This is a genomic window from Veillonella sp. 3_1_44 (assembly GCF_000163715.1).
Classification (GTDB): domain Bacteria; phylum Bacillota; class Negativicutes; order Veillonellales; family Veillonellaceae; genus Veillonella; species Veillonella parvula_A.
Genome location: NZ_GG770199.1, coordinates 174,345 through 232,015, shown reverse-complemented (window position 1 = coordinate 232,015; position 57,671 = coordinate 174,345). Strand labels below are relative to the sequence as shown.

At 37.2% G+C, this 57,671-nt stretch carries 57 protein-coding genes (2 of these 57 cut by a window edge); 3 read left to right on the top strand and 54 right to left on the bottom strand.

Annotated elements, in window-relative coordinates:
* The 26 genes from trkA to HMPREF0873_RS00935 form a co-directional block, all read right to left on the bottom strand.
* Positions 1–269, bottom strand: the start of a protein-coding gene (gene trkA / locus HMPREF0873_RS01060; protein WP_008713810.1) for a Trk system potassium transporter TrkA. It extends 1,072 nt beyond the left edge of the window; the window shows 269 of its 1,341 coding nt (coding positions 1–269); it begins with the start codon at positions 267–269; the stop codon falls past the left edge of the window.
* Between the two features lie 5 nt (positions 270–274).
* Complete coding sequence (locus tag HMPREF0873_RS01055) at positions 275–1,183, bottom strand: S1 RNA-binding domain-containing protein (RefSeq protein WP_038125348.1); 909 nt, start codon at positions 1,181–1,183, stop codon at positions 275–277.
* 1 nt (position 1,184) lies between these two features.
* Positions 1,185–1,547, bottom strand: coding sequence for a ribosome silencing factor (gene rsfS, locus HMPREF0873_RS01050; protein WP_021148083.1), 363 nt, complete (start codon positions 1,545–1,547; stop codon positions 1,185–1,187).
* 16 nt (positions 1,548–1,563) lie between these two features.
* Positions 1,564–2,685, bottom strand: coding sequence for an LCP family protein (locus HMPREF0873_RS01045; RefSeq protein ID WP_008713808.1), 1,122 nt, complete (start codon positions 2,683–2,685; stop codon positions 1,564–1,566).
* 12 nt (positions 2,686–2,697) lie between these two features.
* Positions 2,698–3,267, bottom strand: coding sequence for a bis(5'-nucleosyl)-tetraphosphatase (symmetrical) YqeK (yqeK, locus tag HMPREF0873_RS01040; protein WP_004693186.1), 570 nt, complete (start codon positions 3,265–3,267; stop codon positions 2,698–2,700).
* Between the two features lie 3 nt (positions 3,268–3,270).
* Positions 3,271–3,885: a nicotinate-nucleotide adenylyltransferase gene (gene nadD, locus HMPREF0873_RS01035; RefSeq protein WP_004693184.1), complete on the bottom strand. Its 615-nt coding sequence runs from the start codon at positions 3,883–3,885 to the stop codon at positions 3,271–3,273.
* A gap of 139 nt (positions 3,886–4,024) precedes the next feature.
* Positions 4,025–5,284: a glutamate-5-semialdehyde dehydrogenase gene (locus HMPREF0873_RS01030; RefSeq protein WP_038125346.1), complete on the bottom strand. Its 1,260-nt coding sequence runs from the start codon at positions 5,282–5,284 to the stop codon at positions 4,025–4,027.
* A 9-nt stretch (positions 5,285–5,293) separates the two neighbouring features.
* Positions 5,294–6,415: a glutamate 5-kinase gene (gene proB / locus HMPREF0873_RS01025; protein ID WP_004693178.1), complete on the bottom strand. Its 1,122-nt coding sequence runs from the start codon at positions 6,413–6,415 to the stop codon at positions 5,294–5,296.
* Positions 6,416–6,486: 71 nt separating this feature from the next.
* Positions 6,487–6,771, bottom strand: coding sequence for a ribosome assembly RNA-binding protein YhbY (yhbY, locus tag HMPREF0873_RS01020; protein ID WP_004693176.1), 285 nt, complete (start codon positions 6,769–6,771; stop codon positions 6,487–6,489).
* Positions 6,772–6,779: 8 nt separating this feature from the next.
* Entirely contained in the window at positions 6,780–8,051 is a 1,272-nt protein-coding gene (obgE, locus tag HMPREF0873_RS01015) for a GTPase ObgE (protein WP_004693173.1), read from the bottom strand.
* Between the two features lie 17 nt (positions 8,052–8,068).
* On the bottom strand, positions 8,069–9,208 hold the full coding sequence (locus HMPREF0873_RS01010; protein WP_008600791.1) for a S41 family peptidase: 1,140 nt from the start codon (positions 9,206–9,208) through the stop codon (positions 8,069–8,071).
* Between the two features lies 1 nt (position 9,209).
* Positions 9,210–10,391, bottom strand: a complete 1,182-nt coding sequence (locus HMPREF0873_RS01005) for a murein hydrolase activator EnvC (RefSeq protein WP_004693169.1) — start codon at positions 10,389–10,391, stop codon at positions 9,210–9,212.
* Positions 10,392–10,396: 5 nt separating this feature from the next.
* On the bottom strand, positions 10,397–11,284 hold the full coding sequence (gene ftsX / locus HMPREF0873_RS01000; RefSeq protein ID WP_004693167.1) for a permease-like cell division protein FtsX: 888 nt from the start codon (positions 11,282–11,284) through the stop codon (positions 10,397–10,399).
* On the bottom strand, positions 11,274–11,960 hold the full coding sequence (gene ftsE / locus HMPREF0873_RS00995; RefSeq protein ID WP_004693165.1) for a cell division ATP-binding protein FtsE: 687 nt from the start codon (positions 11,958–11,960) through the stop codon (positions 11,274–11,276). Before ftsE ends, ftsX begins: the two co-directional genes overlap by 11 nt.
* Positions 11,961–11,974: 14 nt before the next feature.
* Complete coding sequence (locus HMPREF0873_RS00990) at positions 11,975–12,907, bottom strand: transketolase family protein (protein ID WP_004697368.1); 933 nt, start codon at positions 12,905–12,907, stop codon at positions 11,975–11,977.
* A complete protein-coding gene (locus tag HMPREF0873_RS00985; protein ID WP_012864276.1) occupies positions 12,907–13,743 on the bottom strand; it encodes a transketolase in 837 nt (278 codons plus the stop codon). The genes HMPREF0873_RS00990 and HMPREF0873_RS00985 overlap by 1 nt, the downstream gene beginning before the upstream one ends.
* Before the next feature lie 33 nt (positions 13,744–13,776).
* Positions 13,777–14,877, bottom strand: a complete 1,101-nt coding sequence (gene csaB / locus HMPREF0873_RS00980) for a polysaccharide pyruvyl transferase CsaB (RefSeq protein ID WP_008713805.1) — start codon at positions 14,875–14,877, stop codon at positions 13,777–13,779.
* Complete coding sequence (locus tag HMPREF0873_RS00975; protein ID WP_008713804.1) at positions 14,870–16,912, bottom strand: DUF5693 family protein; 2,043 nt, start codon at positions 16,910–16,912, stop codon at positions 14,870–14,872. The genes csaB and HMPREF0873_RS00975 overlap by 8 nt, the downstream gene beginning before the upstream one ends.
* 12 nt (positions 16,913–16,924) lie before the next feature.
* Positions 16,925–17,620 (bottom strand): LmeA family phospholipid-binding protein, encoded by a 696-nt coding sequence (locus HMPREF0873_RS00970; RefSeq protein WP_004697145.1) that lies wholly within the window; start codon positions 17,618–17,620, stop codon positions 16,925–16,927.
* A gap of 8 nt (positions 17,621–17,628) precedes the next feature.
* Positions 17,629–18,736, bottom strand: a protein-coding gene (gene prfB / locus HMPREF0873_RS00965; RefSeq protein ID WP_206669385.1) for a peptide chain release factor 2 whose coding sequence is annotated in 2 segments (ribosomal slippage) — positions 17,629–18,678 and positions 18,680–18,736 — 1,107 coding nt in all. Because the reading frame shifts where the segments join, the coding sequence is not laid out codon by codon here.
* Between the two features lie 120 nt (positions 18,737–18,856).
* Positions 18,857–21,292, bottom strand: a complete 2,436-nt coding sequence (gene secA, locus HMPREF0873_RS00960; protein WP_004693148.1) for a preprotein translocase subunit SecA — start codon at positions 21,290–21,292, stop codon at positions 18,857–18,859.
* A 218-nt stretch (positions 21,293–21,510) separates the two neighbouring features.
* Positions 21,511–22,038: a ribosome hibernation-promoting factor, HPF/YfiA family gene (hpf, locus tag HMPREF0873_RS00955; protein WP_004693058.1), complete on the bottom strand. Its 528-nt coding sequence runs from the start codon at positions 22,036–22,038 to the stop codon at positions 21,511–21,513.
* 241 nt (positions 22,039–22,279) lie between these two features.
* Positions 22,280–22,477 carry a cold shock domain-containing protein gene (locus tag HMPREF0873_RS00950; protein WP_004693056.1) on the bottom strand — a complete coding sequence of 66 codons (198 nt, stop codon included), beginning with the start codon at positions 22,475–22,477 and terminating at the stop codon, positions 22,280–22,282.
* Between the two features lie 516 nt (positions 22,478–22,993).
* A complete protein-coding gene (locus HMPREF0873_RS00945; protein ID WP_008713800.1) occupies positions 22,994–23,719 on the bottom strand; it encodes an amino acid ABC transporter ATP-binding protein in 726 nt (241 codons plus the stop codon).
* Positions 23,716–24,372, bottom strand: coding sequence for an amino acid ABC transporter permease (locus tag HMPREF0873_RS00940; protein ID WP_004693053.1), 657 nt, complete (start codon positions 24,370–24,372; stop codon positions 23,716–23,718). Before HMPREF0873_RS00940 ends, HMPREF0873_RS00945 begins: the two co-directional genes overlap by 4 nt.
* Positions 24,373–24,383: 11 nt before the next feature.
* Positions 24,384–25,190, bottom strand: coding sequence for a basic amino acid ABC transporter substrate-binding protein (locus tag HMPREF0873_RS00935; protein WP_008600779.1), 807 nt, complete (start codon positions 25,188–25,190; stop codon positions 24,384–24,386).
* A gap of 903 nt (positions 25,191–26,093) precedes the next feature.
* Between HMPREF0873_RS00935 and HMPREF0873_RS00930 the strand changes: the two genes are divergently transcribed.
* Positions 26,094–26,696 (top strand): HD-GYP domain-containing protein, encoded by a 603-nt coding sequence (locus tag HMPREF0873_RS00930; RefSeq protein ID WP_004693025.1) that lies wholly within the window; start codon positions 26,094–26,096, stop codon positions 26,694–26,696.
* Positions 26,697–26,737: 41 nt separating this feature from the next.
* Here HMPREF0873_RS00930 and HMPREF0873_RS00925 read toward each other — a convergent pair whose 3' ends face one another.
* The 16 genes from HMPREF0873_RS00925 to polA form a co-directional block, all read right to left on the bottom strand.
* Complete coding sequence (locus HMPREF0873_RS00925) at positions 26,738–27,433, bottom strand: ComF family protein (protein ID WP_004693022.1); 696 nt, start codon at positions 27,431–27,433, stop codon at positions 26,738–26,740.
* A complete protein-coding gene (locus HMPREF0873_RS00920) occupies positions 27,433–29,586 on the bottom strand; it encodes an ATP-dependent RecD-like DNA helicase (protein WP_004693020.1) in 2,154 nt (717 codons plus the stop codon). Before HMPREF0873_RS00920 ends, HMPREF0873_RS00925 begins: the two co-directional genes overlap by 1 nt.
* Entirely contained in the window at positions 29,586–30,350 is a 765-nt protein-coding gene (locus HMPREF0873_RS00915; protein ID WP_004693019.1) for a shikimate kinase, read from the bottom strand. The genes HMPREF0873_RS00920 and HMPREF0873_RS00915 overlap by 1 nt, the downstream gene beginning before the upstream one ends.
* A 12-nt stretch (positions 30,351–30,362) precedes the next feature.
* A complete protein-coding gene (locus HMPREF0873_RS00910) occupies positions 30,363–31,295 on the bottom strand; it encodes a bifunctional riboflavin kinase/FAD synthetase (protein ID WP_004693017.1) in 933 nt (310 codons plus the stop codon).
* 2 nt (positions 31,296–31,297) lie between these two features.
* Complete coding sequence (locus HMPREF0873_RS00905) at positions 31,298–32,239, bottom strand: tRNA pseudouridine(55) synthase TruB (RefSeq protein WP_004693015.1); 942 nt, start codon at positions 32,237–32,239, stop codon at positions 31,298–31,300.
* Between the two features lie 2 nt (positions 32,240–32,241).
* Positions 32,242–33,183: a bifunctional oligoribonuclease/PAP phosphatase NrnA gene (locus HMPREF0873_RS00900; RefSeq protein WP_004693013.1), complete on the bottom strand. Its 942-nt coding sequence runs from the start codon at positions 33,181–33,183 to the stop codon at positions 32,242–32,244.
* Positions 33,184–33,200: 17 nt separating this feature from the next.
* Complete coding sequence (rbfA, locus tag HMPREF0873_RS00895) at positions 33,201–33,557, bottom strand: 30S ribosome-binding factor RbfA (protein WP_004693011.1); 357 nt, start codon at positions 33,555–33,557, stop codon at positions 33,201–33,203.
* Between the two features lie 9 nt (positions 33,558–33,566).
* Positions 33,567–36,029 carry a translation initiation factor IF-2 gene (infB, locus tag HMPREF0873_RS00890; protein ID WP_008713794.1) on the bottom strand — a complete coding sequence of 821 codons (2,463 nt, stop codon included), beginning with the start codon at positions 36,027–36,029 and terminating at the stop codon, positions 33,567–33,569.
* Positions 36,030–36,044: 15 nt separating this feature from the next.
* Positions 36,045–36,350: a ribosomal L7Ae/L30e/S12e/Gadd45 family protein gene (locus HMPREF0873_RS00885; protein ID WP_004693007.1), complete on the bottom strand. Its 306-nt coding sequence runs from the start codon at positions 36,348–36,350 to the stop codon at positions 36,045–36,047.
* Between the two features lie 12 nt (positions 36,351–36,362).
* The gene (gene rnpM / locus HMPREF0873_RS00880; RefSeq protein WP_004693005.1) at positions 36,363–36,632 is read right to left on the bottom strand and encodes an RNase P modulator RnpM; all 270 of its coding nucleotides are present in this window, start codon (positions 36,630–36,632) and stop codon (positions 36,363–36,365) included.
* Positions 36,633–36,634: 2 nt separating this feature from the next.
* Entirely contained in the window at positions 36,635–37,711 is a 1,077-nt protein-coding gene (gene nusA, locus HMPREF0873_RS00875; protein WP_004693004.1) for a transcription termination factor NusA, read from the bottom strand.
* A 17-nt stretch (positions 37,712–37,728) separates the two neighbouring features.
* Positions 37,729–38,187, bottom strand: a complete 459-nt coding sequence (gene rimP, locus HMPREF0873_RS00870; protein WP_004693003.1) for a ribosome maturation factor RimP — start codon at positions 38,185–38,187, stop codon at positions 37,729–37,731.
* A gap of 307 nt (positions 38,188–38,494) precedes the next feature.
* Positions 38,495–39,190, bottom strand: a complete 696-nt coding sequence (locus tag HMPREF0873_RS00865) for a hypothetical protein (protein WP_004693002.1) — start codon at positions 39,188–39,190, stop codon at positions 38,495–38,497.
* Positions 39,174–39,728, bottom strand: coding sequence for a lytic transglycosylase domain-containing protein (locus HMPREF0873_RS00860; RefSeq protein ID WP_004693001.1), 555 nt, complete (start codon positions 39,726–39,728; stop codon positions 39,174–39,176). The genes HMPREF0873_RS00865 and HMPREF0873_RS00860 overlap by 17 nt, the downstream gene beginning before the upstream one ends.
* Before the next feature lie 161 nt (positions 39,729–39,889).
* A complete protein-coding gene (gene coaE / locus HMPREF0873_RS00855; protein ID WP_004693000.1) occupies positions 39,890–40,492 on the bottom strand; it encodes a dephospho-CoA kinase in 603 nt (200 codons plus the stop codon).
* Positions 40,493–40,521: 29 nt separating this feature from the next.
* Complete coding sequence (gene polA, locus HMPREF0873_RS00850) at positions 40,522–43,143, bottom strand: DNA polymerase I (RefSeq protein WP_004692999.1); 2,622 nt, start codon at positions 43,141–43,143, stop codon at positions 40,522–40,524.
* 267 nt (positions 43,144–43,410) lie between these two features.
* Here polA and rpsT point away from each other — a divergent pair, with 267 nt between their 5' ends.
* Both rpsT and HMPREF0873_RS00840 read left to right on the top strand, forming a co-directional pair.
* Entirely contained in the window at positions 43,411–43,671 is a 261-nt protein-coding gene (gene rpsT / locus HMPREF0873_RS00845; RefSeq protein WP_004692998.1) for a 30S ribosomal protein S20, read from the top strand.
* A 145-nt stretch (positions 43,672–43,816) separates the two neighbouring features.
* On the top strand, positions 43,817–46,021 hold the full coding sequence (locus tag HMPREF0873_RS00840) for an RNA ligase (RefSeq protein ID WP_008713789.1): 2,205 nt from the start codon (positions 43,817–43,819) through the stop codon (positions 46,019–46,021).
* 295 nt (positions 46,022–46,316) lie between these two features.
* Here HMPREF0873_RS00840 and HMPREF0873_RS00835 read toward each other — a convergent pair whose 3' ends face one another.
* The 12 genes from HMPREF0873_RS00835 to HMPREF0873_RS00780 form a co-directional block, all read right to left on the bottom strand.
* Positions 46,317–47,489 carry a phosphopentomutase gene (locus HMPREF0873_RS00835; RefSeq protein ID WP_004697085.1) on the bottom strand — a complete coding sequence of 391 codons (1,173 nt, stop codon included), beginning with the start codon at positions 47,487–47,489 and terminating at the stop codon, positions 46,317–46,319.
* A 130-nt stretch (positions 47,490–47,619) separates the two neighbouring features.
* The gene (locus tag HMPREF0873_RS00830) at positions 47,620–48,153 is read right to left on the bottom strand and encodes an NUDIX hydrolase (RefSeq protein WP_004692995.1); all 534 of its coding nucleotides are present in this window, start codon (positions 48,151–48,153) and stop codon (positions 47,620–47,622) included.
* Positions 48,154–48,161: 8 nt separating this feature from the next.
* Positions 48,162–49,787 carry a class I SAM-dependent methyltransferase gene (locus tag HMPREF0873_RS00825; protein ID WP_004692994.1) on the bottom strand — a complete coding sequence of 542 codons (1,626 nt, stop codon included), beginning with the start codon at positions 49,785–49,787 and terminating at the stop codon, positions 48,162–48,164.
* Between the two features lie 146 nt (positions 49,788–49,933).
* Positions 49,934–50,383 (bottom strand): dUTP diphosphatase, encoded by a 450-nt coding sequence (dut, locus tag HMPREF0873_RS00820; RefSeq protein ID WP_004692993.1) that lies wholly within the window; start codon positions 50,381–50,383, stop codon positions 49,934–49,936.
* A gap of 10 nt (positions 50,384–50,393) precedes the next feature.
* Positions 50,394–52,463 (bottom strand): polyribonucleotide nucleotidyltransferase, encoded by a 2,070-nt coding sequence (locus tag HMPREF0873_RS00815; protein ID WP_004697123.1) that lies wholly within the window; start codon positions 52,461–52,463, stop codon positions 50,394–50,396.
* A gap of 111 nt (positions 52,464–52,574) precedes the next feature.
* Entirely contained in the window at positions 52,575–52,841 is a 267-nt protein-coding gene (gene rpsO, locus HMPREF0873_RS00810) for a 30S ribosomal protein S15 (RefSeq protein WP_004692991.1), read from the bottom strand.
* Between the two features lie 171 nt (positions 52,842–53,012).
* A complete protein-coding gene (locus HMPREF0873_RS00805; protein ID WP_008600750.1) occupies positions 53,013–53,810 on the bottom strand; it encodes an ABC transporter ATP-binding protein in 798 nt (265 codons plus the stop codon).
* 10 nt (positions 53,811–53,820) lie between these two features.
* Positions 53,821–54,693, bottom strand: a complete 873-nt coding sequence (locus tag HMPREF0873_RS00800) for an ABC transporter permease (protein ID WP_004697183.1) — start codon at positions 54,691–54,693, stop codon at positions 53,821–53,823.
* A gap of 11 nt (positions 54,694–54,704) precedes the next feature.
* Positions 54,705–55,685 (bottom strand): ABC transporter substrate-binding protein, encoded by a 981-nt coding sequence (locus tag HMPREF0873_RS00795; RefSeq protein ID WP_012864241.1) that lies wholly within the window; start codon positions 55,683–55,685, stop codon positions 54,705–54,707.
* Positions 55,686–55,709: 24 nt separating this feature from the next.
* Positions 55,710–56,687 (bottom strand): ABC transporter substrate-binding protein, encoded by a 978-nt coding sequence (locus tag HMPREF0873_RS00790; protein ID WP_008713786.1) that lies wholly within the window; start codon positions 56,685–56,687, stop codon positions 55,710–55,712.
* Positions 56,688–56,818: 131 nt separating this feature from the next.
* The gene (locus HMPREF0873_RS00785; protein WP_038125344.1) at positions 56,819–57,196 is read right to left on the bottom strand and encodes a hypothetical protein; all 378 of its coding nucleotides are present in this window, start codon (positions 57,194–57,196) and stop codon (positions 56,819–56,821) included.
* Between the two features lie 50 nt (positions 57,197–57,246).
* Positions 57,247–57,671 carry the 3' end of an aminopeptidase gene (locus HMPREF0873_RS00780; protein WP_008713783.1) on the bottom strand. It continues 967 nt past the right edge of the window, so 425 of the gene's 1,392 nt are visible here — the last part of the coding sequence; its start codon lies off the right edge, out of view — the gene reads right to left on this strand; it ends in the stop codon at positions 57,247–57,249.

Below are 57,671 nucleotides of genomic sequence, written 5' to 3'. Positions count from 1 at the left end.
CCTTTTATTTTAGCTACCGAACAGGATAGCATATTAACCTCATCTGAATCAGTAACAGCAATAAACATACCAACATCAGACATATCGATTTCATTCAATAATTGAACATCACTGCCATTCCCTAGAACTAGACTAACATCTAACGTATTTTCAAGATTATGAATGCGTTCTGGAGAACGGTCGATGACATATACATCATGATCATCTTGAATAAGTCGTTGTGCTAATGAATAACCAACCTTACCAGCACCTACAATGACTATTTTCATTGACTTTATTCCTCATCTTGGGACTCATTATTAACAGGCGGTGTCCACTGCCGACCTATGTCGGTAAGTAATGTCCACCCCTCCTCTTGAACAATCTTTTTCTCTTTCATTAAATGCCCCAAAGCACGTTTGAAAGCAGCTTTGCTAATGTTAAATTTATCTTTAATCAACATAGCAGAAGATTCATCACTATAAGGCATCTTACCACCACGATTTAACAGGTACCCCATGATAATATCTCCATCTGAAACAAGAGCCTTTTCCTTTGTAGGACGCATAGAGACATTAACGCGACCATCATCACGTTTGAAAGTAATACGGCCTTCAATCATTTCCCCTACTTTTAACTTTCTCGTCATTTCGGAACGATGCAAAAAGGCAATCCAACGCTCAGGGGTAATAAAAAAAGCCCCCTCACTAGTTAAATTATAGATTGCCCCCTTTACAAGTTGTCCTACCATAGCTTCTGTTGCAGCTTTAGAAGCACGACGCATTTCATCATCTACATTCATGGATACCGCCAAACGACCGGATTTATCAGTATATAGACGAACCCATACTTTTTCACCTACCTGAGGTCTACCACGCATCTCCGCATGAGGCATAAAGATACCACGTTCTGTACCTACCTCAACGAAACAACCAAAATTTGTAGTATTGATAACCTCAACATAACCAATTTGGCCAACCTTCATGGCGGGTAGACGCATAGAGGCAGTTAAACGACCTTTTGGATCTCGATATAAAAAAACCTCGACTTCATCTCCGATAGCCACAGGAGCAATTTGTTGATCTTTATGAAGCAATATATCATCATTAGTATTGCCAGTTTGACCATCTAAAAAAGCACCTTGATCACTAGTACGCAACACTTTTAATGTGGCAATTGTATTTTCCAACAATTCTGTAGCCATATTATACTCCTTCAAATGGAACTCGACCAGCATCATTCCACAATTCTTCTAGACTGTAGAATTCACGCAATTCATCACCACCAAAGACATGACAAATTATATCGCCAAAATCCAATAAGATCCATTCACCTTCACGATAACCTTCTCTATGCTGTACTGTTATACCTAATTCGGCTGCTTTATCTTCCATTTCATCAGCAATACTTTGAGATTGTTTACTATTATTTGCGCTAACAATTAAGAAATAGTCGCCTAACATAGAAATTCCTTCTAAATCAAGAATTTCAATATCTCTCCCCTTTTTATCAAATGCAGCTTGTGCAAGCTCTAATACGATTTGTTTAATATCTTCTTTCTTTTTCATTATTTAGCCTCTTATCTTATCGCTTACTACCGCTCTCCTCACCAGGTTCTGTTGGCTTTGTAATAGTGCCACCATTATGTTCTGATTCAGGTGCAACCTTCGACGTACTATTAGTTGGTGCAGATATAAATTGTGTCATTTCATTAGCTGGCAAATTCCCCATTGTTATTCCTACTAAACGTTGAGCTTCCGTAGGGTTTACCTTCCAATAAGTCGTTTCACCTATAAGCTCTTTTTCTCCAGGAAGAATATAGAAGTGAATTTCTTCCTTATTAATTTTGCTCGCATTGTATACCAACTTAATAGCATCTAAAGTAGAAATATTACTATCATAATGATCCCAAATACGCCAAATATGCCATGCATTTGTTAAGAAAAATGCATTATGTTCTTGTTCCACCCACAATTTTAGGAATCTTTCTTGTCGTTGCACACGAGTAAAGGTATCGTGTTTAGGATCTGAATATCGTAAATACGCTAAGGCATTATTACTATCTAAAGTTTGGTAACCACGTCGCAAATCAATATCTATATTGCCTTCTGCATCAATATGTTCCATCGGTTGTTCTACATAAATTTGCTGATTTCCTAACACATCATTAGTTTTCTTGAAGGCAGTTTGATTAACTACTACATAGTACGGGATTGAAATATGGAACATATCCTCAATTACAGCTTTAGTAAGTTCAATGCCTCCTTTTTCATAAATACTATTTAACATAGTCGCATCGGTTTGATCACGATTATCGATTTTACTATTACTTGGAATGCCGATAACGTCCATCGTTTTTTGATCAAGGTTTACAGATAATAAGAATAGACTATCACCTTGACTAGGATTATTGTCATCAGTGCCGATAACCAAAATATATAAAGGTTTATCTAAGCCTTTTTGCTCTACTGATACAGTATTTGCGTCCTGTTTATTTCCACTATCTGTCACGGCTTCAGTAGCTTCAGTAGTTCCTACAATTGCTCTATATGCATAAGATACACCACTATATATGCCATACCCTATCCCACCGAGCAAAGTGAAAACCACAACAATAGCCAAAATAACTCTAGGCCACTTCACAGATGACTTTTGTTGACGTCTTTTTCTACGTCGGCGAGCTCTTGCACGTTCACGTTCGTCCATATAAAAACTCCATTATTTACAAGATTTTAATACATCATTACGACCAAGAATGGTCAAAGGATAAATTGAAAGATGTTGCTCAATAAGGTGGTTAATAGTATTGTCAAAACCAAGTAATACAGCCTTATTTAGATCTTTTTTAGCCACATTTCGAAGTTCATCAACACCTGGAAAATCACGATTGGGTTCAATATAATCTGCTAAGAATATAACTTTATCTAATTTAGACATTCCCACCTTACCAGTTGTATGAACACGAATAGCTTCTAAAATCTCTGAATCGGTTATAGAGAACTCAAGTTTAGCTCGAATCATACCTGCTAATCCATGTAAAAGATTACCATTGGCTAATAATTCTTCATCAGCTTTGTAATTATTCTCCTTCACCAAATCTTGCATCTCTTTCAAAGGCATTTCTTTAGCACAATCATGTAGCAATGCCGCTAATCGTGCTTTTTCTACATCAACATTATAAAGTTTAGCCAACTGAGTTGCGGATTCAACAACACCTAGAGTATGCTTAAAACGTTTTTTCCCCATCCATTGGCTTACCCTATGTTGTATTTCATCAAACGATAACATCATTTATTCCTTCCCATATATATGGTTTTCTTCTATATAATCCACTACACATTTAGGCAACATATAACGAACGGTCTTTCCAGACCGTAAGCGCTCTCGTAAATACGTAGCAGACAATTTCATTTCAGGCACTTCCATAACATGTATTTTTTCACGTGCTTTAGATCCTAACTCATCCAAAGTAGAATCAATAGCACTTGATCCATCTGGCCTAGTAGCTCCAATAAAATGAACCTCATCTATAAGTTCATCTATAAATTTCCAAGTCGGTAATGCACGAATAGTATCAGTCCCTGCAATAAAGTAAAATTCAACAGTAGGACCATATAGTTTTTTAAAATATTGAATCGTATCAACGGTATACGAAGGGCCTTCTCGGCGCATCTCTACATCAGAAATTTCAAAATTTGGATTATCCGAAACTGCGGCCGCCGTCATAGCATAGCGATGATGACTATCAATCACATCATGTTGCTTATGTGGTGGAATACGAGCAGGTACAAAGATAACCTTTTCTAAATTAAAGCTTTCACAAGCCACCTCTGCAATCATTAGATGACCTAAATGAATGGGATTAAATGTTCCACCAATTATACCTATACGACGTTTATCTACCATAATGTGGTCACTCCCTTAATGACAATGACACAAATAATGATGAATATGAGCAATGCTTTTATATAGGATATCCATTCATATCGTCCCTTTGGTGTTTGAATGTATCTATAGTATGCCCTTAAAAAATAATATAATTTCTTCACGTCCGTACTTGGCCTTCTCCAAATACAAAATATTTATAAGATGTCAGAGCTTGTAACCCCATAGGACCTCGAGCATGGAGTTTTTGTGTACTAATGCCAATCTCAGCACCAAAGCCAAACTCAAAGCCATCTGTAAAACGTGTAGATGCATTATGATACACAGTAGAGCAATCTACTAAATTCATAAACACATTAGCACGCATAGGTTCATCTGTGATAATAGCCTCAGAGTGATGTGTAGTATACCGATTCACATGATCAATAGCTTCTTCAAGATTTTCAACGATACGCACATTTAAGTCCATATCATTGTATTCTGTGCTGAAAGACTCTTCTGTTAGAGGAATTGTATTCTCCATATATTGAGCTACAGCCTCATCACCATGAATACGAACACCATATTCTAGTAGTGCTATATTAAGGCGTGGTAAAAACTCTCTAGCCACAGCTTGATGAACTAGTAAGGTTTCCATAGAGTTACATACAGATGGACGTTGGACTTTAGCATTGACTGCAATTTCTAAAGCCATCTCTAAATCAGCAAATTCATCAACAAAGGTATGACATACACCGCTGCCAGTTTCAATAACAGGGATACTACTATCTTCTACAACACGACGAATAAGTCCAGCACCCCCACGTGGAATGATTACATCAATATATTCCCGTTGTTGTAAAAGTACTCCAACCAGATCTCGATCAAGCACCTCAACGAGTTGAATAGAGTCACCATTAATACCTAACGACTCTAAGGTATTCCGCATGATAGACACGATGATTTGATTCGTGTGAAATGCCTCCTTACCACCTCGTAAAATTGTAGCATTTGCTGTCTTTAAACAAAGAACACCTGCATCTATGGTTACATTAGGACGGGCTTCAAAGATAATACCAATTACACCAAAAGGTACGGATCGCTTTTCAATAATCAAACCATTAGGACGAGTGATTGTTTCTATAATGGAACCTACAGGACTTTCAAGAGCAGCCACTTGACGCACCCCTTCTGCCATTAAAGCAATGCGACTAGGTGTCAAAGTCAATCGATCTATCATAGTTCGAGGTAAATTATAGTCAACAGATTTTTCTAGGTCTAACTCATTATCCGCCATAATTTCATCTGTTTGTGCTTCTACAGCATCAGCAATTGCTAACAATGCAGAATCTAAAGTTTCTTGGTCGAGTTGGGCTAATTCAAAAGATGCCGTTTTAGCTCTCTGGCCCATATCTTTACAAATTTTTTCATACTGGTTCATAGGATTTCCTCAGTGTAATAAAACTAGATTATTACGATGTACAGCCTCATCATAGGTCGTATTAATACCCAGAATCTCGGCTATATCATTTGTATTGTGACCTTTAATCGCCTTCATATCATCAATACTATAATTAATAAGTCCACGACCAATTTCCTTATGATCATGATAAATGGAAATTGTATCACCAGGTCCAAAAGTCCCCTCTACTTCAATAATACCAGCGGGCAGAATGCTAGCACCCTTATCTAAAACAGCGCGAGCACACCCGTCATCAATCGTAATGGAGCCTTTTAATCGTTTACCAAAAGCTAACCAATGATGTTTACCAGATAAACTTGCATCATGGGCTTCAAAGAGTGTCCCAATTTGTTCACCCTTACATACACGACGAACAGAATCCTCTACTTCACCTGAGGTAATAACCATTGGTACACCAGAATTTGTTGCCATATGAGCAGCTTTAATTTTTGTATACATACCACCCGTTCCCATATTAGAACCAGCACCACCTGCAATAGCATAGGTTTCATCGTTAATTTCAGAAACAGTTTCTATCAAAGTAGCATCTGGATTAGTGGCTGGGTTAGCTGTATATAAGCCTTCAATATCAGACAAAATGATAAGTAAATCTGCATCTACAATACCTGCAACAGTAGCAGATAATGTATCGTTATCACCGATTTTAAATTCTTCGATAGCAACCACGTCATTTTCATTAATAATAGGAATAACGTTAAGTTGCAATAAAGTATGTAATGTATTACGCAAGTTAAGATAACTATGTCGTCCAGTACTATCCTCTTTCGTTAAAAGAATTTGCCCTACGGTTCGACCATATTCTCGAAACATGCGCTCGTACATATGAATGAGAATACCTTGACCTACTGCAGCAGCTGCTTGTTTTAATACGAGATCTCTAGGCTTTTCTTTAAAGCCTAAAGGGGCAAGACCTGCACCAGTAGCACCAGAGGAAACAAGAATAATCTCTTTACCTTGGTTAGCCAAATCTGATAATTGGCGCACTAATCTTTCAATACGCTCCAAATTTAAATGTCCGTTAGTGTAACAAAGCGTACTGCTACCAACTTTGACTACAATTCGTTTTGCATTAACGATGGCGCTGCGCATAGACTAACCTCCTAAGGTTGAAATTCTTAACTACGATGTATACAAATTTTTATGATCTACTAGATATAAAATTATTTTGGCAAAATGATTTTAGGTTCTTTTTTAGCTTTATATAAAACACCATTAAAACCAATCACTTGAACTAGTTCAGCGCCAAGCATATCTGCTAAGTCTTGAAAAATTGTCTTATCTTCAGGACTATTATTATGTAATTTAACCTTAATAAGCTCACGTGCTGTAATCGCTGCACGAGCACTATCTATAACGCTATCCTCTAAACCATTTTTACCAATTTGGACAACCGGTGGTATTGTAGCCGCCAATGAACGTAAATACCGTTTTTGTTTTCCTGTCATTATTACTCCTACTCTTGGAAAGTAAAGCGCTGATCGCCGATTACAACTTCATCACCGTCTTTACAGCCTTTTTCCTTCAATTTTGCATCAAGCTCCATAAAGCGCCAAATGCGTTGGAATCTACGAAGAGATTGATCATCGTCAAGATTTGTCATAGCTACTAATCGTTCAATACGTTTACCAGTAATGTAGAAAGCAGCATCATCACCACGAGTAATGACAAATTCTACATCTTGTTTTGCTTCGTATACAACTGTGTCATCATTTGCTTCAGGCTCTGGTTCGTAGTTTTCTACATAGTAGTAAGCTCGTTCCATAAGCTCTGACAAACCTTCACCACTTAAGGCGTTAATGAGAAATACTTCATAGCCTTTATCTTCAAAATATTTTTTTGTTTCGGGAATCGTCGTGTCATCAAAGACCATATCGATCTTATTGAGAGCTACAATTTGTTTCTTATTAGCCAATTTTTCAGAGTATTTACGTAACTCTTCATTAATCGCATCAAAGTCGACCTTAGGGTCTCGGCCTTCCATACCAGATACATCTAGAACATGAATTAAAATATTCGTACGTTCAACATGACGTAGAAAATTGTGACCTAAACCTACACCTTCACTAGCCCCTTCAATAAGGCCCGGAATATCGGCCAAAACAAAGCTACGATCTCCAGAAATTGTAACTACCCCAAGTACTGGTGTTAGTGTAGTAAAGTGATATGCTGCCACCTCTGGTTGAGCTTTAGATACTTTTCGCAAAATACTAGATTTACCAACAGATGGATAACCTAATAAACCTACATCAGCTAATACTTTAAGCTCTAATTGTAACCAGAATTCTTCACCAGGTTCACCCTTTTCTGCAAAGGTTGGTGCACGGTTAGCACTAGTTTGGAATCGAGCATTGCCACGGCCGCCACGACCACCTTTGGCAATAACAAAGGTATCGCCATCGTTGACAAGATCGCAAAAGATTTTTCCTGTTTCCTCATCTTTAATTACTGTACCCAATGGAACTGGAATGATAAGAGGATCGGAACCTCGACCGTGCTTATTAGAGCTTTCACCATTACCGCCAGCTGGTGCCTTAAACTGACGTTTATATCTAAAGTCTACAAGCGTATTAATATTCTTGTCAGCTTTAAAAACAACATCCGCACCTTTACCACCATCACCACCACTAGGGCCGCCATTTGGAACGTATTTTTCTCGACGGAAGCTGGACATACCATCCCCACCGTCACCAGCTTTAACAAAGACGCGCGCTCTATCTATAAACATAATTTAACTCCTATGCATTATTGCTGTAATAGCTCTAATGCTTTTTTAATTTGAATATCATCTAATGTACTAGATGGATGTACACCTTTTGGTAAATCGATTTCTACATCAGGTTTAATACCTGTTCCATCAATAACACGATCACTTGGCGTGTGGTACTTAGCAATAGTTACTTTAATTCCTTCATCATCTAAACTAGGGAAAATAGTTTGAACGGTACCTTTACCATATGTATTAGTACCTACGATAGTGCCTAATTTACGATCTTGAACAGCCCCTGCTATGATTTCTGATGCACTAGCAGAGCCCTTATTAACTAAAACAACCAATGGCATAGCTACATCAGGTCCATCTGACTTATAAGTATCCTTTTTACCTGATCGATTTTGTACTGTTACGAGTGTACCTGGAGGCATAATATAGTTAGATATCTTTTCAGTAGTAGATAATAAACCGCCTGGATTATCTCGTAGGTCCAAGACAAGAGCCTTCATACCTTGAGATTGAAGCTCTTTATATTGAGTGGCAAAATCTTCTGCGGTATTTTCTGCAAACTGACTAATACGAATATATCCAACTGTGCTAGTAAGCATTTTACTTTTAACAGTAGGCAAAACTATGGATTCACGAGTGATATCAAAATGCAACTTTTCACCATTACGTTCAATATCTAGAGATACAGTAGTACCAGCTTCGCCACGAATACGAGAAGATGCTTCCTCTACCGGAATTTCAGTAGTGGATTGTCCATCGATAGCAATAATGTGGTCTCCAGGTTTAATTCCAGCTTTAAAAGCTGGTTGGTCTTCCATTACGCTAACTGCATATAGACCTTTATCATCAGTACCAAGGACCATACCAACACCAGCATATGTTGCAGATGTTTGCATTTTCATAGATTTATATTCTTCTGCATTTAAATAAACACTATGCGGTTCTCCCAAAGAGTCAATTAACCCCTTTAGCATACCATCATAAAGGGTAGTTTTAGCCATAGGTGTCATAAAAACTTGACTCGCAGTATAATAGGCTATAAATAATCTTGGTAGCCCCCAGAATGAACCGGAAAGATACCAAAATGTAAGCCACATAATAACAATGCCAGAGCCTATATATTTCAATAGACTCCATAACACTGTACGTGTATCAAATTTCATATTATAAATATCCCATAGGATCCACAGGATCCCCACTTATACGAACTTCAAAATGTACATGTGGCCCTGTACTATTACCTGTGCTACCAGCATAGGCAATAACTTGACCCTTACCTACATCTTGCCCTTCAGAGACAGCAAGTTCAGAATTATGTCCATAAAGAGTAGACATGCCATTACCATGATCGATAACTACGGCATAACCATAGCCACCCATCCAACCCGACCAAGCAACAGTACCACCATCTGCAGCATGAACAGGTGTACCTTCATCAACACCAATATCAATGCCAGAATGATAAATTGTAGTGCCCCAAATCGGATGTGTACGATAGCCATATGGAGAGGTAATTTCACCACTTACAGGCCACCCAAGTTGACCAGACCCTTGTACCCAAGAGTAAGTTGGTGAAGATTGTTGAGCCGCTGCTGCAGCACGAGCAGCGGCACGCTCTGCTTGACGTGCTTTCAATAACGCTGTAATCTGTGCAGAAGATGCATTTAATTCTTCTACTGCTTGCATTGCTGTAGCACGATCATTTTGAGCCTTTTGAAGAACTACCTCACGTTCTTTCTTCTTTTGCTCTATTTCAGCTCGTTTTGCCGCAGCTGCTTTTTCAAGCTCAACTAGTTTTGCGCGAGACTGTTCTAGTGCTTGCTTTCGAGCCGCTATTTCAGCGCGCTCTTTTTTGATTTCCTCAATTAATTTAATATCAGAATCAATAATTCGTTTTAAAATTTCTAAACGATTAGCAAAGTCTGTAAAATCTTTAGATCCAATAACTACATCTAAGTAACTTAAACGACCATTAATATAAATATCACGTACACGCTTATAAAATACGGCTTCTCGCCCTTCTAGTCGCTTTTGTGCTTCAGCAAGTAATTTTTCATTCACTGTAATATCATTTTCAACAGCTATACGTTGTTGTTGAATAGAATCCAATTGTTGCTGAGCCTGACGTAATTGTTCTTCGATTTGACGTAACTGTTCGGATACACTGACTATTACAGTTTCAGCATCTGCCTTTTTAGCATTTTGTTGATTAACTTGTTGTTGAATTGAATCAAGTTGATTTGTTAAATCTTCGTCCTCTGCAACGATGTATAATGGTGTTCCCAATACCACTATACCAGTCAAAATTGCCGCTACGAAGCGAGATTTAAATATACTATTATTCATAAACATTACACCTTCATGTATTGTTTCAAAGAAATAGTACTACCAATAGCACCTACTACTATGCCGCCACCTAAGATATAAAGGGCTACATCATAGAAGAATGGGAACATTGGTACTAAAGGGAAGAATGCTAATGATTCAGAAACTTCCATTGTGATGAAGTGATAAAATTCACCAACGCAAAGAACGGCAATGATAGCACCAATTAAGCCTAACAACATGCCTTCAATCAAAAATGGCCAACGAATAAATCCATTAGTAGCACCTACATATTTCATGATTGCAATTTCTTTACGACGTGCGAATACAGTCAACCGAATTGTATTTGAAATGATGAATAGTGTTGCAGCTGCTAGGAAAGCAATCAATACAATCCCACCAATACGAATTACTTGCGTAATGCGGAAAAGCTCTTCTACAATATCTTGACCATAGTGTGTACTTTCTACGCCTTGGAATGTCGTAGCTAATTTTGCAGTTGCTTTTACATCGCTAGGATTATCAAAGGTTAACACATATGAGTTAGGCAACGGATTTACATCACCTAAAGCATTCACCAATTGTTGCTGATCACCAAGGCGTTCTTTGAACTCCTTCATAGCTTGCTCTTTATTAACAAATTCTAAATGCTTTAAGTTAGGTATAGCCTTAATTTGCTTTCCTACTGCCATAATTTGATCAGTTGTTAAGCCATCCTTTAAGTAAATACTTAACTGTACTTGATTTTCTAGACTGGATGCCATGTTATTCAAATTAATGACACCACAAAGGAATACACCGAGCATAAATAAGGATAAAGCCACTGTAGAAATGGACGCTAATGTCATAAGTCCATTACGTTTCATAGACTTCAGTGCTTCTTTAAAATAGTATTTTATCGTTCTAGGCTTCATTAATTTCTGCACCTCTCATATTATCACTTTGAACACGGCCGTCTTTTAAACGAATAACGCGTTTATTCAAGTATGAAACAAGATCCATATTATGGGTAACCATAATAACGGTAGTGCCGAAATTGTTAATATGCTTAAACAATTCAACAATATCCTTACTAGTATCAGGATCAAGGTTACCAGTAGGTTCATCAGCAATTAATACTGTTGGGCGATTAACAATTGCACGCGCAATAGCAACACGTTGTTGTTCCCCGCCAGAAAGATCCTCTGGTAAATCATTAGCCTTCTCAGATAAACCAACAAGGTCTAATACATGACTCACCTTTTCTTTAATAATTTTTGGTTTTTCTTCAATAACTTCAAGAGCAAAAGCAATATTCTCTGCTACCGTTTTATTAGGCAATAATCGGAAGTCTTGGAATACAACGCCAAGCTTTCTCCGCAATTTAGGAATTTTACTGCGCTTCATACGCGTAACATCAAAGTCATCAACAATGACAGTACCAGCATCTGGCACTACCTCATGTGTTAATAACTTAAATAATGTTGATTTCCCTGCACCACTGTGACCACAAACGAGGACAAATTCACCATCGTTAATGGTTAAACACACATCGTCTAATGCAACAGAACCATTATCATAGACTTTACTAACATTCTTAAATTCAATCATGGGATCCCCTTTGATTATTTACGAGCGATTACACGTTTTACGGCTTCTACAATATCATTGGCAGTTAAGCCATACTTTGCCATTAGTTCTTTTGGTGTTCCACTCTCCCCAAATGTATCTTGGACACCAACGAATTCCATAGGTACAGGCTTATTAGATACTACTACTTCAGATACAGCAGAACCGAGGCCACCAATAATATTATGTTCTTCAGCTGTAACGATAGCACCAGTTTCCGCAGCGGCTTTTATAATTGCTTCAGCATCAATAGGTTTAATAGATGCCATATTAATAACACGTGCAGATATATTAGATTCAGATAAAGTTTTAGATGCCTCTACAGCAGGTCCAACTAATGCACCACAAGCAATAATTGTAACATCAGAACCATCTACCAAAATAGTAGATTTACCTGGCACAAATGAGTAGCCTTCTGTTGTTACATCATCTACACCAGCACGCCCCAAACGAACGTATACTGGGCCGTTATAAGATGCAGCCCATTCGATAACAGCCTCTGTTTCACGCTCATCAGCAGGCACCACTACAGTCATATTTGGCAATGTACGCATACAGGAAATATCCTCTAAACTTTGGTGCGTTGCACCATCCTCACCAACAGTAATGCCCGCATGTGTAGCACATACTTTCACGTTTAATTTAGGATAGCATACAGCATTGCGAATTTGTTCAAATGCACGTCCTGTAGCAAACATGGAGAAAGATGATACAAATGGAATCTTACCTGCCGCTGCAAGTCCAGCACCAACAGAAATCAAGTTTTGCTCTGCAATACCTACGTTAAAGAAACGTTCCGGGCACACAGCTTTAAATGTATCTGTTTTAGTAGATTTGGATAAATCCGCATCTAGTACGATAATATTAGTATTCTCTTTACCAATGCGAGCTAGCGCATTACCATATGCTTCACGTGTTGCTTTACCCATTATTGCACCCCCATAATTTCATTAACAAAGGCTACACCTTGCTCTTCACTTGGTGCTTTACCATGCCAGCCTGCTTGACCTTCCATCTCTTCAACGCCTTTACCCTTTACAGTATGCATGATAATACATGTTGGGCCTTCTGTGAAAGCTTTCGCAGTTTCAATAGCATTATGAAGCTCATCAAGGTCATGACCATTAACTTCAATAACATTCCAATTGAAAGCTTTGAACTTTTCTGGAATTGGTAATGGAGAAAGAACTTTAGTAATATCACCATCAATTTGAAGACCGTTAAAATCGACAAAAGCTGTCAAATTATTCAGTTTATAAAAGCCAGCAAACATTGCAGCTTCCCACACTTGACCTTCTTCAAGCTCACCATCACCAAGAATAGAGTATACACGGTAATCTGCATTATCAATTTTGCCTGCCAATGCCATACCACAAGCCGCAGAAATGCCTTGTCCTAAAGAACCTGTAGACATATCTACACCTGGTGTGTGTTTCATATCAGGATGGCCTTGTAACATATGATTAATTTTACGTAAGTTCAAGAGTTCTTCTTTAGGGAAATAACCTTTTTCAGCCAATGTAGCGTATAGTGCAGGCGCTGCATGACCTTTAGAAAGGACAAAACGATCTCTATTAGGAGCTTTTGGATTTGCTGGATCTACATTCATCTCAACATAGTACAACAAGGCCATCACATCGGCGATAGATAATGAACCACCTGGGTGACCGGATTTCGCTGCCGTTACAGACTGTACAATACCAACGCGAATAGCTTTTGCCTTCTCTTGAACTAATTGTTTAACATCTTGTGTTAATGTAGCCATAGAGACCTCACTTTCTGGATAAAATCCAATATATTAATAATCTTTAAGTAATGAAATAGCAATTTCTGCATTGCGTTGGGAATCTACACGCAATGATTCAATGCGATCATAAGATGCTTGATACTCCTCACGAGAATTCAACAATTTATGACACCATTGATATAAGGCTTCTTCACGCAAATGAGTCATTGTGCCAATAGGCTCTTGACCAATCATATGTAAAAAGCTTGTAATTTTAGGATCATAGGAAATACCAATAACTGGTTTTCCCATTAAAGAACTAAAAACTAAAGCGTGAAGACGTATACCAATCATGAGGTCCACATTTCCAGATAATGACACTTGTTGCTCTGTAGAGAACGGACCTTCTAGCACAATAGCGCCATTCGGCATATAGCTGGCAATGATCTTAGCCTCTTTTGTATCCTCAGGATGTGACATAGGAATAAAGATAATTTCCACATTATCTTGTTCTTGTAATCTGCTCAATACATTAGCTAAGGATTCTCTATACTCTGTATCCTCTTTCCAACTACGAACCGCCACACCAATTCGTTTACGTTGTTCATCTGCTTCAGATATTTTAGATATATACCCTTTCAGAATATGAGAGCCAATTGAAAGATCTGCTGGTTGCATGGCCAATACCGCATCTGCAGTAACTTCTACATCATCAATTCCCAAAGAAACTAGTTCATCCTTTGAAATAGAATCTCTAACTGTAATAGTATCTACAAAACGCAATACAAATCCAACGGCACGACGTGTAGATGAACGATTTAACGGACCAATACCTTGGGAGTATAGCATTACTTTTTTTCCAAGCAACTTTGCTAGCGCCATAATACTTATGTAATAGTAAGTATTGCGAATACTAGTAGCATCTTGTAATAAACTACCACCACCACTAATAACAAGATCTGAATTAGCAATTGATTTTAAGATGCCCAATGCAGAGAATGTACCTACAGCATTGATATTATGCTTTTTACTAGTCTCTTTAGGATTACCAGAAATTACAGTAATATGTGCATCAGCCTCTTCTTTACGAATAGCATCGATAATAGCACAAAGCATGGCCTCATCACCAGCATTACCAAAGCCATAATAACCAGAGATAACAATATTACTCATGGTCAACCTCCCTAGCTTGGAACCATTGTGTTACGTACATCATAAACCGTACTGCGATGATAAGAAGCACTCCAAAAAGGGCGCCAATTAACAAACCATCATAACCACGCATGATGGACATGAACACTGGCGTTCTAAGATGACAGAAGGTTTCAACCATCGAAGCAATGCCAATAACACCAGCTAGAGTTAACAAGAAATGAATTACTGTAGGCCACTTACGCATGAACGCAAAGGTAGCTAGCATTAAAGCAGGATGACCAATAATGAACTCTTTTTCACGCGGTCTCGCATACATTGTATTTTCAAGAAAACGACGTAGCATAAGTTCAAAGCCTGGTACAGGAACACCTGCAGTGTGTCCACTACGGCCAACAAATACCCATACTGCGCCACCAAGTGCTGCTATTATAAAGAATACATATAATTTAACATCCATAGTTAAGAATTCTACTACAAATGTTTTCGCTTCTTCTTTGGAATTAATCACGCGGCCGTTCCACAATGGGAATCGTTGAAGGTACGCAATAATAACTAAAATAATTGGCAGAACAAAGGTCAACTTAACACCTCTAAAGAGAGCAAACTCCATAAAGAATTTCGTATTGCCCAATAAAGATGCGATATACATTCCGCCAATAGCAGCAAATAATGCAGCAATTACAAGATATAATAAGGCAAGAATAGTAGACTTAATGGCACCTAATGGACGTGCACCATCATAACGGCGCCACTCTTCCATCAAGCGTATCATAGCACCTACAGGAGCCATAATAGCACTAGATAGAGCCCATATTTGAGTAATTAAGGTACCACTTGTAAGAATAAATACAACAATAGATGCCAAAGAAATGCCAAAAAAGGCCACAAGTTGCGTATGCTTAGACATAGGTAACATCATTTGTAGAACATATACAAAAAGTGCTATAGCTCCGATCATTGTAATAACTACTAATAATGGATTTGGTGTATAAGCAGGATAAATATCAGCTGGACCAAATTCATAACCTTTTACAGCCAATTTCTCTGTAGCTATGTTAATATAGTTGATTGTAGTCTGTAAAACAGTTTCATTATTTATACCTGTTTCATACATCGGAAACAAGTTAAAACGAATATTTCGCTCTATATCACTAATGTAAAAGCGTTGTGCCGCTTCTTCAGGGGTAATTTTCTTTAACTCCTCTTTAGCGATAGTATACACACGACCTACACTATAATTATTTTTGGCCGCCATTTCCAAGAAACCTTGTTGTGGCTCATACTGCAACTGATTTACAGCTTCGATACCAACTAGTGGAATATGGTTTTTATTTAGTAATGCTAATGTTTCATCCGTTAAATTAGGTGCCCCTAGAGCTTCTTTACCAGCAAAAATCATCCCTGTTACATGAGGAATGCCTTCAAGTCGTTTAAATACATATTGAATATCTTCAGATGTTACGTTTCTATAGTTTGTTGGACGAACGATAACATTGAAACCACGATCTACAACCTCTTGTGCTTGCAACTTTGAAATACCAAGATTCATCTTTGCATAGCTATCTGCTGTTGCACCATACAATTCAAGAACAGGACCAATACTTGTATTAAGCTCTTTCACCTTGTCCTTGCCAATACGGTGGTATAAATCCTCTCGAATTTCTTTATAATAACCTTCTTTACCTGAAATTAATGCCACATAAGTCGCCCCAGGTTTAATCGCAGCGCCATTAACACGAACAGAGTCCATCTCTTCAGAGCTTAATACTTTAACTTGGCCCGCATCTTTTGCTTTTTCTAACGTGCGATCATAAATAGCAAAAGCAGTCACACCAGCATTATGTAATGCATCAAAAGCTTCTTGTTGACTACGCTTTTCAAAGGCGCTGGCTCGTAAAACTGCATCATAGTCTACAATATTTTCAATATGATTTTGAGATTTCTCAATCTGATGGCGTTCAAATACTAAGTATAAGGAAGATAAAAGACCTATAATAATACAAAGTATAAGAATCCATGAGTACTTACTTTTTTGTGCGTTCCGATGATTCACGACAAATCCTTTCTAGTTGAGTACAGGTTTAACTTTAATGAGAATTTCACCATTATCAACAGTTAAACTTTCCGCTTTTACAGGAATTGGAAAATTGTTAAAGTCATAAATTTGAGTACTTTCTAACACATTAGATGTCATACCAGGAATTGTAGCACCATTTATGGTGAACTTTTTAGGTGAAAACAATAATGTATTGCCCTTTAACTCTAAATTCCCATCTAATTTAACATCCCCTTTAAACACCATGCCTACATTCATTTTACCGGTTAGGCTGATATTATCTTTACTAATGTCAACTTGTACGTCTTGAATATCACTACCTGCTTCATTACTTAAGAAAGTCCCTAAATCAGCTTTATTAATAGTCCCATCAATACTAGCATTCCCAACACTAACGATATCAATTTGTTGACTAGCTAATAAAGAAATTGGATTAACAAAAATTTGTTTAGCATCAAATCGGAAGCTAGCAAAATTCAATTTACCCAGTTTAATATTCTCCAAAGTGCCATAAACACGATCCACCTCACCATATAAAATTTTGAAAGCAGGTTGAGCCTCAACATTTACTGTTTGAGCCGTTGGTTTCAATGTTTCATTTAATTGACTTTCAATACGAGAGCCAATAAAAGATGGTAATAAAAATTGGGATGCCACTACAAGAGCAATAATTAGCACTAATAGGAATAGTAAAAACTTTTTCATAGTATCTCCTAAATTGTTAAGTTAGCCTCTTTTTTTAAGAAACCTTCGATAAATGGGTCTAAGTTGCCATCCATAACAGCTTGAACATTACCAGTTTCTACACTAGTACGATGATCCTTAACAAGATTATATGGATGGAATACATAGGAACGAATTTGACTCCCCCACTCAATTGCTTGGTAGGTACCTCCAATCTGTTCTTTAAGTTCAGCTTGCTTTTCGAGCTCTAACTCAAATAGTTTCGCCCGTAACAAACGTAAAGCTTGTTCTCTATTCTGCATTTGAGAACGTTGTGTTTGGCATTGTACTACAATACCTGTTGGCTTATGGGTCATACGAACAGCAGAATCGGTTTTATTAATATGCTGACCACCAGCGCCACTAGCACGATATGTATCAACTTGAACGTCTTTCATATCGATATTAATTTCTACAGTATCATCGATTTCAGGCATTACATCGACAGCAGCAAATGATGTATGACGTCGAGCCGCGGCATCAAATGGTGAAATACGAACGAGACGATGCACACCTTTCTCAGACTTCAAGTAACCAAAGGCATTTTCACCTTTAACAAGGAATGTAGCAGATTTTATCCCTGCTTCATCACCAGGTTGTTCATCCATTAACTCGATGGAGAAGCCAGATTTTTCAGCCCAGCGCAAGTACATGCGAATTAACATAGAACACCAATCTTGTGCCTCCGTCCCACCAGCACCAGCATGAAATGTTAAAATAGCATTATTTGCATCATATTCACCACTTAACAATAAAAGTACTTCTTGCTTTTCCAAGGTTTCTTCTATTTGCTTAACATATTCCTTGATTTCACTCTCCATGGAGAGGTCATCTTCATCTATAGCCATTTCAAGCATCATATTAGCATCTTCAATATCACTAACAAGTTGCTTATAGCTTTCTACAGCATTTTTTAGTTGTGTGGCCTCTTGAGAAATCTCACGAGCTTTATCTGGATTATCCCAAAATGTAGGATCACTCATCTGTACATCAAGTGTAAATATTCGGTCTTCCTTCTGAGCGATGTTAAAGTGAATCCCTCATCCCATAAATACGTTCTTCTAGATTAGAAATAATCGGTTTTAAATCTTCTAACAATTTATGTTCACCACCTTTAGTTAATTAGCCTATTACATCAATAAACTATTACCTTAACAAAATAGAAAAATGGCCGTTGCCCAGTGGAAATCCCTTTGAGCAACGTGCCATTCACAAATCTTAATCTATGTTTTGTGGCTCCAACACATCTTCATGATGGGATTGTGCACCTTCTAAGTGATCAACTGGTTCTTCGATTTCTTGAATCAATTGTGCACGAATTTTATATAATGCCATGATTGTCTCATCTTGAATAGCTGCAATCATGTTTTGGAACATATCGAAAGCTTCAAACTTATATTCTACCAACGGATTCTTTTGACCATATGCACGGAGGCCAATACCTTCTCGTAGCATATCCATATTATCCAAATGTTCCATCCATTTATTATCAACAACGCGCAACATAATCGCCTTTTCAAGTTGACTAAACATAGCCTCTCCAAGCATATCAACGCGATCTTGATACTCTTCATGAGCAATTTCTAATAAGCGTTCTAATAAGTCTTGACGACTATATTCTTCCATATCTTGAGAAGACATAATCTCCTCTGTTAAGAAATATTGACTTAAATGTTTATAGAGACCTTCATAATCCCATTCTTCTGGATAGAGCTTTTCATCAGCATAAGCATCTACAGATTCGGTAACAAGCTTGTCAATCATTTCATTAATTGTTTCACGCAAGGATTCGTTACGTAAAATACGACGTCGTTGTTCGTATAATACTTCACGTTGTTGATTCATAACATCATCATACTCGAGTACATATTTACGAATGTTATAGTTATGATCCTCTACTTTCTTTTGAGCACGTTCAATAGATTTAGTAATCAAAGAATGCTCGATAGGTTCATCCTCTTCCATACCAAGTTTATCCATGATACCTGTAATATTGTCAGCACCAAAGATACGCATTAAGTCATCTTCTAATGATAAAAAGAATTGAGAAGAACCAGGATCCCCTTGACGACCAGCACGGCCGCGTAATTGATTATCGATACGTCGGCTTTCATGGCGTTCTGTCCCCAAAATTGCTAAACCACCTAGTTCTGGCACACCTTCTCCAAGAGTAATATCTGTACCGCGACCAGCCATATTAGTAGCGATTGTTACCATTCCCATTTGGCCAGCAGCTGCAACGATTTCTGCTTCTTGTTCATGATGTTTAGCATTCAATACTTTATGAGGTACACCTGCACGCAACAACATGTCTGAAAGTTCTTCAGACTGTGTAATAGATGTAGTACCAATCAGAATAGGTTGCCCTATTTGGTGCCGTTCTACTGCATTTCGTACTACAGCACGATATTTAGCAGCTTTAGTTTTGAAAATTTGATCAGGCAAATCCATCCGGATTAAAGGCTTATTTGGTGGAATTGGTATAACCTCTAATCCATAAATATCGATAAATTCTTTTTCCTCTGTTTTAGCAGTACCTGTCATACCTGATAATTTATCATACATACGGAAATAGTTCTGGAATGTAACAGATGCTAAGGTTTGGCTTTCGCGTTCAACTTTCAAACCTTCTTTAGCCTCAATAGCCTGATGTAAACCATCAGAGTAACGGCGTCCAAACATCAAACGGCCCGTAAATTCATCGACGATAACAACTTCACCATCTTTAACTACATAGTCTGTATCACGATGCATCATAGCATAGGCACGCAAAGAAGCACCAAGCAAATGATTCAACTCGATATTTTCTGCATCATATAGGTTTTCAACACCAAGCATTTTTTCAACCTTTGCGATGCCAGAATCTGTAGGGGCAATAGTTTTTTGTTTTTCATCGATAACATAGTCTTCATCTTTTATAAGGTGAGGAACAATTTTAGCCAATTTATAATAATTATCAGTGGAACGTTGACCAGGGCCTGAGATAATTAATGGTGTTCTTGCTTCATCAATAAGAATGGAGTCTACTTCATCCACAATGGCATAATTCAATGGTCGTTGTACCATTTGAACAACATCGGTTACCATGTTATCGCGTAAATAGTCAAAACCAAACTCATTATTTGTACCATATGTAATATCACACGCATAGGCTTCTTTACGTTGATTAAAGTCAAGATTAGCCACAATAAGGCCCGTGGAAAGTCCTAAGAAATTATATAAACGTCCCATTTGCTCGCTATCACGAGTCGCCAAATAATCATTTACTGTTACAACGTGTACACCCTTACCGGTCAATGCATTCAAATATACGGGCAATGTAGCTACTAATGTTTTACCTTCACCAGTACGCATCTCCGCGATATTACCATTATGCAGGCAAATGCCCCCCATTAACTGTACATCGAAATGACGCATGCCTAAAACGCGTTTAGATGCTTCACGAACTACAGCGAATGCTTCTGGCAATAGGTCGTCTAACGTTTCCCCTTTTTGCAAACGACGTTTAAACTCATCAGTTTTTGCCACTAAGTTAGCATCACTTAATTTAATATAATTAGGTTCAATTTCATTAATATGATCTGCAATAGCACGCATTTTTTTAATTTCTTTTGCGTTATTATTGCCTAATAGCCTTTGTAAAAAGCTTAACAAACAAATCACTCCTCTACGGGACATCTTACATTATTTTATCTAACTTATTATAACGAAAAAACCTTGAATAGTCAAAGAATTCAAGGCATTTCAAGATTATTTATAATATTATTTTGGCAAAAAAGGTGGATGACTATTTTAAGTCATCCACCTTAATATAATAATCGGCTGATTTAAAGTAGAAAGGAGTTAGGATTAAGTTCAGCCGACATTATATATTATTGAAGTTCTGGCTCGATCAAACCATAGAAACCATCATGTCTACGATATACAACGTTCATCGATTCAGTTTCAGCATTGAAGAACATAAAGAAATCATGACCAATAAGATTCATTTGTAAAATCGCTTCCTCAACATCCATAGGACGCACAACAAAATGTTTGCGTTTTACAACTTCAATAGTTTCTTCTTCCACAGGAGTTGCCAAAGTTTCAGGATGGAAAGCTTCTTGTTTTTTGAAACGTTTAGCCAAACGAGTTTTATATTTATGGATTTGGCGAACAATTTTATCTACTACTAAATCAATAGCTGCATACATATCATCGTTGGTTTCCACACCACGAAGAACGATTTTATCAACAAAGCATGTAAGTTCAATTGTAGATTTATCTTTTACAACGGATAAAACCGCTTGTGCATTTAACTCATCATCGAAGTAACGAGTCAATTTACTCAATCTTTTTTCGATATATGCTCTTAAGGCATCTGTTACTTCAATGTTTTTTCCTCTAATTGCTACTTTCATAAGTCAACACCCTTTCTAAAAATCATCCACGAGATGCGAGTGTGTGGTATTATATAACCTTATCTCTCGTGTTATATTTAGTATTTCTACATCCAACTGTAAAACTCCTTCTTTTTTATCTAAAAATATTATATTTTTTGTAGAATTATGTATAAAATGTATATAGAAAATCAAAAACCCTGATAGTATATACTATCAGGGTCCAATTATATATTGTTTTTATAATTTTTTTGGTATGTAGTTACGCTTTAACAACGTTAGCGGCTTGAGGTCCACGGTTTCCATCAACAATCTCAAATTCTACATTTTGACCTTCAGTCAAAGATTTGAAACCTTCGTCTTGGATTGCAGAGTAGTGTACAAATACATCGCTACCGTCTTCACGTTCAATAAAACCATAACCTTTTTCTGCGCTGAACCATTTTACTTTACCTAACATGGTAACATCCTCCTAAAAATATATATATTGTCTTGCTGTCTTGCTCTATATGTGTATCATAACACAGCATGTATAAAATATCAAACAACAATATTTACATTTTTAATGAATATACAAACACTAGAAATAAGAATATCATTTGCTGTAAATCTCAACAATCCCTATATCTATACATGTTATAAATAATTATATACACCCTATAAATTAATTGTATATTTTTATAATCATAAAAATATGTGAATTAAAAATTATTATTTTAAAAAATGACTGTATAAATTATTGTTATATCACAAATATTTATAGCAATAATCGTGTTTTTCAGATTAATCTACCCTGTAAATCTTTATACAAACTCTTTATAATTAATAAATTCAGTCTAAAAGTTATCAAATATATTAATAGATATTAAGCTATACATATATAATAAAAATTAATATAAATAGATAGGTTAAATTTAATGTAAAAAAACAGGAAGCAATTTCTAATTCTAGAATTTGCTTCCTATAATTATATTATTTAATCTAACAAAATTTTATCTAAGAATGATTTTGTTCTTTCATTGGTAGGTGCATCAAATACGCGTTCAGGTGTATTATCTTCTAAAATCAAGCCACCATCAACAAATAACACTCTATCCGCTACCTTTTTCGCAAAGCCCATTTCATGAGTAACGATGACCATCGTCATACCTTCCTCAGCTAAAGACTTCATAACATCTAGCACTTCACTAACCATTTCAGGATCAAGAGCTGAAGTAGGTTCATCAAAAAGCATTACTTTTGGTTTCATAGCTAAAGCGCGAGCAATAGCAACACGCTGCTTTTGACCGCCTGACAAAGAATCAGGGTATGCATTGGCTTTATCCGCCAAGCCTACTCGATCAAGTAAAGCTTGACCTATCTTCTTAGCCTCTTCCATAGATGTTTTACGAACCTTAGTTTGTGCTAAGGTAAGGTTTTCCATAACCGTCATATGTGGGAACAAATTAAAGTTTTGGAATACCATTCCTACTTCAGCACGAACGTCATTTAACTTTTTCTTATCAGAAAGATCCATGCCATCTACGATAACCTTACCAGATGTAGGTTCCTCTAAATAGTTCATAGTGCGCAGTAACGTACTTTTACCAGAACCAGAAGGGCCGATGATTACAACTACTTGACCTTGTTTAATATGTAAATTAATACCTTTTAGTACTTCATTTTTACCAAAAGATTTATGTACATTTTCTAATTTAATCATTTAATGCTATATTTCCTTTCAAGATATCCAACTAATTGTGAGATAGTCACTGTCATAATAAGGTAAATCACAGCAACCGTACCCCAGATTTCAAAGGATGCATAGGTTTTAGCAATGATTAATTGACCACGACGTGTCAACTCCTCGAAACCGATAACAGAAACTAAAGAGGAATCTTTCAACATGGCAATAAATTCGTTCCCTAACGGAGGAATAATTGCTTTAAAAGCTTGAGGCATAATGATGTAACGCATGGTTTGTCCCCAAGTTAAACCAAGAGAACGACCGGCCTCCATTTGACCTTTATCAATAGATTGAATACCAGCACGGAAAATTTCAGATACATAAGCACCAGAGTTAATACTACATGCGGTAACAGCCGCAATATATGGATCAATCCGTTGACCTGTAATCATAGGCAAGGCAAAATAGATTAGGAAAATTTGCACCAGTAATGGTGTACCACGAATGATATCTACATAACATTTTGCAAGCAATCTAACTAATCTAAATTTAGATAAATTTGCTAAAGATACTAAAAGACCGATAAAAAAGCCACAACCTACAGACATGGCTGTAATTTCTACAGTCACTAGAGCACCTTGTAGCAAGAGCGGTAAATTATCCGCAATTAACCCCCAATTAAAACTCATAATCTCTCCTATTATTTAAATTCTAAAACTACTGGCATATCAGCAGGTGTATCTACATTAAACCATTTTTTATATAATGTATTAAATTCACCATCAGCCTTCATATCAGCAATTGCTTTATTAATTTCTTCTTGCAATGCTTTGTTATCCTTATTAATTGCTAAGCCCAAATATTCTTTAGTATTTGGATATGCCATAAATTTAATATGTTGATCAGGATGCTTAGTACTGTAATATTGAGCTACAGGTAAATCGATTACAGTTGCATCTACTCCACTATTTTGTAATTCTAACAAAGCTTCATTACTATGGTCAAATTCTTTTACAGTAGTACCTTCAATTTTATGAGCTAAATCTGCACCAGTAGTACCTAATTGGGCTGCAATTTTTTTACCCTTTAAGTCATCAAGAGAATTCACAGCCGTTCCATCTTTATATACTACTGCTAAGGCATTTTCATAATAAGGAGAAGAAAATAATACTTTTTCACTTCTCGCTTTTGTAATGGTCATACCAGATGCAGCAACATCAATATCATGTGTGTTCAAAGCTGGAATCAAAGCATCAAAAGCTACATTTTTTAGCTCTACATCTTTATTAATACGCTTACCGATCGCACGAATCAATTCAATATCAAAACCTGTATAATCTTGAGTTTTTTCATCTTTAAACTCAAATGGAACAAATGTAGCATTAGTGCCAACGACAAGTTTATTAGATGTAGGTTGATTAGAAGAACCACATCCACCAACTAAAGAAGCCGCCATCACTAACATACAACCGCCAAGAATTATTTTTTTTACTTTGCTATTTAACATATTATCAACCTCATTATTTTAACTTACTACTACTTTATAATAGTATATAGATTAAGTATAATTATGTCAATAATTTTGTATATAATTTTAGATGCAATCGCAAAATCTCTATATTTATATTTTAATTTTATACATTGTTTGTATAAATATTACGTTCATGTATAAAAACTTTCCCATAGTTAGTGGTTTTCTATAGATTTTATAATATACAACTGTATAAAAAAAGCACATGAGAAAAGCCTCATGTGCCCCTATACGGCTGACCTGGTCTTTGCCCCCACACTCGCCTGCTGGAAGGTTCGCTCATAAGTCCAAGACTCCCCACTACTACCTCTCTCGATTTTATCGGCAGGACTTACACCTAAGCCGCACCATGCTCACAACCATTTGGGCTGCTTATGTGGATCGTTTTGCCTGCGACTAGCCTCGACTTTCAACCACAGACCCGTATAGACGTATTATAAAGAATAACAGTATTCATGTCTAGTTTTACTATTATTTTAAAAAATTTTGATTATATAGTTAAGTAGCCAAACATAATTTTTTTACCAAACATACTATCGCATAATTCTTAGAACAATGAGAATAAATTTTGCAACCCCTATTTGTTGATGTATAGAAAATTGGAATAGAAAACCTAAAATATTCTTCATAATATTTTAATATTTCTAAAATCACATTTTTTAAGTACCATATCTAGTGGATTCTTAAATTGTCAATTAGTTTTTGTATGCCAAATATGAATACAACATATTTGTAAGAACATACGTATCATACACAAAAAATTATTTATGGTGTATAATTTGTATACTGTTAAATTAGAACGGCCTAAAGTTGTACGATATGAACATAAGTACGAGGGGTTGTACCATATGTTCAGTTTGTTAGTTAGAGGGGTTTATTATGTTTATGTTATCATTGATGCAACCATCAGGTTTGTATGAACTGGAGAAAGATAGTTTAGAAGCCATAAGCGCACAACTTTTACAGATGATACAAATGAAAAGCTATCATCTCTATACACATTCTATCCAGGTTTCAAACTATGCTGTTAGCATCGCAGCTAAAATGGGTTTGCCATTAAATGAAATTGAACAGATTCGTCACGCAGCTCTACTTCATGACGTGGGTCTATTAATGGTACCTAATGCATTAATCCAAAAATCTCCATATCTTAATAAGCAAGAAATGTCTAAGTATAAACAACATGCGGCAAGTGGAGCCAATATGATTGAAAACTATCCTTGCTGCCAACAAATTTTGCCTTATATTCGTTACCATCATGAAAAATGGGATGGCTCTGGTTATCCCAAACATTTACGTGGTGCCAATATTCCGTTAGGAGCTCGAATTATTGCTGTAGCAGATTACTATGATACAACAGTTAATCCTTCTACTGAATTTTGGGCGAAAACAAAAGCTAAAGCAAAAGAAGAACTCTTTAGTGCGTCTGGCTCACTCTTTGATCCTGATGTAGTTAAAGCATTTATTGATGTGCTTGGCTAATATGAAATCAAATATTATATTCCTACATTTAGTAATAAAGATTAGAAACTACCACTAGCCAGCGTAAGGGCATCAATGCGTAGCGCTTTATGCTTTTGTAAGACTTTTGCTACAGCTTCAATTGTGGCACCTGTAGTATATATATCATCAACAATTAATATATTCTTATTGGTAAAATCAATATCCTTATAATCAGCACATATAACAAAGGCATCATCAATATTTTGATGTCTTTCTTTATTTGTTAATCCCCACATATCTCGAGAAGTATCAAACTTGTATATACAATCTAACCATTTAAAGTTTTTTCTATCTATCTCCCATAAAGAATGAGCCCATTCAAGAAAGAATAAATCTACTTGATTATATCCTCTCTTAGCTTTTTTCTTTTCGCTAGATGGTACAGGAACAATATAATCATACATAATTTTACAATTACTGTTCACAATATTAGACTCATTATATTTCATGTAAAAGTTGTACGATACTAAAAAAGGAGCGGCCCCTTTGGACTGCTCCTTTTTTTCATTAAATTTTACATCGTAAATCATAGACTTTAGACCACCACGATATTCGGCCAACACACATACATCATCTACATAGTGTAAAAATTTATGTGGTACATGACGAATATGTAATAAATCTGTAAAACAAGCTTTACACCAATCCCCTTGTGTTGCCACAGGTGCACCACAGTGAGGGCATACAGGTGGAAATAGGAAATCCCAAAGACTCATTACGAATCACATCTCCCTTGTAGTCGTTCTTTAAACAATGTGTAACGTTCATCGGCATTAACAGTACGCACAGCACGTTCAACTGCGCTCGTAGTACCAACGATGATTACTTTACGCTTTGCCCGTGTAACAGCAGTATACAACAAATTACGTTGTAACATACCACCATAACGTGGAACAAATGGAATAATAACTACACCATACTCACTACCTTGACTCTTATGGACCGTAATAGCATAAGCAGGCATAATCATATGTGCTTCATCGATAGGTAGACGAACCTCTTTATGGATAAATCGGATACAAATATCGGTCCGCGTAATAGCATAGATAACGCCAATTTCGCCATTAAACACTTCTAACTCATAATCATTGAGAATTTGAATAACCTTATCCCCAACGCGATACGTAATGCCATTGACACGAACTTCTCCCTTATAGCTATCTGGAGGGTTTACGGCTTGTTGTACATATTGTGATATCAATGTACTACCTGCTTCACCACGGCGCATAGGAGAAATAATTTGAATATCTAATTCATCCTCTATCGTCTCTTGTTCACGTTTATATACATCAATGATGGCTTTCATCATCATGTCATAAGATTTAACAGGAATAAAAGAAAACTCTTCGCTCACACCTTCCAGGTTAGGCATTTCACCACGGTTAATTGCGTAAGCACTTTCAACGATAGTATTACCAGAGCTTTGACGATAAATCTGATTAAGTCGTGTATAGGGCACACAATCACTATCTAATAAATCTTTTAATACGAACCCAGCACCTATAGGTGGTAATTGATCTACGTCACCCACAATAATGACATGGGCTTCCTTTGGAATAGCAGCCATCAAAGAATAGAATAAACGCACATTAAGCATAGATGCTTCATCGATAATAATGACATCTATATCTAGAGGATCATCTTCATTCTTTGTAAAGTCATAGGAGTCACTACCTTGAACAGGTACCAATAGACGATGAATTGTAGTAGCTTCAAACTCAGTGGCCTCGGTCAGACGCTTTGCAGCACGTCCCGTAGGAGCACAAAGTATAATGCGCCCCAATCCACCGAGTTGGAAACCTTTTACTAGTGCCTTGATGATAGTTGTTTTACCTGTACCAGGACCACCAGTTATAAGAGAAAACTTTTCAAAAAATGAGAGCTGTATAGCTTCTTTTTGAGCATCACCAAAGATAATGTAGTTGTCTCGTTCAAACTTTTCAATAAAACTAGAAATATCTAATGCTATTGGATCAGCTTCTAATAGAAACTCACGAGTATAGTGGACACCTTCCACTTCAGAAACATACATCTCTGGCGGATAGATATATAAGATATCTTCATAATACGTACTATACAGTGCACCTTGTTCCAGCAGGCTTTCAATAAAGTTCGCAATATCATCTACATCAGTTTGTAATAAATCGTCAAGTCGACCGATAAGTTGGTCTACTGGTAAACATGTATGACCTTGATTATCTAGACTACGTAGAATCCATTCTAAACCAGCCTCTAAACGGCGTGTATCACTACCATTAATACCAAGATGCTCTGCTAGTGTATCGGCCGTACCAAAAAGCATATCCGGTGCTACACGTAATAATGTATAAGGATTATCCTCTATAACTGCGACAGACTGCACACCATAATAGGTATATACAATACGACTCCATTTCGATGAAATGTGATGACTTTCAAAAAAATGATTTAAATCAGATAAAATACCTTCGCCAAGTAAGGTATTGAATAGCTCATCCTTAACACTCTTTCGGAGACCTGGAACATCTTTAATCTCTTCTGGACGTTCTTCCCGTAAAATTTCTAAAATACGAATACCGAAATATTCTAGTACCTTCTCTACGGATTTTTCACCAAAACCTTTTATTCCTAGATTCAACAAATAAGTCTTGGCAGCACCCATATTATCAGGTTTTAACTTTTCAACACTGCTCGCATCAAATTGGCGGCCGTACTTTTCATGTTCTACATAGCGGCCCCGTACTTCGATGTCTTCCCCTTCTTTAGGAGACTCAAATTTGCCAGTACAAGTAATGTATTCCTCATTATAATCTTTTAGGATAAACACGCAATATGTACGTTGTGTATTCTCATATATAGTTCGGTATACAAATCCTCGTATGGCGTCCATTATTTCTCCGTATTCGGCAAAGCTTCAATAATTTCTTGCACTGCATCGGTAATACTGCCTTCGTTACCAATTTTAATATGTGCTACTTCTTCATATAAAGGATAACGTTCTTCATATACATTAAAAATATATTCGATACTTTCTTTTACAAGCGGACGAATCTCTAGATCCAAATCATCTAAAATATGATTTACATCGCGGTTAACAAATACAACAAGACCATTATTGCGCATCAATTTAACAGTTTTATCATAGGTAACAGTGCCGCCACCTGTAGCAATGACAGATGGTTTATTGTGAATTAATTCTTTGATTGTACTATATTCATATTCACTGAAAGCATCTTTACCATCGTAAATATAAATATTTTGAACGGATTTACCTACCTTGTCTTGAATCGTTTGGTCTAGATCGAAAAAGTCGCGGCCTAACTCTTTTGCTAGAACCTTACCAACAGTAGTTTTACCTGCGCCAGGCATACCAATGAGAAAAATATGCTTATGCATATGCTCCTTTAAGAACTCATTACTCATAGAAACGACGGTTTTTATATAATTTTCAACATAAGGTGCTAAAACTTTATCTTTACAATTTTGAGTATGTAAAGCAATGATACTTTCATCCCGTTCTTCATCAATAAGTGGTAAGTGATGTTCATCCTTATATTTACCAATTTCTTTAATCAGTGTGAGTCGCTTCTCAAACTCCGTAACTAATACAGAATCAATACTATCTATCTGTTTTCGAGCTTCTTTAATATCCATGAGAACCCCCTTTTATGCATTAGCCAAAATAGCTAGAGCCTGTTCTTCATCTACCTTCATTTGATCGATAAGATCTTGTAAATTATTAAATTTAACTTCCCCTCTAATATAAGAAATGAACTGTACAATTACTTCTTTTCCATATATATCTTGGTCAAAGTTAAAAACGTGTACTTCACATCTATGGTACTGATTTCTAAAGGTTGGATTATCTCCAATATTGCCTACCCCATCATACCAAATACCATCAATACATACACGATTAGCATAGACTCCGTCTGGAGGTGTAGCCATTTCATTAGGAAGTAATAGATTTAATGTAGGAAATCCTAATGTGCGTCCCCGTTGATCACCTTTAATCACAGTTCCTTTAAACTGGAATGGCCTACCTAGCCAATGATTTGCATCCTCCAAATGCCCTTCATGAATAGCTTTTCTAATTTCTGTACTAGAAATAGGTGTACTACTACCATCACAAGGTAATAAAGGCTGTACAAGAACTCGTATATTCTTATCCGCTACCACTTGTTTCATATATTCTGGATTACCAAGCCCCTTTGCACCAAATGTAAAGTTCTCACCGATTACAATAGCTTCCACATTCATATCATTGCAGAGTTCATGTAAGAATTCATCTGCAGTCATTTTTAATAATGCTTCAGTCATAGGTAACCGCAAAATATAGTCAACTTTGAGTTCTTCTAGCACAGTATCCATAATCTCTTCTTGAATCACTCGTTTAGGTACTCGTTCTGGATGTAATATAGTCAATGGATGATGCTCGAAGGTAATGATGATACTAACCCCATCGACTGATATAGCCTCTTCAACAGCCTTATGTATAACTCGTTGATGACCTCGATGAATGCCATCAAAGGTACCAAGGGCATATACTTTTGTATCTTTGATTTGACGTAGTTCATCAAACGAATGTAGTTGCTTCATACTTATCCTTCAATAAAAATATTTTTTTCCACTTTTAATGTGTGGTTGTTTCGTTTCATAATACCAATAAAACCATTCGGTCCATAAGCTCTATAGAGCTGACCTATTTCTGTGAAAGCAAATTCTTTACCAATCGGTAACTGCTTGCCTTCTATCATCATTCTTAATTGTACACTATTTACAGTTACTTTTGAAAGATGAGAAACAGCCGTATCTGTTGGCAACAACAGACTTTCACCATGTAGCATCAATTCTTCGGCCATCTTAGCAGAGCCGATATCAAAAGGGCCTACTTGAGTACGTGCCAAAGAAGTCATAGCGCCAGGAATACCTAAAGCAATACAAATATCGCGTAATAACGAGCGAATATAAGTCCCCCCTGAGCATGTCACACGAACCGTGAAAAAAGGGAATCCATAAGCAATGAGCTCAATATTTTTAATATGAATTTGACGTAATGGTAGCTCTACAGGAATACCTTTACGAGCATATTCATAAGCTCGAATACCATTTACTTTAATGGCAGAATACTTAGACGGCCTTTGGTCCTGAACGCCAGCAAATTTTCTCAAAATACTAACCAATTCTTCAAAGCCTGGTTTAACCATCGTTGTCGAGATTTCTGTAGATTGAATAGCTCGATTCAATACAATACCATCTCGCAATAGCATATCATTATCTGGCAATACAGGTTGTCCTGAGCTATCTTCAGTATCTGTAAAAGTACCCAATTTACATTCTGCTACATAAGTTTTATCAAATTCATCCGTGTATTCTATAAGGCGCGTAGCCTTACCAAGAAACACAGGCAATACACCATAAGCCATAGGATCCAATGTACCGCTATGACCAATGCGCTTTTCCTTTAGAATACGACGACAAATAGCAACGGCATCATGGCTTGTAATGCCAGGTGGTTTTAAAAATGGTAATATCCCATCCATTATTAAATTACCTCAATGAGAGCTTGTTTTGCCTCTTCTAATGGTAGATTAATAGTGCAACCTGCAGCACGAATATGACCACCACCACCAAAATGGCTTGCTACAACGTTCACATCAATACCTTTGGAACGTAAACTTACACGTGTTATATCATCAGCTTCTGCTTTTAATAAAATTGCCACGTCTACAGTATCAACATTTCTAATAATATCTACAAAACCATCTGTATCATCGCCAAGAATAGTCATAGCCTCACGATTCAACTCGATGGTAGCAATCGTATCATTCTTGTAAAACTCGATAGTTTGCATAACTTGTTTTGTTAATTCTAAACGACTGGCAGATACGGCTTCTATGGTTTCAGAAATAACATTTGGTCTAGCCCCTGCAGCTACACATTTGGCAGCCATCTCAAGAGTATTTGCTGTAGTATTGCTAAATTTAAAGAAACCACAATCTGTAGCAATCGCCATATATAATGCAGTACCCATAGATTCAGTGATAGGCCAATTCCATTTTGTACATAAGTCGGTAACAATTTCACCAGTAGCAGCAAAGTCAGGCTTTAAATATAGATGGTCCGCGAATTCTGTATTAGAAATATGGTGATCTATATTAAAAATAGGTGCACTCCAAAGTGCACCTACTTTGCCAATTCGCTCATACGTGCTAGCATCCAAAACCATAAGCATATCAATATCAACTGGATTAGTTTCAAAATACGCTACATCATGAATGTGGTCCGTATATCGTAAGAATGTGTACTTCTCAGGAACTACATCATCCACTACCATATATACAGTTTTACCTTGTCCTACAAGGGCTTCGTAAAAGGCTACCATGGACCCAATAGCATCACCATCAGGTCTAATATGGACGGTTAGCATAATAGAATTAGCTTCACACAGAGCCATATGTAATTGATTAATAGTAATCTTACTCATGTTCTGTATCCTTTTTGTTAATTTATTTCTTCATCCTTTTTGATTTCATTCAAAAGGGATTCAATATGCATGCTATAGTCTAAAGACGTATCCTTATCAAAGGTGATGGAAGGAATATGGCGTAATTTAAGTACTTTACCAAGCTCTGTACGAATATGACCTGCTGCATGCTTTAATGCGATAAGGGTATCTTCTTTTTCCTTATCGGAACCAAACAAGGAGACATAAATCGTAGCTTCACGTAAATCACCTGTTACATGAACATCGGTAATAGTAGTGAAGCCGATACGCGGATCTTTCAATCCGCGCATCAACATTTGACTTACCTCTTGTTTGATAAATTCTTGTAATTTTCTGACACGAACATCACTCATATAAACCTCCTATAATTGAGGTGCAATTTCTTCCATCAAGTAAGCTTCAATAACGTCGCCTTCCTTGATGTCGCGGTATCCTTCTAAGGAGATACCACATTCAAAGGATGTTTTAACTTCCTTAACTTCATCTTTAAATCGACGTAAAGAATCAACCTTACCTTCAAATACAACGATGCCGTCACGAATTAAACGAACTTCAGAGTCGTTAGTAATACGACCTTCTGTTACATAAGAGCCAGCTACAATAGCCTTTGGTGTGGAAATAACCTGACGCACTTCTGCACGACCTACGACAACCTCTTTAAATTGAGGCGCCAACATACCGCGCATAGCAGATTCAACGTCATTGATAGCATCATAAATTACACGATATGTACGCAAGTCAACCTTTTCTTGTTCCGCTGCACGTCGAACATTAGCATCAGGGCGTACATTAAAGCCCATTACAATCGCATTAGATGCAGATGCCAACATGATATCCGATTCATTAATGGCACCTACTGCAGCATGAACAATAACAATACGAACCTCAGGGTTTTTGATGCCTTCTAAAGATTGACGCAATGCTTCTACAGAACCTTGAACATCGGCTTTGATGATAATATTAAGATCCTTCAACTCGCCTTGTTGAATTTGGTTGAAAATATCATCTAATGTAACTTTATGTGTAGCTTGCAATTCTTGAACCCGTTGCTTAGCAATACGTTTTTCAGCAATTGCACGTGCTTCGTTGTCATCCATACCATTTATAATTTCACCGGCTTGTGGAACTTCGGAGAAGCCCAAAATTTCTACCGGCATAGACGGACGAGCAACTTTTACTTTTTCACCGCGCTCATTTGTCATGGCACGTACTTTACCGTATGCAGTACCAGCAAGTACTGTATCACCTACACGAAGAGAACCTTTTTGTACCAAGACAGTACATACAGCACCACGACCTTTATCAAGTTGAGCCTCGATAACTACGCCATATGCCTTACGGTTAGGGTTCGCTTTCAATTCCATAACCTCTGCTACAAGCAAAATATTTTCAAGTAAGTCATCAATACCTTGTTTTTGTTTAGCAGATACAGGAACCATGATGACATCGCCGCCCCATTCTTCTGGTAAAAGACCATGTTCAGACAATTGTTGTTTAACATGGTCTGGGTTAGCACCTGGTTTATCCATTTTGTTGATGGCTACAATAATAGGTACATCTGCAGACTTCGCATGATTAATGGCCTCGATAGTTTGTGGCATTACTCCATCGTCAGCAGCTACTACGAGAACTGCGATATCTGTAGATTTTGCACCACGTAAACGCATAGCAGTAAACGCTTCATGACCAGGTGTGTCAAGGAATGTGATTTTATTATCCTTGTAGCGAACTTGGTACGCACCGATATGTTGAGTGATACCACCAGCTTCGCCAGCTGTTACATTAGTTTGACGAATTACGTCCAACAAAGATGTTTTACCATGGTCAACGTGACCCATAATAGTTACTACAGGAGGACGTGGTTTTAACGTTTCTGGTGCATCTTCAATTTCGATAACATCTGTAGGATCTTCTTCTGGTTCTACTTCAGTTACAGTTACACCGAACTCTTCAGCTACAATAGTAGCTGTATCTACATCAACCTCTTGGTTAATGCTGGCCATAACACCTAAAAGCATCAATTTCTTGATGATTTCAGATACTTCACGACCCATTTTTTCAGCTAATTCTTTAACAGTTAAAGGACCGCTCAATTCAATTTCTGTAGCAATTGCTGCTTCAGCTTTACGTTCAGCTTCTGCTTTTTGCTGTAAGTACTGCTCGTTACGATGTTTTACGCGATTCTTCTTTTTTTGCATAGATGTAGATAACAAGGATTGAGGGCGGTTATTGCCACCTTTTTTATTTTTCTTGTTACGGCGATCATTATTAGAATTGCGGTTATCGTTATTGCGGTTGTCGTTATTACGATTATCGTTGTTGCGATTATCATTATTACGCGCATCATTAGAACGAACGTTATTACGGTTATCATTATTGCGGGTATTATTAGGGCGATTGTTAGCGCGGTCTCCACCATGTTGGTTACCATCGGATTTGCGTGTAGGCTCAGAGATTTGTACATGACGTACATTGCCTTTTTTATGGTCCTTTTGTTTAGATTGATCGTCTTGTTTTTGACCAGATTGTTTATGTTTATCTTTTTTCTGTTCGTTAGAACGATTTGGATGTTGTTTATGTGACGCAACATCTTGTTTATGAGCTGCAGGAGCAGACTTTTGTTCTACCTTTTTTTCTATTTTTTGTGCTACTTTAGGAGCTTCAGATTTTTTACCTAATTGTTTTTTTACAATTTCATAACCTGAATCATCTACAGAATTAACTGCTTTCGTAACATTGATATTATTTTGTTGCAAGATAGAAATGACCTGCTTACTTTCTACGCCGAACTCTTTGGCGATTTCATGAACGCGCTTTTTGGACATCTACATACCCCCTTATTATCGATCAATCTCTTTAAGTAATGCCTTTGCAAATCCATCATCTAGTACGGCAACTACTACCCTAACTTCCTTACCAATGGCCGTTCCTAAAGCCTCTTTATTGGCAATACTGTGAAGTGGAATGTGATGGGTTTCTGCTAATTGAGTATATTTCTTTTCATTATTGGCTGCACAGTCACCAGCGAGAAGTACCAATTTCGGTTCCTTTCTCTTTATAGCTTTTTCTACGATAAAATCACCAGAAATAACTTTTCCTGCTCGTTGTGCTAAGCCTAAGAGATTCAAAATTTTATCTTCATTCATGTATATCAGTGATTACTCATTCTCTTGTAAATCACGTTGTAATGCTTCGTATATCTCTTTAGATACACTATGTTTTAATGATCGTTCTAATCGTTTTGCCTTATAAGCCTGCTCAAAACACGACATAGACTCACATAAATAAGCTCCACGTCCTGGTGCTTTACCGCTGCGATCAATAGTGATATTGCCGTCTGGACTCAAGGCTACGCGAATCAACTCTCGTTTTGCCTTAGGTTCACCACATCCTACGCAAGTACGCATAGGTTGGGATTTTGGTTTCATGACTATTCACCATCCTCAGCATTGCCAAAACCTGTGAAAGGTTCTTCAGCAGCTTGAGTTTCGCTTTTAATATCAATTTTCCAGTTAGTCAACTTAGCAGCTAAACGAGCATTTTGACCAGCCTTACCAATAGCTAAAGATAATTGATAATCAGGTACGACTACATAAGAAGCTTTTTCTTCTTCGCTTACATCTACCGATACAACCTTCGCAGGGCTTAAGGAGTTAGCAATATAAATTGCTGGATCTTCATCCCATTTAACAATGTCTATTTTTTCATCGTGTAATTCATCAACAATATGTTGTACACGTTGCCCTTTAGGACCTACGCAAGCACCTACAGGATCAATATTTTCATCACGACTATATACGGCGATTTTAGAACGCATCCCCGGTTCACGAGCTACAGACTTAAGCTCTACTACGCCTTCAAAGATTTCTGGAACCTCTAATTCAAATAGACGTTTTAATAGACCTGGATGTGTACGAGAAATCATAATTTGAGGGCCTTTCGTAGTTTTCTTAACCTCTACGATATAGCATTTAATACGATCCCCTTCACGGTATGTTTCAGTAGCAATTTGCTCTGTTGGAGGTAAAATTGCTTCTGTTTTACCAAGGTCGATAAACACATTTTTACCTTCGACACGTGTAATAACACCAGTGATGATATCACCTTCACGACTGTAGTATTCCTCATATACTACACTGCGCTCAGCCTCTTTCAAACGTTGAATAAGCATTTGTTTTGCAGTATGGGCAGCACTACGACCAAAGTTAGCAGGAGTTACATCGACTTCTACTACATCACCAATCTCAAAACGCTTATCTTTTTTGCGAGCATCCAACAAGCTAATTTCTGTTTCAGGCAATTCAACAGTTTCCACAACTTGTTTTTTGGCCATTACTTTATAAACACCTGTTTCGCGGTCAATCACAACGTACGCATCTGGATTAGATGTTGGTTCTTTGCGATATGCTTGCAGTAATGCAGCCTCTAAGGATTCAAAAATAACCTCAGGAGCAAAACCTTTTTGTTTTGTAAGCACCATTACCGCTTGAATTAATTCTTGACTCACTCGTATGCCTCCATATATTAAAAATCAAGATGTAATCGAATTTGTGCAATAGCAGAACGTTCAAATGTTATGCTTTCACCATTAATAGTAAAGTCGATAGATGTGTCCGTAAAACCTTGTAATGCACCAGTAAATTGTTTACTGCCATTAACAGGCTTAAACAACTGAATATCTACATCACGGCCATTATACCGAACTAAATCCTTATCTTTCTTTAGAACTCGATCAAGGCCAGGAGAAGATACCTCCAATAAATAATTTTCCGTAATTGGATCCTTTTCGTCGAGGACAGCACTTAATTTTTCGCTCACCAACTGACAGTCATCCAAATCTACACCACCTGGTTTATCAAGGTAGACACGTAAATACCAATCCCGTTCACGTACATAGTCTACATCGACGAGTTCCATATCGGTGCCGGCTATAATACCTTCAACTACAGAGGATACAAACTCCTCCACTGCTTCTCTTTTCATAGCCATCGCCTCCTTACTTACTACATCTTGTATATATCTCTTGATTCTAAATACTCTAAAATTGAGCTAATCATAAATGAAAGAGTGGACATAAGCCCACTCTTTTAAAAGATTATATAAAAGTCATATATAGTATATCACATTTGCTGTGTATATACAAATTCTACGCTTTTGAATGGGTATTAAATTTGCTGTGTATATACAAATTCTACGCTTTTGAATGGGTATTAAAGAAACCAATCCCACATAAGTCATTCTATAAAAACAAAAAATGAGAAAAAATAGCATAGTTAAATCTATCCAAACTTTAATCAATGCGCTCATTCAAGCCTTTTAGTATAGCACCTAAATGCTCACGCAATAGCACTGCTAAATCATCTAGATTTTTTGCATCTAAATGATGGTCGATTTCTGGATAGCTTTTATAGCGAAGTTCCGCAAAGTATTCATCACGCAATTCATTATAATACAATAGTAAGCCTGTACACTCATCCATCTTGTGGTATTCGCCGATGATAAAAGACCCATTAATCATGCGAATCGCATGGGCTGGATCAATATCGCGTACAAAACCTTCTAACTCCTCAGGCATAACTTGTGAGAAGTCCCATTCAGGAATCCCTCGGCGACGATAAGTAAAAGTAAAATTATTAGCAGGTTCTATTAACATATTGGTTAACCCTTTTACACATCGTTCTTGTAGCCCTGTCCAAAAAGACTCTAAATCGGCTCGCACAAAAGAAATGTCCACAAAGGAAAATAGTGGCATTTCTATATGTACTGTATAGTCCTCTACCTCTTTATCATATAAGGCAGACCAACGCCACCCCAATTCATTTTGATAGTGGAAAATAGGCACCTTTAATACGTCTTCACCAGCACTAATACGATTAGCTAATATTGTATAGTCACTTTCAGTAGATGTAACTAACGTAAAGCCGTCAACAGTTTGAGGTAACCAAGAATAGTCTAAGGCTTTACAAGCTTCAATAATTGTTTCCATATAACGCCTCATATCTTTCTTGATACTGTAAGACCGCCTTTACATAGCTACGGGTCTCAGGGAACGGAATCGTATCGACCATTCCATTCCAGTTATTTTCACGAAGCCACGATTCCACATGACCACGACCAGCATTGTAAGCAGCTAATGCTAACACCTGATCACCATTAAATTCCTTTAACAAGTGACCTAAATACCATGTACCTAACTCAATATTTATAGTAGGCTCTTTAAGTTGACGATCTGTATAGTTACCATGCCCCACTTGCTGTGCCACCCAACGAGCCGTATCTGGCATGAGTTGCATCAATCCAAGAGCCCCCGTTTCAGACTCCGCTGTGTTTTTATACTTGCTTTCTGCTAAGATAACACTAGCTACCAAAGATGGAGGTACCTGCTCTTTCTCAGCTGCAGCTATAACTTCCTCTTTATAGTTAAAGGGATACGCAATCTGACGCGCCAAATGGTCATCTAGATATGTAAAATAAAACCATCCTAGTACGACACAAGATAGTGCTGTTGCCGTTGCACGTTTCATATATCCCCCTTTCTATATAGAAACTATACATAGTCACCAAGATATAAAATATAACAAAATACTAGGTTAATATTATACGAAGTTTTATGGGCTTATTATACCATTTAATAGTAATTTTTATATACCAATTTTGACACATAAAATGACTATCATTGAGGTTCTTATAAAACTGATTCGATGCGCTCATCCCAAATGTTATCTAATTGTTCCCTTAAATTTAAAGGTGTACCATTATTGTCAATAATTACATCCGCGTAAGACCGTTTATCCTCAAGACACATTTGACTATTAATACGAGCCAATGCCTCCTCCTCAGTCAATCCATTGCGGCTCATTAAGCGCTCAATTTGAGTCGACTCATTCACATATACGAGCCACACCTCGTCCATCATGGTATACCATTCTCCCTCGATAAGTAAAGGGATATCATATAGTAAAACTGGTGTATGTAGCTCCTCATAATGAGCTGTAAGTTCCATAATTCGATTTTGAATATGCTCCTTTAAACAACCATTCAATTGTTGGCGCTTTTTTGCATTATGAAAGACAATAGCTCCTAATGCTTCTCGGTTTAATGTCCCATCATCGCGCAATACATCGGTTCCAAATGCATCTACAACTGCTTCTAAACCCTTTGTACCAGGCTCAACAACTTCACGAGCCACAATATCAGCATCGATATATGGTATACCTTTATCCTTAAAATATGTAAGAACTGTACTTTTGCCCGATGCGATGCCACCAGTTAAGCCAATTTTAAACATATATACCTTCTATTAATTATAAATACATATTACTTTACTAATGCCCAGTTTTCTGCATGGTGTACGTCTACAATAAGAGGCACTTGTAACTCTACAACAGACTGCATTGTACTACGTAGTAACTCTTCTATAGCTTCTAATTCAGAGTTCACCACTTCAAGTACTAGTTCGTCATGCACTTGTAATAAGAGTCGAGACGTAAAGTTTTGTTCTTCTAACTTTTGCTCCACTTGATTCATAGCTAACTTAATGATGTCTGCGGCGGTACCTTGAATTGGCGTATTCATTGCGGTCCGCTCAGCAAAGGAACGACGGTTAAAGTTACGACTATTGATATCAGGTAACTCACGTTGACGACCAAACATAGTGCGAACTTTGCCAGTTTCATGAGCCTCTTGAACCATTCGATCCATATACTCTTTAACCTTAGGATAACGGCTAAAATAAAGATCAATATAGTTTTTAGCTTCACCCCGTGTAATACCAAGGTCACGAGATAAACCAAAGTCAGAAATACCGTAGATAATACCGAAGTTAATAGCCTTCGCATGGGAACGTTCTTCGCTAGTTACCTCATCTTGAGATTTACCAAGCACCTCTGCCGCAGTAAAGCGGTGAATATCCTTACCTTCCACAAAAGCTTTAATCAACGCTTCATCGCCAGACAAATGAGCTAAGATACGCAACTCAATTTGAGAGTAATCGGCACTCACCAATGTATCATATCCAGCACCTGGATAGAATAAAGCGCGAATTTCACGGCCTTTTTCGGTACGAACCGGAATATTTTGCAAGTTCGGATCAGATGAGCTCAAACGACCTGTAGCCGTAACCATTTGATTGAAAGTTGTATGAATACGATGTGTCTTATCATTAATAAGAACTGCCAAACCTTCGCAATAGGTAGATACCAATTTAGCAACAGAACGGTATGCCAAGATTTTTTCAACAATCGGACTTTCGTGACGAAGCATATCCAATACTTCCGCATCTGTAGAATAGCCAGTCTTAGTTTTCTTGATGATTGGCAAGTTCAACTTTTCAAACAAGATTACACCCAATTGTTTAGGTGAATTAATATTAAACGTTTCTCCTGCTAGTTCATAAATCTCTTCTTGTACTTGAGTTAGCTCCTCTTTAAAGCGAGCCGTTGTTTCCGCCAACTTCTCTGTATCGATATAGATACCATTTTTCTCCATCACAACTAAGGTATGAATCAAAGGTAACTCAATTGTCTCATATAAAGACCATAACTCTTCACGGCGCGCAGACTCACAAGCAACTTCATTCATAGCGAGTAATGCTTTCACCATGGACACGCATTCTACGTCTACACTACCGTTAGCAATGCTAGGTACAGAAAAGCGCTCAGTTAGGTATAAATAACCATAATTAGTACGCGTAGGATCTAATAAATACGCAATGAGCGACATATCGTGAACACGAGCAGTTTTATCAGCATTAAATAAGGAAATTTCAGCTGGCACATCTGCACCAAAGGCTTCAATAATCTCCTTGGTCTGAGTTGTAACGATGGCTTTGGCACCTTGTAATACAGCTAAAACAGCTTTAGTATCATCTGTTTTTACAATAGTATCTCCATTAGATAGATAAGCATTCGTTACCGTTCTAAATGGAGTTTTACCATCTAATATAACATGTACTGCTACCGTTTTATCTTTATAAAAATCAGCGGTTAATGATTTAGCATCCGCTAAATCATTTAAAGAAATCTCTTCTTGTGGTGCAAATAAAGAACCTGGATCACCAAGAGCTACTTCCTCACACCCCATTACTTGTGCAATGCGAGGTGTTAATTTAGTAAAACCTAAAGTTTCAAATAACGGTTGTACTTCAGAGGCATGAAAGTTTTGTACAAAATCTTCTACTTTATAAGATAACTCCATGTCTGTTTTTATTGTAGCCAACTCACGAGACAAGAAGGCTAACTCTTTATTCTCTACAAGGCGCTCTTTTAATTTCTTACCAGAAATATCTTCAATATGATCATATACAGATTCAAGATTGCCGTATTCGGTAATTAATTTAAGCGCTGTTTTCTCACCTACGCCTGGTACACCTGGAATATTATCGGAAGAGTCACCCATAAGAGCCTTCATTTCGATAACCTTATCAGGACCATAGCCATAAAGTTCTTCCATATTATCTAGAGTAACCTCTAACATATCAGAAATACCTTTTTTAGTTAAGAACACATGGCTATGTTCTGTTACAAGCTGTAAATTATCGCGGTCTCCTGTAATAATTTGAACAGCCATATCAGGGGCTCCAAACTTCTTGCTTAAAGATCCGAGAATATCATCCCCTTCAAAACCTTCTTCTTCGATGACACAAATGCCTAATGCTTTTAATACATCTTGAATTAAACTAAACTGCGGACGTAAATCCTCAGGTGCATCTGGACGATTTCCTTTATACTCGCTATACATTTCTGTTCGGAATGTTTGACGCCCTTTATCAAAAGCTACGGCAATATAGTCAGGATTAATCTCTTCATACAATTTAATGAGCATTGTTAAGAAACCATATACTGCATTCGTTGGCGTTCCCAGAGCGGATTTCAACGGTGGTAATGCAAAAAATGCACGAAATAACAAACTGCTGCCATCTATAATCATTAATTTTTTCATAAGACACCTCACTTAATTCTATTCTTCATTATAACATAAGGACCCTTTTAACTTTCATAAATAAAAATTAATATATTGTTACACTAGAAAATGAGTAAGTAATTTGATTTTAAAAACCACATATATACTTTTGTTAATAAACAGTAGAAAATGTTTTACAAATCATGTCATTAAGGAAAATATTGGGCTGAAAAGTCCTTGCGTATCAATATTTGGTATGATATAATCATTCAGGTATAAGAAACGATTTTTAAGGAGGTGACTCAATTGCCAAACATTAAATCCAGTATTAGAAGCGTAAAAACGGATGCTGAACGTCGTGCGAAAAATGCCGCTGTAAAATCTCAAATTCGTACAGCAGCTCGTAAAACCGTTGAAGCTGTTCAAGCAGGCGCAGTAGAAGAAGCAAAACAAGCACTTGTTCATGCTACTAGCGTAATTGATAAAGCAGCCTCCAAAGGTGTACTTCATAAAAACACTGCAGCTCGCAAAAAATCTAACCTTGCAGCTAAAGTAAACGCTTTATAATTTTAAAAGCAAGCAAGACAGTCTCTCGGTTATCCGTTGAGACTGTTTTTTTATGCCTTTTTTCTATTTAGTCATAAAAAAATTTTTCGTTTGTTATACAGTTATATTTTATTACGCCCTATGGGCAGATTAGAGGACTATTACTATGAGAACACTATTATTAATGCGTGGTGCTCCTGCTAGTGGTAAGTCTCAGTGGATTCGTGACAACAATCTTGAGGCTTACACCCTTGAAGCCGATCATTTCCGTATGCTTTTACGTAGCCCTTCCCTTGGTGAGAACGGCTGGTATATTTCACAAGAGGATAATGGTCCAACATGGAAGCTCCTACTAGATTGTTTAGAAAAACGAATGAGCAATGGCGACTTTGTTGTCTTAGATGCTACTCACACTACCTCTAAAGCTATTAATGCTTACAAAGAATTGCTTAACAAATATAAATATACTGTATATTACTATGAACCTAATACATCCTTAGAGGATTGCTTGGCCCGTAATGCGGCACGCACCGATTACAAACGTGTGCCAGAGCAAGTTATTCATTATATGTACAAAACGATTAAAACAAGCACATTACCAAACTTTTGCAAAAGAATTAACTCTATTGATGAAATTAACAATTACTTCACGGCTAATCTAACAAATAAATATAATCGAGTACGTATTATCGGTGATATTCACGGTTGCTACACCGCATTACAACAAGCTATTACACCATGGGATGAAAAGACACTATACATCTTCTGCGGTGACTATTTAGAACGCGGTATTGAAAACAAAGAAATGATGTACGAAATGATGCGTCTCAGCACATTACCTAATACAATTATGTTAGAAGGTAATCACGAGCGACATATTGCAAACTTTGCATTCCATACAAATTTAGATCGTTCCAAACGCTTTATGAAAGATGTGGTAGCACCTATCGTAAAAGATATGACGAAAAAAGAAGTAGAATCACTCCAACGAGAACTACGACTCTTTTATAAATCACTTCGTCAATGTTATCCATTCAGCTTCCATGGCAAAAAATATTTAGTTTCCCATGGTGGCCTCTCCTATGTGCCTAATATGACCTTCATAGCCACCTCAACATTTATTAATGGTTTTGGAGCTTACGAAACAAATATCGCTAATATTTACGATACTAATTACGAACAAGGCATGTGTCAGGACTTCATTCAAATTCACGGTCATCGTGGTGTTCCAGATGGAAAGTACTCCTTCTGTTTGGAAGGAGAAGTAGAATTTGGTGGAGAACTAAAATACATCGATATCACTGCAAATACTTTCACAAAAAATGGAATAAAAAACGATGTATATGATAAAGATTATATGCGCCATGAATTCCAAAATATGACACAACACATCATCTTCACACAAAATGAAGATATTAATATTATTGGCAATTCAAAATTAGTAAAAGTAAAACAGTGTTTCCCTAACCTATATTCCTTGAACTTTACCTCTCGTGTATTCCATAAGCGATTATGGAATGAAAGTACAGTACACGCTCGTGGATTATTTGTGGATCGAATTACAGGAGATGTGAAATTACGTAGTTATAATAAATTCTTTAATCTTGGTGAACGCCCAGAAACAGAGTTAGATAATCTAGCTAATACTCTTTCTTTCCCAGTTGAAATTAGAACTAAAGAAAATGGTTACCTTGCTATTCTTGGCGTTATCAACGAAGAATTAGTATTTGCCTCTAAATCTACAACAGAGGGTATACATGTGGATTTATTTAAAAAACTATTCCATAGATTACCTGAAAATCTACAAGCAAAAATCAAAGATTTATTAGCACGTAATAACTGCTCCATGATATTTGAAGTCATCAGTCAAGAGGATACTCATATCATTAAATACGACCAAGACCATCTCTATGTGCTTGATATGATTCAAAATACTCTAGACGTAAATGGTAAGCATATAGATGTCCCATTCTCTAGAGAAAAATTAGCTGAACTATATACAATTTTACAAAAATATGACACTGACTTGATTTCCATTGTTAAAACAGTTCAACAAATTTCTACCATGGATGAGCTCCAAGACATTATAAATGAGGAACTAAATTCATGCCATGAATCTGAAGGCTTTGTATTAGTCGATAGCAATGGTTTTATGACTAAATTCAAAGGGCCTTATTATAATATGTGGAAACACAGACGAAATCGCATTCTAGAACCGTATCAAAAATTTGGTAAAATTCCATATGAAAACTGTAAAAATGAAGATGACACTAAATTTGCAAACTTCCTTGGTTCATTAGATTATGATGTAGTATGTAAATCTACCATACTTGATATTAAAGATATGATGGAAAGTCAAGGCTTGTTATAGTTAAATAAACTCATCCTGTTTTAAGGATAAAAGCAAAAGGGACTATAACCAAATAGTCCCTTACTACTAAAAATAGCTATTAGTTGATTATATATAATCAACTAATAGCTATTTTTTCTGTATTTTTTTAAGGAAAAATGGCCCAAAGTACACATTCCATTGGTATATGATTTAGTAGGTATGAAAAAGAACAAAATAAATGAATTTAATTATAACAAATTATCCATACAATTTTTTGATAACAGTATTATAAGATTATATTCAATTATATATAAGAAATAGTTTCTATACAAAGCTACACTTTCAAAGAATTAAGAAATGAAGAACCAATCCCCCATTGTTTCAATCCAAAGTTTTGTAATACTGTTTCGCCTATATCCGCAAAACTATGTCTATCACCCAAAGCTACGGAATGACTCATACTTGGACTATAAGCTAGCAAAGGCACCATTTCTCTCGTATGATCTGTACCTTTCCAAGTCGGATCATTCCCATGATCTGCAGTGATGAGAAGTAAATCATCATCTTTAAGCAAGTCCAACAAACCGCCTAATTGGTAATCAAAGTCTTCAATAGCACGCTTATACCCTTCTACATTGCGCCGATGACCGTACAGACTATCAAATTCAACAAGGTTGACCATCATGAACCCCCGTGTAAAGCTTTGGCCCAACAGATAAGGAACTACGTTCATACCATGCGCGTTAGACTTTGTCGGATATGATGCATCCCAGCCAACATGAGCATAAATATCGCCGATTTTGCCCACTGCCACTGTTGGAATGTTTGCGTCTTGTAACTCTTGTTGCACCATTTTCTTTTCAGGCATACGACTGTAATCATGACGATTTGAGGTGCGTACAAAATGACCTGGTGTACCAACAAAAGGTCGAGCTATAATACGCCCCACATAATAATCACCGACACATACTTTATCGCGTGTAATTTGACACATGCGATACAAATCTTCTAAGGGAATGATATCCTCATGCGCTGCAATTTGAAAAACCGAATCCGCCGATGTATATACGATTGGCTTACCAGTTCTTATATGTTCTTCTCCGAGGCGTTCAATAATTTCCGTTCCAGAGGCTACCTCATTACCAAGAAATCCATAACCCGTTTCTTTTATGAAAGCATCCATCAGTTCCTTCGGAAATCCATCATAAAATGTCGGAAATGGCACCGTTACAGGATGCCCCATCATCTCCCAATGACCACTTGTCGTATCTTTGCCAGTACTCGTTTCAGCCATACGACCATAAGCGCCAATAACAGGCTCATCAAACGCTGATATATCAGCAATATTAGCTAAACCTAGAGATTTTAAATTTGGACAGCGAATAGGTCCTGCTACCGCTTCGATATGTCCTAATGTATTCGAACCTTCATCGCCAAATTTAATCGCATCGGCTGCATGCCCTACACCGACACTATCCATTACTAGTAGAATAATTCGATTATACATATGTACTCCTAAATCTATATGAGATTAGTTACTCATATAATGTAAAAATACTTTATAACATATTACAGTTAAAATCATCAATATGAATTAATAAAATACATATTATATTGAGAGATAATATTTCTAAAAATTACTTAAGATATGGCATAGCAAGCATGAGGGCCGCCAAAGATTTGCTATCCTTAATAGCCTCATTCTTGATAGCTTCCAATAGTTCTGTCAATGTGTAGTATTCTAGCTCCACATATTCATCAGGATCCCAATTAGTTTCCCCCATGGTAAGGTCCTTCGCAAGATATAAATGTAATACTTCATTGCAGAAACCAGGACTCGTAGCAATTGTACCTAACGAAATCCATTGAGCTGCACGATAGCCGGTTTCCTCAGCAAGCTCCCGTTTAGCACAAACAATCGGTTCTTCATTTGGATCTAATTTTCCTGCTGGTACCTCCAGTAGCGTCTGTTGCAAAGCATATCTAAATTGACGTTCCATAACAATCTTATTATCCTCTGTTACTGCCACAATCGCTGTAGCACCCGGATGATGCACAACCTCACGCCATGCATCCTTTCCGTTCACATCGGCTATATCATAGGTAACTTGAATCAACTTACCGTTAAATTTCATTTCACTGGATTTCTGAATTTCCTTACTAATTGCCATATATACCTCTAATCTTTTATTTTATGTAAAAACCCGAGCATCCTTATACGTTGTAAAATTTCCTCTAAGTACACTTTATTAGGAACAATAAAATCAATGTTATCCCGCGTATGACGCTGAACTGTAATATTGTCATCCATAATAGCAAGAATCTTTTCTTTTGTTGTAGGCTCCACCATTTGCTTTATTACAAAGAGAAATCCATTATCTATATCTTGTTGTACTTTATTGTACATGTCGCCTATACCAATATAGGAGCTGCCTTCTTTTTCTACTATAGTAGAAATAAAATCTATAAAACGTTGAGGTATATACACCTTATTATCTTCGAAAGCAACTCTTTCATATGGTTCGGCATACATATCGAGATTATCTACAATAATCAAATATAGTAAACGAGAATAAACTCTGTCCATTTCGATAGTATAACCAGGCAACTTTCTATGTATATGATCAACTATATCCTGAACAGTAAATATATCCCCTCGATCCATAACCTCTTTAATAGCAATATGGATACTATCCGTCATATTAGAAGGAATACCAGTATTGACAACGCTGCAATAATATAATTTTGATAATACATCTATACTAACTCGTTCATTACGAACAATCTTTTTACTATGTTTATTTTTCGTTAACAGGGACATTCTAAACTGCGTATCATAAATGTAATCATAATATTGCTCTTTTGCAATATAATCATCATTTGCCAATTGAGCTATATTATCGTGAATATCCTCCGGTAACCAACTTATGAAAGATCGTGAAAGAAATACATCCCCTATATAGGCACAACCTTGGTCATTGGCACGTTTTATAAATTCATGTACATATACAGGATCATTAAAAGGCTCTAAATATTCATGAGCCACATAATAATCGTTAGAGCTCAACACATTTTGGATGTTATCAATTTTATAACTCGCTTTTTGACTTATCCGATTATCTAATCCCATTGTATCCGCTACGAGCTTCAATATATTCTTCGTATATAAAGTCCGCTCCATCAACGGTAGCTCTAACTCTTTTTGCTCTGCATATTGCATGATTTCTCGATACTGCTCTAATCGTTTCCATCCAGGATACGTATTATACGATACATAAGCTACACCATTGTCGGATAAATTCTTATTACAGATAGATAGAATTTTATCTTTTACCACATCCGGAACCCAGGACCAAATACCATGTACAATAATATAGTCAAAGGTACCGAATGAATCATCAATATCTAGAATATCCTTCTCAAGCAAATGTATATTAGATAGTCCCATCGACGCAATCAGTTCATTTCCCATCTTAATCTGGGAAGACGATAAATCAATACCCGTAAAAGACGCTTCAGGATAGTATAAAGCTTGAGAAATAATGTTCCCGCCAAAAGAACATCCAAGCTCAAGGACACGCGCCTTTTTTAAAGATACAGGATTTAGTCCAAATAACAAAGCTCGCGCTGCTAATGTATTTAACGAGGTCGCCCCAAAAGGTTGAGAAATATATACTACATCTTCATAACTTTTTTTAAGAACCTTATTCTCATCCAAAACGTGCATGGTATTTTGTGTAGTCTCAATGTCATTCCCCATAACTGATGTACCTACATTCTTTTTTTGTTTTGACTCCTGTTTCATAAAGCCTCCCGAATTGTTCTACTAACTATAATAAATATTATATAGTATTATTGATAATAATTACAGCTGAAGAGAGAAATAAACACACAAAAACCGCCCAACAAAGTTGAGCGGTTTTTACTAGTTTATACAAAACCATATATTATTTACATAGTCCCAGTGCTTCCAATGCCACCAGTTCTTACACCAGTAGCATCATCATCATTTGTAATAAGGTATTTAGAGAATATACCTTGAGCAACGCGTTCGCCTTTTTCAAGGGTAACTGGTTCTTTGCCAAAATTATAGAGAGCGATCATAATATGACCTTCGTTGTCCTCATTGTTGTAGTAATCACTATCAATGATACCTGTGCTATTCACAAGTGCTAAATGGCGTTTAATAGCCATGCTAGATCGGATGTGAATGGCAAGGTATTCGTCGTACGCCATGAAAGCTTTAATACCTGTCGGAACGAGCACTACTTGGCCTGGTTCTAATGTAACAGCTTCAGCACATTCAATATCATAGCCTGCGCTTTCAGTTGTTTTACGTGTTGGTAAGTTGATATCTTGTTCTTCAAAAGCAGAAACTACTTCAAAGCCACGAATATCCATGTAACACCTCTTATTTTAAACAATCTTTACGGGATAAGTTTACACGGCCCTGTTTATCGATTTCGATAACTTTTACCATGATTTCATCCCCTACACTTACTACGTCTTCTACATTTTCAACGCGTTCTTTCGCAAGTTTGGAAATATGTACAAGACCTTCCTTACCTGGTAATACCTCTACAAATGCGCCAAAAGCCATTAGACGAGTTACTTTACCAAGGTATACTTCCCCTACTTCAACCTCTTTAGTAAGGTTTGTGATAATTTCTTGAGCTTTTGCAGCACCTTCTTGTTCTACAGAAGCGATAAATACTGTACCATCATCTTCGATGTCAATTTTAGCGCCTGTTTCTTCGATAATACTGCGAATTACTTTACCGCCAGAACCGATTACGTCACGAATCTTATCGGGATCAATTTTCATTGTAATAATACGTGGAGCGTATTGGGACATTTGTTGACGTGGTTCAGCAATTGTATCAAGCATGATGCCCATGATATGCATACGGCCTTTGTGAGCTTGTTCTAATGCTTCTTGAAGGATTTCTCGTGATAATCCGGAAATCTTGATATCCATTTGAATTGCTGTTACGCCTTTAGCTGTACCAGCAACTTTAAAGTCCATATCTCCAAGAGCATCTTCCATGCCTTGAATATCTGTTAAAATTGTATAGTGTTCCCCTTGAGTTACAAGACCCATAGCGATACCAGCTACAGGTGCTTTAATAGGTACACCAGCATCCATCAAAGATAATGTAGAACCACATACGGAAGCCATGGAGCTAGAACCATTAGATTCCAATACTTCAGATACTAAACGCAAAGCATATGGGAAATCTTCTTCACTTGGAATCACAGGTACCAATGCGCGTTCGGCCAACGCACCATGACCAATTTCACGACGCCCAGGGCCACGGGAAGAACGAGTTTCCCCTACAGAGAAGGATGGGAAATTATAATGATGGATATAACGTTTTTCAGTTTCAACACCAAGACCATCGATGGTTTGTTTTTCAGATAAAGGCGCCACTGTTGTGACATTCAACACTTGAGTTTGACCACGTGTAAACAAGCCAGAGCCATGTGTACGAGGTAATACGCCTGTACGGCAAGAGATTGGACGAACTTCATCAAGTTGGCGACCATCTGGGCGGATTTTTTCAACAGTAATCATATGACGCACAATTTCTTTTGTCATTGCATCAAATGCTTTATTTACATCAGCCAAGTTATCTGGGTAGATTTCTTCAAAGTGAGCTAATACATCTGCACGTACTTCATTTTCTTGTGCATCACGTTGTTGTTTATCTGCACAACGAACTGCAGCATCAAGTTTATCATGACCATAGGCACGAACTGCATCACTAATTTCAGCAGGAACATCTTTACATTCAAATACGCGTTTTTCCTTACCTACTTTTGCAGTCATATCTTCTTGGAATGCTACGATTTTTTTGATTTCTTCGTGAGCTGCCATGATAACTTCAAGAATGATATCTTCCGGTACTTCTTCAGCGCCACCTTCAACCATGAGAATAGCATCTTTAGTACCAGCTACAACGATATTAAGATCTGTTTCTTCTAATTGTGATTTCGTTGGATTTACAACAAACTCACCATTGATACGTCCCATACGAACGCCTGCAATAGGGCCATTCCAAGGAACATCAGAAATAGACAATGCCGCAGAAGCGCCAATCATACCACAAATGGCTGGATCACAATCTTGGTCCACAGACATAACTGTTGCTACTACGTGTACTTCGTTACGTACACCTTTATTAAATAATGGACGAATAGGACGGTCAATCAAACGGCTATTCAAGATTGCAGACTCAGGTGGACGCGCTTCACGTTTAATGAACCCCCCTGGTAAACGACCAACCGCATACATTTTTTCTTCATAGTCTACTGTAAGTGGGAAGAAGTCGATATCCTTCGCCTCTTTAGAGCCTGTAGCAGTAACCAGTACACGAGTATCGCCATAGCCAACCATTACAGCACCGCCAGCTTGTTTTGCAAGTTCCCCAGTCTCAATCGTAAGCATACGACCAGCTAGGTCCATTTGGAATTGTTCCATTCCTATTCCTCCTAAAAATCTTCTTATATGTATACCTTCTAATTATATATCAATTAAAGCTAAATAGCCAATTCAAAATAAAAAAGCCGTCCTTTAGGACGGCTAATTTTATTATTTACGAAGACCAAGGCGTTCAATAAGGGAACGGTAACGTTCGATATCTTTACGACGAAGGTAGTCAAGCATGTTACGGCGTTGACCAACCAATTTCAACAAACCACGACGGGAATGATGGTCTTTTTTGTGCTCTTTCAAGTGTTCAGTTAAGTATTGAATGCGACTTGTTAAAATCGCAACTTGTACTTCTGGAGAACCAGTGTCACCTTCATGAGTAGCGTATTCTTTAATTACTGCTAATTTAGCTTCTGTAGTTAACATTAATGTTACCTCCTAAAAAATTATAATCCCGATAAGCTTAAGTAACCGTTGGAGAATCGAATACTTCGCTTACGATATGTCTTACGACCTAATTTAGTATACAGTATCTGCCCTATCTTGTAAAGCAAAAATACAGTAATTGAACAAAAGATAGATTAGAACTTCCTTCTATTATTTAGCACCTAGCACCATGCGGTCACTCAGTGCATTATCACCAGCTACCTCGAACTTTTGAAGTAAGTCCGCAACAGTTAATTGTTTCTTTTCTTCCCCTTTTACATCATAGATGATTCGACCAGCGTCCATCATGATGAGGCGATTACCAAATCGCAATGCATCACGCATATTATGGGTAATCATAAGAGTTGTTAGATTATGTTCTGCAACGAGTTTATCTGTTAGTTGCAATACATTTTCTGCAGTTTTAGGGTCAAGTGCCGCCGTATGCTCATCCAACAATAAGAGTTCTGGACGAAGCATGGTAGCCATTAACAATGTAATAGATTGACGTTGGCCACCAGATAGTAAGCCCATACGAGCAGATAAACGATCTTCAAGGCCTAAGCCTAATAATGCAAGACGTTCCTTGAAAAATGCTTGTTCACTATCTTTGAAAGCCCATTTAAGACCTAAGCTTTTACCACGGCGCATAGCAAGAATCAAGTTTTCCTCGATTTGCATATTACCAGCAGTACCAACCATAGGGTCTTGGAATACACGACCAATGTATTTAGCACGTTTGTATTCTGGCATTTTTGTCACATCAATCTCATTAATTGTAATGGATCCTTCATCTACTGGAAATACACCAGCAATGGAGTTTAACAAAGTACTTTTACCAGCCCCATTACCACCAATGACAGTACAAAAATCACCCTCTTCTAAGCGAAGATTAATACCTTGTAATGCAGTCTTTTCATTAATTGTGCCCTTAAAGAAGGTTTTTACCATATTTTTTACTTCTAACATAGTGTCCTCCTTAACGAGCCAACCATTTTGCTTTCAATGTAGGTAAGGAAAGCGCGATGGCAACAAGAATTGCAGTGAATAATTTCAAATCATTTGGTGGCATACCCATGTAGAGAACTGCAGCAATAACGATACGATATACAATAGAACCAAGTACTACGGCGATGAGGCTGCGTACGAAGGACTTCGTACCAAATACTACTTCACCGATGATTACAGAGGCCAAACCAATAACGATAGTACCAATACCCATGCCTACATCAGCAAAGCCTTGGAATTGACCGATAAGAGCCCCAGACATGCCAACAAAGCCATTGGAAATCAAAAGGCCAAGAACGATCATATTATCAGTATTTACGCCTTGAGCTCGAATCATTTGAGGATTAACACCTGTAGCACGTAAGGCTGTACCAATTTCGGTACCGAAGAACCAAAATAAGAGCAAACATACAACTACAGCAACGATAATACCTACGATGGCTGCAGACCACATATTCGGCGTATGGAAAAATCCACCAAGAATCGTATAAATTGTATCCATACGAAGCAAAGATACATTAGCTTTGCCCATGATGTGAAGGTTTACAGAGTACAATGCAATCATTGTCAAAATACCAGCCAATAATGCAGGAATTTTTAATTTTGTATGAATCCAACCTGTTACAGCACCGGCTATCATACCACCCACACCGGCAAGTAGAATGGAAAGGATTGGATTCATACCACTTGTAATTAAAATAGCAGAAATGGCTGCCCCCATTGGGAACGTACCTTCCACGGTTAAATCAGCCACATCTAATACGCGGAAGGTTATGAATACACCGACCGCTAACAAAGACCATAAAAGGCCTGTGGTTATGGTGCCTACCACTAAATCTAACATCAAATTCTCCTCTATTGTTTCATATCTTTACGAAGAGCTTCAGGAATCGTAATACCTAATTTTTTAGCACGTTCTTCGTTAACAGTTAACTTAATCTCTTTTTGTGTCTCAATAGCTAAATCTGCAATTTTTGCTTCTCCTGCAAGAACTTTAGCAGCCATTAAACCTGTTTGATAACCCAATTGATAGTAATCAACAGAATAAGTTGCTACACCACCAGTCATTGTCATACCTTCATCGGCAGCAAATACTGGAATTTTAGCAGCATCTGTAATTTGTGCTAAGTTAGCCATAGCAGATGCCAATACATTATCTGTTGGCGTATAGATAGCTTGTACATCTTGGTTCACAAGATTTGTAGCGGCTTGTTGGATATCATTTACATTGGAAACAGTTGCCTCTACAACAGTAATACCTTTTGTAGCAGCATACGCTTTCATTTTTTCAACTTGCAATTGGGAGTTGATCTCAGAGGATGTATAAATGGCACCAATACGCTTTACATTCGGTACTAATGCTATGATAAGATCAACCTCTTTTTCAACAGGTGTCATATCAGATGTACCAGATACATTACCACCAGGGTGTTCGTTAGATTGAACGAGTTTAGCTGTCACGTAATCTGTAATAGCTGTACCCATGATTGGCATGTCATGAGAAGCATTTGCCATCGTCTGAGCCGCAGGCGTTGCAATAGCTAATACTAAATCTTTTTTATCAGATACGAAACGTTGTGCAATACTATTTAGATTAGATTGATCGGCCTGTGCATTTTGTTGGTCAATTTTAATGTTTTGACCATCCTTAAATCCTTTAGCTGCTAAACCATCTACGAAACCTTTATTAGCAGCATCAAGAGATGGATGTTCTACTAATTGAATAACACCAATTTTCTTTTGGTCATTAGTTGCAGTATTGGAACCACAACCGCCTACCATTGCCATAACAGCAATGGCACTAAGTGCCACTGCAATACTTTTTTTCCAGTTCATGTATAACTCCTTACCAGTTATGTATTAAATCATAGTCGCCTTGTTCATCAAATCCTCTGGTAAGGTGATGCCCAATTTTTCTAATTTATCTTTTCCCACAACTAATTTAAATTCTTTCTGCATTTCGATAGGCATATCTTCAACTTTAGCTTCGCCAGTTAGAATTTTAGCTGCCATCAAACCAGTCTGGTAACCAAGTTTGTAGTAATCTACAGACAAGGACATAACTGCCCCACCTTTTACGTGGTTATCTTCACCGCCAAACACAGGAATTTTTGCTGGATCGGTAATAGCTACAAGATTGCTCATCGCAGAAGCTACCACATTATCTGTTGGCACATAAACTGCATCCACACGTTGAGATACTAGGTTTTGTGCCGCTTGTTGAATATCGTTTACATTGGAAACTGTAACTTCTTCAACTTTAATACCCTTTGTAGCTGCATAAGCTTTCATCTTCTCCACTTGAATTTGAGAGTTTACTTCGCTTGAGCTATAGATAGTACCAATTGTTTTCGCATTTGGCATTACTCGTAAAATTAGATCTACTTGTTGCTCTACTGGATTCATGTCAGACGTACCAGATACATTACCACCAGGTTTTTGATTGGATTTAACAAGTTTAGCTGCCTCGTAATCAGTAATTGCTGTACCTAAGATTGGAATATCATGAGTTGCATTCGCCATGGATTGAGCCGCTGGCGTAGCTATTGCTAAAATCAAGTTTTTCCGATCGGATACGAAACGCTGTGCAATACTATTCAAATTAGATTGATCAGCTTGCGCATTTTGTTGATCAAAAGTAATCTTTTCTGCCAAACCTTTTTCTTTTAGCGCATCAACAAAGCCCTTATTTGCCGCATCTAGTGCAGGATGTTCTACCAGCTGTACAACACCAACTTTATATTCACCATTCGATGTAGTTCCATTTGAGCCACAGCCTGTAAACGCCAACAATGCTGCCGCCGTGAGCGCTAGGGCAATACCTTTTTTCAAGTTCATGGGGATTTCCTTCCTATCTGCAATGACTATAATACATCTATTATAAACAAATTTCTTTACTACATCAATGTAGCAGGTTAAAGTATTTTACATTTGTCCATTTATAGAACACATTAAGATACGAAATCCTTTTACTTTTCAAGAGACGCTAACATGTCTTCTGTTAGATCATTAGCTGCCAAAATATAGTCCTTAAGAGTCCCTTTGTCGAGAGCTACCTTCATAACAGGCACTTCAAATGGATCCAATATGACACACATTAGAATTTCACCCGTTATATAGTAACCAACCACTGCTTCCCCTTCTTCAGGATCTAAGGTTTCACGTTTTACAGTAACACAGTATGATTTCATAACCTGCGCTGCTGCTTCTGCTACCTCTTCACGATTAGAAATATATTCTTCAACCTTCGTTTCAGGGATGTCAAAAATATCTACCTTTACAGTCTTGACCTCTGTAGCCTCTCCTTTCGCAGACTCTATAGCTGCGCCTAATTCTGTTTGCTTCATATACACCTCACAAAGAATGGACTTTTACCATTGGTGAAAGCCCCATTATCTTAGATTGATTCATCAGCTGCATTTAAGAACGCCACATAGCATTGTTTAGCCTCGTAAATATCAGCCTTAGATGTAACCTCCCAAGGAGCATGCATGCTAAGAACGGCTACACCACAGTCGATGACATTCATACCATAAAGAGCCATGATGTACGCAATGGTGCCACCACCACCTAAATCAACCTTACCGAGCTCTGCTGTTTGGTATGTTACATTGTTAGATTCCATGACACGACGGATAAAGCCCATATACTCAGCATTCGCATCATTAGAACCAGCTTTACCACGAGAGCCAGTAAATTTATTAAATACTACACCCATACCAAGGTAAGAAGCATTTTTCTTTTCATACGCCGATGCATAAAGCGGATCATAGCCTGCACTTACATCGGAGGATAACATACGAGATTTCTCCAACGTACGAC

Coding starts and splice junctions, on each gene's coding strand:
- HMPREF0873_RS01055 (WP_038125348.1), bottom strand. CDS start 1,183: ATGGCTACAGAATTGTTGGAAAATACAATTGCCACATTAAAAGTGTTG.
- rsfS (WP_021148083.1), bottom strand. CDS start 1,547: ATGAAAAAGAAAGAAGATATTAAACAAATCGTATTAGAGCTTGCACAA.
- HMPREF0873_RS01045 (WP_008713808.1), bottom strand. CDS start 2,685: ATGGACGAACGTGAACGTGCAAGAGCTCGCCGACGTAGAAAAAGACGT.
- yqeK (WP_004693186.1), bottom strand. CDS start 3,267: ATGTTATCGTTTGATGAAATACAACATAGGGTAAGCCAATGGATGGGG.
- nadD (WP_004693184.1), bottom strand. CDS start 3,885: ATGGTAGATAAACGTCGTATAGGTATAATTGGTGGAACATTTAATCCC.
- HMPREF0873_RS01030 (WP_038125346.1), bottom strand. CDS start 5,284: ATGAACCAGTATGAAAAAATTTGTAAAGATATGGGCCAGAGAGCTAAA.
- proB (WP_004693178.1), bottom strand. CDS start 6,415: ATGCGCAGCGCCATCGTTAATGCAAAACGAATTGTAGTCAAAGTTGGT.
- yhbY (WP_004693176.1), bottom strand. CDS start 6,771: ATGACAGGAAAACAAAAACGGTATTTACGTTCATTGGCGGCTACAATA.
- obgE (WP_004693173.1), bottom strand. CDS start 8,051: ATGTTTATAGATAGAGCGCGCGTCTTTGTTAAAGCTGGTGACGGTGGG.
- HMPREF0873_RS01010 (WP_008600791.1), bottom strand. CDS start 9,208: ATGAAATTTGATACACGTACAGTGTTATGGAGTCTATTGAAATATATA.
- HMPREF0873_RS01005 (WP_004693169.1), bottom strand. CDS start 10,391: ATGAATAATAGTATATTTAAATCTCGCTTCGTAGCGGCAATTTTGACT.
- ftsX (WP_004693167.1), bottom strand. CDS start 11,284: ATGAAGCCTAGAACGATAAAATACTATTTTAAAGAAGCACTGAAGTCT.
- ftsE (WP_004693165.1), bottom strand. CDS start 11,960: ATGATTGAATTTAAGAATGTTAGTAAAGTCTATGATAATGGTTCTGTT.
- HMPREF0873_RS00990 (WP_004697368.1), bottom strand. CDS start 12,907: ATGGGTAAAGCAACACGTGAAGCATATGGTAATGCGCTAGCTCGCATT.
- HMPREF0873_RS00985 (WP_012864276.1), bottom strand. CDS start 13,743: ATGGCTACATTAACACAAGATGTTAAACAATTAGTTCAAGAGAAGGCA.
- csaB (WP_008713805.1), bottom strand. CDS start 14,877: ATGAGTAATATTGTTATCTCTGGTTATTATGGCTTTGGTAATGCTGGT.
- HMPREF0873_RS00970 (WP_004697145.1), bottom strand. CDS start 17,620: ATGAAAAAGTTTTTACTATTCCTATTAGTGCTAATTATTGCTCTTGTA.
- hpf (WP_004693058.1), bottom strand. CDS start 22,038: ATGAAAGTAGCAATTAGAGGAAAAAACATTGAAGTAACAGATGCCTTA.
- HMPREF0873_RS00950 (WP_004693056.1), bottom strand. CDS start 22,477: ATGTTAGGTAAAGTAAAATGGTTCAGCGCAGAAAAAGGTTATGGTTTT.
- HMPREF0873_RS00945 (WP_008713800.1), bottom strand. CDS start 23,719: ATGATTAAATTAGAAAATGTACATAAATCTTTTGGTAAAAATGAAGTA.
- HMPREF0873_RS00940 (WP_004693053.1), bottom strand. CDS start 24,372: ATGAGTTTTAATTGGGGGTTAATTGCGGATAATTTACCGCTCTTGCTA.
- HMPREF0873_RS00935 (WP_008600779.1), bottom strand. CDS start 25,190: ATGTTAAATAGCAAAGTAAAAAAAATAATTCTTGGCGGTTGTATGTTA.
- HMPREF0873_RS00930 (WP_004693025.1), top strand. CDS start 26,094: ATGTTTATGTTATCATTGATGCAACCATCAGGTTTGTATGAACTGGAG.
- HMPREF0873_RS00925 (WP_004693022.1), bottom strand. CDS start 27,433: ATGAGTCTTTGGGATTTCCTATTTCCACCTGTATGCCCTCACTGTGGT.
- HMPREF0873_RS00920 (WP_004693020.1), bottom strand. CDS start 29,586: ATGGACGCCATACGAGGATTTGTATACCGAACTATATATGAGAATACA.
- HMPREF0873_RS00915 (WP_004693019.1), bottom strand. CDS start 30,350: ATGGATATTAAAGAAGCTCGAAAACAGATAGATAGTATTGATTCTGTA.
- HMPREF0873_RS00910 (WP_004693017.1), bottom strand. CDS start 31,295: ATGAAGCAACTACATTCGTTTGATGAACTACGTCAAATCAAAGATACA.
- HMPREF0873_RS00905 (WP_004693015.1), bottom strand. CDS start 32,239: ATGGATGGGATATTACCATTTTTAAAACCACCTGGCATTACAAGCCAT.
- HMPREF0873_RS00900 (WP_004693013.1), bottom strand. CDS start 33,183: ATGAGTAAGATTACTATTAATCAATTACATATGGCTCTGTGTGAAGCT.
- rbfA (WP_004693011.1), bottom strand. CDS start 33,557: ATGAGTGATGTTCGTGTCAGAAAATTACAAGAATTTATCAAACAAGAG.
- infB (WP_008713794.1), bottom strand. CDS start 36,029: ATGTCCAAAAAGCGCGTTCATGAAATCGCCAAAGAGTTCGGCGTAGAA.
- HMPREF0873_RS00885 (WP_004693007.1), bottom strand. CDS start 36,350: ATGAATGAAGATAAAATTTTGAATCTCTTAGGCTTAGCACAACGAGCA.
- rnpM (WP_004693005.1), bottom strand. CDS start 36,632: ATGAAACCAAAATCCCAACCTATGCGTACTTGCGTAGGATGTGGTGAA.
- rimP (WP_004693003.1), bottom strand. CDS start 38,187: ATGAAAAGAGAAGCAGTGGAGGAGTTTGTATCCTCTGTAGTTGAAGGT.
- HMPREF0873_RS00865 (WP_004693002.1), bottom strand. CDS start 39,190: ATGGAAACAATTATTGAAGCTTGTAAAGCCTTAGACTATTCTTGGTTA.
- HMPREF0873_RS00860 (WP_004693001.1), bottom strand. CDS start 39,728: ATGAAACGTGCAACGGCAACAGCACTATCTTGTGTCGTACTAGGATGG.
- coaE (WP_004693000.1), bottom strand. CDS start 40,492: ATGTTTAAAATTGGCTTAACTGGTGGCATCGCATCGGGCAAAAGTACA.
- polA (WP_004692999.1), bottom strand. CDS start 43,143: ATGAAAAAATTAATGATTATAGATGGCAGCAGTTTGTTATTTCGTGCA.
- HMPREF0873_RS00840 (WP_008713789.1), top strand. CDS start 43,817: ATGAGAACACTATTATTAATGCGTGGTGCTCCTGCTAGTGGTAAGTCT.
- HMPREF0873_RS00835 (WP_004697085.1), bottom strand. CDS start 47,489: ATGTATAATCGAATTATTCTACTAGTAATGGATAGTGTCGGTGTAGGG.
- HMPREF0873_RS00830 (WP_004692995.1), bottom strand. CDS start 48,153: ATGGCAATTAGTAAGGAAATTCAGAAATCCAGTGAAATGAAATTTAAC.
- HMPREF0873_RS00825 (WP_004692994.1), bottom strand. CDS start 49,787: ATGAAACAGGAGTCAAAACAAAAAAAGAATGTAGGTACATCAGTTATG.
- dut (WP_004692993.1), bottom strand. CDS start 50,383: ATGGATATTCGTGGCTTTGAAGTAGTTTCTGCTTTTGAAGAACAAGAT.
- HMPREF0873_RS00815 (WP_004697123.1), bottom strand. CDS start 52,463: ATGGAACAATTCCAAATGGACCTAGCTGGTCGTATGCTTACGATTGAG.
- rpsO (WP_004692991.1), bottom strand. CDS start 52,841: ATGTTAACTACAGAAGCTAAATTAGCAGTAATTAAAGAATACGCTACT.
- HMPREF0873_RS00805 (WP_008600750.1), bottom strand. CDS start 53,810: ATGTTAGAAGTAAAAAATATGGTAAAAACCTTCTTTAAGGGCACAATT.
- HMPREF0873_RS00800 (WP_004697183.1), bottom strand. CDS start 54,693: ATGTTAGATTTAGTGGTAGGCACCATAACCACAGGCCTTTTATGGTCT.
- HMPREF0873_RS00795 (WP_012864241.1), bottom strand. CDS start 55,685: ATGAACTGGAAAAAAAGTATTGCAGTGGCACTTAGTGCCATTGCTGTT.
- HMPREF0873_RS00790 (WP_008713786.1), bottom strand. CDS start 56,687: ATGAACTTGAAAAAAGGTATTGCCCTAGCGCTCACGGCGGCAGCATTG.
- HMPREF0873_RS00785 (WP_038125344.1), bottom strand. CDS start 57,196: ATGAAGCAAACAGAATTAGGCGCAGCTATAGAGTCTGCGAAAGGAGAG.